Annotated in this window: 52 protein-coding genes and 1 CRISPR repeat array (1 of these 53 running past the window's edge); of the genes, 27 read left to right on the top strand and 25 right to left on the bottom strand. The window is 53.8% G+C overall.

Annotated elements, in window-relative coordinates; genetic code table 11:
- Nucleotides 1–278, bottom strand: partial view of an HDOD domain-containing protein gene (locus A1332_RS11780; RefSeq protein ID WP_064008680.1) — the 5' portion only. Its footprint begins 1,165 nt before the window's first position; the window shows 278 of its 1,443 coding nt (coding positions 1–278); the start codon lies at nt 276–278; its stop codon lies beyond the left edge, outside the window.
- A 4-nt stretch (nt 279–282) separates the two neighbouring features.
- On the bottom strand, nt 283–3,111 hold the full coding sequence (locus A1332_RS11775; RefSeq protein ID WP_064008679.1) for a valine--tRNA ligase: 2,829 nt from the start codon (nt 3,109–3,111) through the stop codon (nt 283–285).
- A gap of 266 nt (nt 3,112–3,377) precedes the next feature.
- Here A1332_RS11775 and A1332_RS11770 point away from each other — a divergent pair, with 266 nt between their 5' ends.
- Nucleotides 3,378–3,929, top strand: a complete 552-nt coding sequence (locus A1332_RS11770; RefSeq protein WP_064008678.1) for a hypothetical protein — start codon at nt 3,378–3,380, stop codon at nt 3,927–3,929.
- 262 nt (nt 3,930–4,191) lie between these two features.
- Nucleotides 4,192–4,737: an MOSC domain-containing protein gene (locus A1332_RS11765; protein ID WP_064008677.1), complete on the top strand. Its 546-nt coding sequence runs from the start codon at nt 4,192–4,194 to the stop codon at nt 4,735–4,737.
- 29 nt (nt 4,738–4,766) lie between these two features.
- Here the strand turns inward: A1332_RS11765 and A1332_RS11760 are convergent, their stop codons facing one another.
- From A1332_RS11760 to A1332_RS11745, 4 genes are all read right to left on the bottom strand, one after another.
- On the bottom strand, nt 4,767–5,528 hold the full coding sequence (locus tag A1332_RS11760) for a hypothetical protein (RefSeq protein ID WP_064008676.1): 762 nt from the start codon (nt 5,526–5,528) through the stop codon (nt 4,767–4,769).
- Nucleotides 5,529–5,531: 3 nt separating this feature from the next.
- Nucleotides 5,532–5,954, bottom strand: coding sequence for a YqaA family protein (locus tag A1332_RS11755; RefSeq protein ID WP_064008675.1), 423 nt, complete (start codon nt 5,952–5,954; stop codon nt 5,532–5,534).
- A 60-nt stretch (nt 5,955–6,014) separates the two neighbouring features.
- Nucleotides 6,015–6,914, bottom strand: a complete 900-nt coding sequence (locus A1332_RS11750) for a hypothetical protein (protein ID WP_064008674.1) — start codon at nt 6,912–6,914, stop codon at nt 6,015–6,017.
- Nucleotides 6,915–7,047: 133 nt separating this feature from the next.
- Nucleotides 7,048–7,641, bottom strand: coding sequence for a hypothetical protein (locus A1332_RS11745; protein WP_064008673.1), 594 nt, complete (start codon nt 7,639–7,641; stop codon nt 7,048–7,050).
- Nucleotides 7,642–7,953: 312 nt separating this feature from the next.
- On the opposite strand from A1332_RS11745, the gene pgi reads away from it, so the two are divergent.
- The 11 genes from pgi (at nt 7,954) to A1332_RS11690 (ending at nt 22,273) form a co-directional block, all read left to right on the top strand.
- A complete protein-coding gene (gene pgi / locus A1332_RS11740) occupies nt 7,954–9,591 on the top strand; it encodes a glucose-6-phosphate isomerase (RefSeq protein WP_064008672.1) in 1,638 nt (545 codons plus the stop codon).
- Between the two features lie 726 nt (nt 9,592–10,317).
- Entirely contained in the window at nt 10,318–11,304 is a 987-nt protein-coding gene (cas1f, locus tag A1332_RS11735; protein WP_064008671.1) for a type I-F CRISPR-associated endonuclease Cas1f, read from the top strand.
- On the top strand, nt 11,301–14,624 hold the full coding sequence (cas3f, locus tag A1332_RS11730; protein ID WP_064008670.1) for a type I-F CRISPR-associated helicase Cas3f: 3,324 nt from the start codon (nt 11,301–11,303) through the stop codon (nt 14,622–14,624). The genes cas1f and cas3f overlap by 4 nt, the downstream gene beginning before the upstream one ends.
- A 189-nt stretch (nt 14,625–14,813) precedes the next feature.
- Nucleotides 14,814–15,086: a CopG family ribbon-helix-helix protein gene (locus A1332_RS11725; protein WP_064008739.1), complete on the top strand. Its 273-nt coding sequence runs from the start codon at nt 14,814–14,816 to the stop codon at nt 15,084–15,086.
- Nucleotides 15,074–15,367 carry a type II toxin-antitoxin system RelE/ParE family toxin gene (locus A1332_RS11720; protein WP_064008669.1) on the top strand — a complete coding sequence of 98 codons (294 nt, stop codon included), beginning with the start codon at nt 15,074–15,076 and terminating at the stop codon, nt 15,365–15,367. Before A1332_RS11725 ends, A1332_RS11720 begins: the two co-directional genes overlap by 13 nt.
- Before the next feature lie 213 nt (nt 15,368–15,580).
- A complete protein-coding gene (gene csy1, locus A1332_RS11715) occupies nt 15,581–16,819 on the top strand; it encodes a type I-F CRISPR-associated protein Csy1 (RefSeq protein ID WP_064008668.1) in 1,239 nt (412 codons plus the stop codon).
- Entirely contained in the window at nt 16,816–17,694 is an 879-nt protein-coding gene (gene csy2, locus A1332_RS11710) for a type I-F CRISPR-associated protein Csy2 (protein ID WP_064008667.1), read from the top strand. Before csy1 ends, csy2 begins: the two co-directional genes overlap by 4 nt.
- A gap of 16 nt (nt 17,695–17,710) precedes the next feature.
- The gene (csy3, locus tag A1332_RS11705; RefSeq protein ID WP_064008666.1) at nt 17,711–18,748 is read left to right on the top strand and encodes a type I-F CRISPR-associated protein Csy3; all 1,038 of its coding nucleotides are present in this window, start codon (nt 17,711–17,713) and stop codon (nt 18,746–18,748) included.
- Between the two features lie 3 nt (nt 18,749–18,751).
- Nucleotides 18,752–19,390, top strand: a complete 639-nt coding sequence (gene cas6f, locus A1332_RS11700; RefSeq protein WP_064008665.1) for a type I-F CRISPR-associated endoribonuclease Cas6/Csy4 — start codon at nt 18,752–18,754, stop codon at nt 19,388–19,390.
- A gap of 131 nt (nt 19,391–19,521) precedes the next feature.
- Nucleotides 19,522–19,969: direct repeats of the CRISPR family, unit length 28 nt; unit sequence GTCCGCCGCCGCACAGGCGGCTTAGAAA.
- A gap of 442 nt (nt 19,970–20,411) precedes the next feature.
- On the top strand, nt 20,412–21,464 hold the full coding sequence (locus tag A1332_RS11695; protein ID WP_064008664.1) for a hypothetical protein: 1,053 nt from the start codon (nt 20,412–20,414) through the stop codon (nt 21,462–21,464).
- 416 nt (nt 21,465–21,880) lie between these two features.
- Nucleotides 21,881–22,273, top strand: coding sequence for a hypothetical protein (locus A1332_RS11690; RefSeq protein ID WP_064008663.1), 393 nt, complete (start codon nt 21,881–21,883; stop codon nt 22,271–22,273).
- Between the two features lie 119 nt (nt 22,274–22,392).
- Here the strand turns inward: A1332_RS11690 and A1332_RS11685 are convergent, their stop codons facing one another.
- Nucleotides 22,393–22,761 (bottom strand): hypothetical protein, encoded by a 369-nt coding sequence (locus tag A1332_RS11685; protein WP_064008662.1) that lies wholly within the window; start codon nt 22,759–22,761, stop codon nt 22,393–22,395.
- A 465-nt stretch (nt 22,762–23,226) separates the two neighbouring features.
- Here A1332_RS11685 and A1332_RS11680 point away from each other — a divergent pair, with 465 nt between their 5' ends.
- The 4 genes from A1332_RS11680 (at nt 23,227) to A1332_RS24785 (ending at nt 27,703) form a co-directional block, all read left to right on the top strand.
- Entirely contained in the window at nt 23,227–23,871 is a 645-nt protein-coding gene (locus A1332_RS11680; protein WP_082879660.1) for a response regulator transcription factor, read from the top strand.
- Nucleotides 23,868–25,667, top strand: a complete 1,800-nt coding sequence (locus A1332_RS11675; RefSeq protein WP_064008661.1) for a hybrid sensor histidine kinase/response regulator — start codon at nt 23,868–23,870, stop codon at nt 25,665–25,667. The genes A1332_RS11680 and A1332_RS11675 overlap by 4 nt, the downstream gene beginning before the upstream one ends.
- 78 nt (nt 25,668–25,745) lie before the next feature.
- The gene (locus tag A1332_RS11670; RefSeq protein ID WP_064008660.1) at nt 25,746–26,798 is read left to right on the top strand and encodes a MerR family transcriptional regulator; all 1,053 of its coding nucleotides are present in this window, start codon (nt 25,746–25,748) and stop codon (nt 26,796–26,798) included.
- A gap of 80 nt (nt 26,799–26,878) precedes the next feature.
- Nucleotides 26,879–27,703, top strand: a complete 825-nt coding sequence (locus A1332_RS24785; RefSeq protein WP_157204000.1) for a hypothetical protein — start codon at nt 26,879–26,881, stop codon at nt 27,701–27,703.
- Here A1332_RS24785 and A1332_RS11660 read toward each other — a convergent pair.
- The 6 genes from A1332_RS11660 to A1332_RS11640 form a co-directional block, all read right to left on the bottom strand.
- Nucleotides 27,696–28,256, bottom strand: coding sequence for a DUF2452 domain-containing protein (locus A1332_RS11660; RefSeq protein WP_231890275.1), 561 nt, complete (start codon nt 28,254–28,256; stop codon nt 27,696–27,698). The genes A1332_RS24785 and A1332_RS11660 overlap by 8 nt on opposite strands.
- Nucleotides 28,257–28,340: 84 nt before the next feature.
- Complete coding sequence (locus A1332_RS11655; protein ID WP_064008658.1) at nt 28,341–29,870, bottom strand: cryptochrome/photolyase family protein; 1,530 nt, start codon at nt 29,868–29,870, stop codon at nt 28,341–28,343.
- Nucleotides 29,867–30,016 carry a DUF2256 domain-containing protein gene (locus A1332_RS26505; protein WP_082879658.1) on the bottom strand — a complete coding sequence of 50 codons (150 nt, stop codon included), beginning with the start codon at nt 30,014–30,016 and terminating at the stop codon, nt 29,867–29,869. The genes A1332_RS11655 and A1332_RS26505 overlap by 4 nt, the downstream gene beginning before the upstream one ends.
- The gene (locus tag A1332_RS11650; protein WP_064008657.1) at nt 30,016–31,536 is read right to left on the bottom strand and encodes an FAD-binding domain-containing protein; all 1,521 of its coding nucleotides are present in this window, start codon (nt 31,534–31,536) and stop codon (nt 30,016–30,018) included. Before A1332_RS11650 ends, A1332_RS26505 begins: the two co-directional genes overlap by 1 nt.
- A 3-nt stretch (nt 31,537–31,539) precedes the next feature.
- A complete protein-coding gene (locus tag A1332_RS11645; RefSeq protein ID WP_231890274.1) occupies nt 31,540–31,812 on the bottom strand; it encodes a TIGR02450 family Trp-rich protein in 273 nt (90 codons plus the stop codon).
- A 48-nt stretch (nt 31,813–31,860) separates the two neighbouring features.
- Nucleotides 31,861–32,994 (bottom strand): S1C family serine protease, encoded by a 1,134-nt coding sequence (locus A1332_RS11640; protein ID WP_064008736.1) that lies wholly within the window; start codon nt 32,992–32,994, stop codon nt 31,861–31,863.
- A 274-nt stretch (nt 32,995–33,268) separates the two neighbouring features.
- Here A1332_RS11640 and A1332_RS11635 point away from each other — a divergent pair, with 274 nt between their 5' ends.
- Nucleotides 33,269–33,535 carry a hypothetical protein gene (locus A1332_RS11635; protein ID WP_157203999.1) on the top strand — a complete coding sequence of 89 codons (267 nt, stop codon included), beginning with the start codon at nt 33,269–33,271 and terminating at the stop codon, nt 33,533–33,535.
- 222 nt (nt 33,536–33,757) lie between these two features.
- On the opposite strand, the gene tadA is transcribed toward A1332_RS11635, so the two are convergent.
- From tadA to A1332_RS11615, 4 genes are all read right to left on the bottom strand, one after another.
- Entirely contained in the window at nt 33,758–34,222 is a 465-nt protein-coding gene (gene tadA / locus A1332_RS11630) for a tRNA adenosine(34) deaminase TadA (RefSeq protein WP_064008654.1), read from the bottom strand.
- 1 nt (nt 34,223) lies between these two features.
- On the bottom strand, nt 34,224–35,228 hold the full coding sequence (locus tag A1332_RS11625; protein ID WP_331709874.1) for an L-threonylcarbamoyladenylate synthase: 1,005 nt from the start codon (nt 35,226–35,228) through the stop codon (nt 34,224–34,226).
- A 115-nt stretch (nt 35,229–35,343) separates the two neighbouring features.
- Nucleotides 35,344–37,167: a sodium-extruding oxaloacetate decarboxylase subunit alpha gene (gene oadA / locus A1332_RS11620; protein WP_064008653.1), complete on the bottom strand. Its 1,824-nt coding sequence runs from the start codon at nt 37,165–37,167 to the stop codon at nt 35,344–35,346.
- A 16-nt stretch (nt 37,168–37,183) separates the two neighbouring features.
- Entirely contained in the window at nt 37,184–38,602 is a 1,419-nt protein-coding gene (locus tag A1332_RS11615; RefSeq protein WP_064008652.1) for an acetyl-CoA carboxylase biotin carboxylase subunit, read from the bottom strand.
- 436 nt (nt 38,603–39,038) lie between these two features.
- Here A1332_RS11615 and A1332_RS11610 point away from each other — a divergent pair, with 436 nt between their 5' ends.
- The 3 genes from A1332_RS11610 (at nt 39,039) to A1332_RS11600 (ending at nt 41,820) form a co-directional block, all read left to right on the top strand.
- Nucleotides 39,039–39,518, top strand: a complete 480-nt coding sequence (locus A1332_RS11610) for a hypothetical protein (protein ID WP_064008651.1) — start codon at nt 39,039–39,041, stop codon at nt 39,516–39,518.
- 229 nt (nt 39,519–39,747) lie between these two features.
- Nucleotides 39,748–40,830, top strand: coding sequence for a GNAT family N-acetyltransferase (locus tag A1332_RS11605; protein ID WP_064008650.1), 1,083 nt, complete (start codon nt 39,748–39,750; stop codon nt 40,828–40,830).
- A 39-nt stretch (nt 40,831–40,869) separates the two neighbouring features.
- Nucleotides 40,870–41,820: a glycosyltransferase gene (locus A1332_RS11600; protein ID WP_064008649.1), complete on the top strand. Its 951-nt coding sequence runs from the start codon at nt 40,870–40,872 to the stop codon at nt 41,818–41,820.
- A gap of 10 nt (nt 41,821–41,830) precedes the next feature.
- On the opposite strand, the gene A1332_RS11595 is transcribed toward A1332_RS11600, so the two are convergent.
- The gene (locus A1332_RS11595; protein WP_082879657.1) at nt 41,831–42,430 is read right to left on the bottom strand and encodes an arylesterase; all 600 of its coding nucleotides are present in this window, start codon (nt 42,428–42,430) and stop codon (nt 41,831–41,833) included.
- Between A1332_RS11595 and A1332_RS11590 the strand changes: the two genes are divergently transcribed.
- The 5 genes from A1332_RS11590 (at nt 42,429) to A1332_RS11570 (ending at nt 49,657) form a co-directional block, all read left to right on the top strand.
- Nucleotides 42,429–43,121, top strand: coding sequence for an ABC transporter ATP-binding protein (locus A1332_RS11590; protein ID WP_064008648.1), 693 nt, complete (start codon nt 42,429–42,431; stop codon nt 43,119–43,121). The two genes, A1332_RS11595 and A1332_RS11590, sit on opposite strands and share 2 nt — an antisense overlap.
- Entirely contained in the window at nt 43,118–45,598 is a 2,481-nt protein-coding gene (locus A1332_RS11585; RefSeq protein WP_064008647.1) for an ABC transporter permease, read from the top strand. The genes A1332_RS11590 and A1332_RS11585 overlap by 4 nt, the downstream gene beginning before the upstream one ends.
- Before the next feature lie 125 nt (nt 45,599–45,723).
- A complete protein-coding gene (gene ubiD / locus A1332_RS11580; protein WP_026602419.1) occupies nt 45,724–47,187 on the top strand; it encodes a 4-hydroxy-3-polyprenylbenzoate decarboxylase in 1,464 nt (487 codons plus the stop codon).
- A 40-nt stretch (nt 47,188–47,227) separates the two neighbouring features.
- Complete coding sequence (locus tag A1332_RS11575; RefSeq protein WP_064008646.1) at nt 47,228–48,364, top strand: PP2C family protein-serine/threonine phosphatase; 1,137 nt, start codon at nt 47,228–47,230, stop codon at nt 48,362–48,364.
- A gap of 210 nt (nt 48,365–48,574) precedes the next feature.
- Entirely contained in the window at nt 48,575–49,657 is a 1,083-nt protein-coding gene (locus tag A1332_RS11570) for an HD domain-containing phosphohydrolase (RefSeq protein ID WP_064008645.1), read from the top strand.
- Between the two features lie 21 nt (nt 49,658–49,678).
- On the opposite strand, the gene A1332_RS11565 is transcribed toward A1332_RS11570, so the two are convergent.
- The 6 genes from A1332_RS11565 to rlmKL form a co-directional block, all read right to left on the bottom strand.
- The gene (locus A1332_RS11565) at nt 49,679–50,914 is read right to left on the bottom strand and encodes a heme biosynthesis HemY N-terminal domain-containing protein (RefSeq protein ID WP_064008644.1); all 1,236 of its coding nucleotides are present in this window, start codon (nt 50,912–50,914) and stop codon (nt 49,679–49,681) included.
- Between the two features lie 12 nt (nt 50,915–50,926).
- Nucleotides 50,927–52,093, bottom strand: coding sequence for a uroporphyrinogen-III C-methyltransferase (locus A1332_RS11560; RefSeq protein WP_064008643.1), 1,167 nt, complete (start codon nt 52,091–52,093; stop codon nt 50,927–50,929).
- Entirely contained in the window at nt 52,077–52,859 is a 783-nt protein-coding gene (locus A1332_RS11555; RefSeq protein ID WP_082879656.1) for a uroporphyrinogen-III synthase, read from the bottom strand. The genes A1332_RS11560 and A1332_RS11555 overlap by 17 nt, the downstream gene beginning before the upstream one ends.
- Complete coding sequence (hemC, locus tag A1332_RS11550; protein WP_064008641.1) at nt 52,856–53,782, bottom strand: hydroxymethylbilane synthase; 927 nt, start codon at nt 53,780–53,782, stop codon at nt 52,856–52,858. Before hemC ends, A1332_RS11555 begins: the two co-directional genes overlap by 4 nt.
- A 202-nt stretch (nt 53,783–53,984) precedes the next feature.
- Nucleotides 53,985–54,257, bottom strand: coding sequence for an acylphosphatase (gene yccX / locus A1332_RS11545; RefSeq protein ID WP_064008640.1), 273 nt, complete (start codon nt 54,255–54,257; stop codon nt 53,985–53,987).
- On the bottom strand, nt 54,254–56,449 hold the full coding sequence (gene rlmKL, locus A1332_RS11540; protein ID WP_064008639.1) for a bifunctional 23S rRNA (guanine(2069)-N(7))-methyltransferase RlmK/23S rRNA (guanine(2445)-N(2))-methyltransferase RlmL: 2,196 nt from the start codon (nt 56,447–56,449) through the stop codon (nt 54,254–54,256). Before rlmKL ends, yccX begins: the two co-directional genes overlap by 4 nt.
- A gap of 423 nt (nt 56,450–56,872) precedes the next feature.
- Here rlmKL and A1332_RS11535 point away from each other — a divergent pair, with 423 nt between their 5' ends.
- Nucleotides 56,873–57,448 carry a chemoreceptor glutamine deamidase CheD gene (locus tag A1332_RS11535; protein WP_157203998.1) on the top strand — a complete coding sequence of 192 codons (576 nt, stop codon included), beginning with the start codon at nt 56,873–56,875 and terminating at the stop codon, nt 57,446–57,448.
- On the opposite strand, the gene A1332_RS25995 is transcribed toward A1332_RS11535, so the two are convergent.
- Nucleotides 57,418–57,671, bottom strand: a 254-nt coding sequence (locus A1332_RS25995; protein ID WP_064008637.1) for a hypothetical protein, incomplete at its 5' end; no start/stop codon positions are given. The genes A1332_RS11535 and A1332_RS25995 overlap by 31 nt on opposite strands.

Below are 57,671 nucleotides of genomic sequence, written 5' to 3'. Positions count from 1 at the left end.
TCCGCGCCCAGCACCACGATGGCCCGCGACACGGTGCTCATCTTCTGTTTGGAGGGATTGTAGTAAGGACTGCTGCCAACTTTAAGCAGTTTGGCGGTGAGATTGGGGTCTTGCAGAATCACCGCCGCCAGCTCAATGGCGCCCTTGTGCCTGTCGTCCAACGCCGCGTAGATGTTATGCGCGGTGTTGGAGAAAATCGGCATTTCCTGCACGCGGAGCAACTCTGTCCATTCGTCCAGAGTTTGCGGTGGCTTCTGCGCGGTGCCGGTAGGGGTCATTGGCTTATAAGGCTTTGATTTTGGCGAATTGCTCGTTCAGATTTTTTAAGGACGACTGCAAGCCCGCCAGTTTCTCGCGCTCTTTCTCGATGACTTCCGGCGGCGCTTTATCCACAAACGCGGCATTGCCGAGTTTGCCTTCGATACGCGGTAGTTCTTTTTCGATGCGTTGAATTTCTTTTTCCAGTCGAACCAGTTCTGCGTCCTTGTCGATCAAACCGGCCATCGGAATCAAGATTTTCATGTCGCCGACCAGCGCAATCGCTGATTCCGGTGTATTGTCGTCCGCCGCCAGCCAGGTAATACTTTCCAATCGGCCCAGTTTTAACAGGTAGCTTTCGCCTTCTTTCAGGTAATCCCGGTCAGCGGCGCTGCCATTTTGTAATAGTACATTCAGCGGTTTGCCGGGGGCGATGTTCATTTCCCCGCGTATTCTGCGAATCCCAAGGATGAAGTCCATCGCCCATTGGACTTGGGTTTCGGCATTGGTGTTGATCGCCGCGCTGTCGCTTTCCGGATACGGTTGCAACATGATGGTGGCGGCGGTAACGCCAGCTAACGGTCCAACCCGTTGCCAGATTTCCTCGGTAATGAAGGGCATGATCGGGTGCGCCAAACGCAGAACAGTTTCCAGCACGCGCAACAACGTCTGCCGGGTGCCGCGTTGCAGGGTTTCGTCGTCGCTTTGCAGCGAGATTTTTGCCAGTTCCAGATACCAGTCGCAGTATTCGTTCCAGGTAAATTCGTAGATCGCTTGCGCGGCCAAGTCGAAGCGATAGCTATTGATCGCATCGGTCGTCGTAGCGATGGTGCGATTCAAGCGCGACAGAATCCACAAGTCCGCTTGGCTGTATGTGCACTCAGCGCAATCGATGCCGTTATCCTGATCCTCAGTGTTCATCAGCACATAGCGGGCTGCGTTCCAGAGCTTATTGCAGAAGTTGCGGTAGCCTTCGGTACGTTGTAAGTCAAAACGGATGTCGCGGCCGGTCGACGCCAGCGAAGCGAAGGTAAAGCGCAATGCGTCGGTGCCGAAGGATTGAATGCCGTCCGGGAATTGCTTACGGGTGGCTTGTTCGATTTTCTTGGCCAGATGCGGCTGCATCATGCCGGACACGCGTTTGGCTACCAAAGCCTCCAGATCAATGCCGTCGATGATGTCGATGGGATCGAGCACGTTACCTTTGGACTTGGACATTTTTTGGCCTTCGGCATCGCGGACCAGGCCGTGAATGTACACTTCCTTGAACGGCACTTCACCTTGGAACTTCAAGCCCATCATGATCATCCGAGCCACCCAGAAGAAGATGATGTCGAAGCCGGTGACCAATACGCTGGTGGGGTAATGCTTAGCCAATTCCGGGGTTTGCGCCGGCCAGCCTAAAGTCGAGAACGGCCATAAAGCCGACGAGAACCAGGTATCCAGTACGTCTTCGTCTTGCTTTAACGGGTAATCAGCGGCCAGGCCATGCGTGGCGCGGATTTCCGCTTCGGAATGGCCGACATAGGTATTGCCCTGGTCGTCGTACCAGGCCGGGATGCGGTGGCCCCACCAGATTTGCCGGGAGATACACCAGTCCTGGATATTGCGCATCCACTCGAAATAAGTATTTTTCCAGTTGTCCGGCACGAATTTGATCGCGCCGGTTTCCACCGCTTCGATGGCTGGTTTCGCCAATGGTGCGATTTTCACGTACCACTGGTTGGTCAATAACGGTTCGATAACCGCGCCGGTGCGGTCGCCGCGCGGCACCATTAGTTTGTGATCGGCGATTTTTTCAAGCAAACCTTGGGCATCCAGATCGGAAATAATTTTCTTGCGCGCTTCAAAGCGATCAAGCCCGATATAGGCCTCAGGAATAATAGTAAAGCCGTCGTCGTTACCTCTTATCGCTGCATCGACGGTAAAAATATTGATCAAGCCGCCATGCGGTTGATCAGCGATCACTGACATTTGCTTATGGCGAGTCCAGACTTCGTAGTCATTGAAGTCGTGCGCAGGCGTAATTTTTACAACACCGGTACCGAATTCAGGATCGACGTAGTCGTCCGCGATGATGGGAATGCGGCGGCCGGTCAGCGGCAGTTCGACGAATTCGCCGAGCAGATGTTTATAGCGCTCGTCATCGGGATGTATCGCCACTGCCGCGTCACCCAGCATGGTTTCCGGGCGGGTGGTGGCTACCAATAAATGGCCGGTGCCGTTGGTCAGCGGGTAACGCATATACCACATCGAGCCGTTTTCTTCTTCGGACAGCACTTCCAGGTCGGAGACGGCGGTGTGTAACACCGGGTCCCAGTTCACCAGGCGTTTGCCGCGATAGATCAGGCCTTCTTCGTACAATTTGATGAACACTTCCTGCACCGCGTCCGACATGCCGTCGTCCATCGTGAAGCGTTCTTTTTCCCAATCCAGCGACGAACCCATCCGGCGCAATTGGCGGGTGATGGTGCCGCCGGACTCTTCTTTCCATTCCCAGACTTTCTCGATAAACGCTTCGCGACCCAAATCATGGCGAGTTTTACCGTCGGCATTGATGATGCGTTCCACCACCATCTGCGTCGCTATACCGGCGTGGTCGGTGCCCGGTTGCCACAGCGTGTTGTAGCCTTTCATCCGGTGGTAGCGGGTCAACGCATCCATGATGGTGTCCTGAAACGCATGCCCCATATGCAAACTGCCGGTGACGTTGGGCGGCGGAATCATGATGCAATAAGATTCGCTTCGCGCTTTAGCCAAGTCGCCCTCGCTTTTGGCGGCGAAATAACCGCTCTCTTCCCAAAGTTGATACCAGCGTTGTTCGATAGCGTGCGGGGAATAGGTCTTTTCCATGTTTTGTGTCGGATGAGCTTGGGTTTAAATTAGGGTGAGTATTTTAACCGTAAATGCGCAGGGGGATAGAGTTAAAGGCAGTACGGGGGAAGGGTCGGGTTGTTGTTGATTTTTTTCTGTTTGACAGTGATCTGCTATCGGAGACGGGATGCTTGCTTTGGCGCAGGAAAATTATTGTTAGCGAAACGCACGAGCGTATATCATCGCTTCCTGGATGATATACGGAAACTACTTAATTACTTGTTATGCATTAGGCCAACCACCATATGCCGCCACCGATAGAAGATTGGCTTACTCAGCATCAAAAGGATTCTCACTTCTTCCTTGAAAACCTCCGGGGAGCTGAGTTTCATTGGTTCTTCGTTCAAGCGGTCAGTGCACTGGAGCATGATCTATATGTTCCCGCAGTTAGTTCACTGTTCAATGGCGTTGAAGCCACTCTTCGAGTGACACTGCAACAGATTGCTGACCCTCACGTCCCGCAAGTACCTTCACCATATCGAGTTCTTAGCAATCGGCTAATTCTGGACGCACACGCTCACGGCATGCCGGTGGAAAAATTAGCGTTCGCGGGTGAAAGTAACTTCTTTGAAAAACTGCGGTCGGAGAAACCAGCCCGGGTTGATGTCGAAATCGTTCGACTGAGAAACGATATATGCCACGGCAATGTTTTTGAATTCATCAACCGAGAACTAGGTGAAGGAAATTATTTCTTCACCCCGGAATGCCTCCGCGACTTGGCGGTGTCCCTGTTGGAAATTTCCAAACAATGGGCATTGGCACTCGGAAAATTTAGGCATGAGCGGTTTCATGCATAACCCGGCAGTCAACCGGACCTGCGCGAAAAACCGCGCAGGCCTGTTACTTCCACGTTAGGTCTATGAATGGTTTTATACGCAAGCACCCAAATTTGAATCATGGCCTTCGATTGCTCAAGGGCCGTAGGATGTGCTGAACAAAGTAAAGCGCATCGGTCGCGACAGATGCGCCTCCTGACGTCGGCACATACTATTTAGCACTCGTAGCTACGATTGCGCTACGCTAGTCACATTTACCTCGGCGCCAAATCGCCACTCAATCATGAATCTTCGCGACCTTACTCAACAATTCGCTTCAGAAGGCCGGATCGAAGCAATTATCCTCCGTCCGGCACGCGGTGAGTCGGCGGTTGTTGTCAACGAAGCCCGCGCGGAGCCGGGTCGGGGACTACTGGGCGACCGGCGGGCAAATGCCGCTCGTTCCGGCAGACAATCGTCAAAACGCGAACTGACTTTGTTCCAGGCCGAGCATTTACCTATTGTCGCCAATTGGTGTGGACTCGGGGAATTGCAGCCGACTCGGCTGCGGCGCAACCTCGTGGTTTCGGGACTCAATCTTATCGGTATGCGCTCGCCGTTCCCGGATGCGATATTGGAATGGGCAGTGGGCGATGAGGTGATTATTCAAGTCACCGGCCCTTGCGATCCGTGCTCTAAAATGGCTGCTGAATTGGGATTGGGAAGCTATAACGCGCTACGCGGTCACGGGGGCGTGACGGCGCGGATTTCGGCCGGTGGCTTGATTCGAGTAGGTGACCGGGTACGCTTGAACGCGATTCAAAATGTGGAGCCAAAGGGACTGGGTTGAACAGCGTGTAACCCTGTCTACAAAAACGGTCAAGCCCGCTGCCGCTGCAATACCAATGCGGTTTTGGTGAATGCTTGCAATACCGGACCCGCGCCGGCAATAGCCACCGCATCGACCAAACAATACCAGGCGGCAACGCCGCTGGGCGGATTGCCTTGCGGCAGGTGTGAGGCGGGATCAATCTCGGCCCAAGCCCAGGTGCCGGCGCTGGTGCCGACGATTTCCAGCCAGGAAGTGATGAAGAAGGCGCCCAAGTAAACCATAGGCGAGCGGCCCTTGAATAAGTAGCCCAAAAACACCACAAACAATACTGCGCCGATAATGTCCAAACGCCCAAAGCCGCTAAGCCCCCAAGCCACCCAGGTGCCGCAGACGGCAACAACGAAAACCGCAATGCGGCGGGCGTGTTGCTGAAACAAGCCGGAGCGGCCCAGTGCCACGGCGGTCAGATATACCAAGCCATGACCAGCCGGTACATAGGCCGGCACGTTTCCGAAGCGGTAGATATAGCCTTTCATGTAAACGGAAGCGAAATACTCGCCGATTACCGCAAACGTCACCGCCACCGCCACTTGCGTACGCACGTATTTACATTCTCCGCGCAGCCAGGCGATTAAAAACAGCCAGCCGAAAAACGCCAACACGTATTGCATGAACTGCGGGGCGAAACCGTCCATCGTCAAGCAGATGGTGGTGGTGACAAAGGTAAACGCCGCAATCTGGTAATCGCGTTTATGGTGCTCGGCGACGGTATTGGCGGCGGGGAAATGCGGTAAGGAAAAGAAACTCATGGCTTAGACAAAGGCGTAGGCAACGGCGATATAACGCAACACTTTACCTAAAAAAATCGCCAACAGCGAGGATAGTATGGAAAGGCGCAACCAGCCGCCGGCAAAACACAGGCCGTCGCCGACCAACGGCAGCCAGGAAAACAGCAAGGCCCAGCTACCCCAGCGGCGCACGGTGTTTAAGGATTTTTGATGTTGTTTGGCTAAAGCCTCCGCCGGATATTTTTTGGCGGCCCATAGGCCTAGCCACCAAGTCGTCATCGCGCCCAACGTGTTGCCAATGCTGGCGATTGCTACCAACTGGCTGACCGAATGTTGCTGGCTGTTAACCAGATAGGCCAATATTGCTTCGGAACCGCCGGGGGCGACCGTGGAGGAGATGAAGGCGCTGATAAATAATCCCAAAGGACCGAGCGATTCTAACTGCATTTGTTTGGCTCATAAAAAAAGCCCCTGAAACGATTGTTTCAGGGGCTTTTTGTTCAGTCTTTATTTATCCGGTAAAGCAATGACGTTTTTGCCGGATACCATTTTGATCAGTTTGCCGATCAGTTGTATGACATAACCGACGCCATGCGCGACTTGCTCCAGCACGGTGGCGATAATCTCGCCGGCACTCATGCCTTTAAAACGTTTTGCCAGCCAAGGTGCGGCAATAAAGCCGATAGCCAAACCGATCACGGTGGTGCCGGAAATAATTGAATCATCGACTGCTGCAGCCGGTGCGGGGGCTGCCGCGACTGCTGGGGTTGCCACAGGGGTGCTGCTGGGAGCCGGCGCATCAAGTACGGGGTCATAAGGTTTGCCGCTGTAATCGTCCGGGAAAATCGCTGCGGTTACGCCAGGAATGCTGGGTAAGTCTTCGCTGCCTTTGCCGACTTTCAATTGGGCTTTCATGCCTTTTTCCATGTGCTGAGCGATGTCGCAATGCACCAAATAGGTTTTGTCGCCGGGCGGCAGGATCAAGGTACCGGATACTTTGCCGGGACCGCTCACTTCCAAATGGAACATGCCTTTCGGGTACAAATATTTCGGTAAGCCATGCATCATCCATTGATGGCGGATATCATCTTCGTTGATGAAATGTACGGTGAGTTTGGTGCACGGTTCGAATTGAAACTCCTGCTGGTCGAACGCAAACATGGTGCCGGGGAATTTCTCGGAGTATTTGTGTCCGGCATGCACGGTAATTTCCTTGGTCGCGGCGATTTTATCGCAGCCGCCTGGCAAGGTGTCGGTGTTTTGGCCCATGACCATGCCGCCATCCATATCCATCAAATGACCGTCGCCGTGGTTCATCATCTGATTGTGATCCTGGATCTCTTTTGCGGACACAGTATTAACAGACAAGGCACAGACCAGTGTGGCAAGTGATACGAATTTGACCATTATTGCATTACCTCGAAGGGGCGTTATGTATAGCGTCGATTATGCCGCGATAGTTCTGATTGACAAGGCTGCCGGAAAGTACGTTATTCCGCCGCGCAGCATAGGCGGAATAACGATTCTTGCGGCGTGTTTCTTAGATTTCTTTGGCTTTACCGATCATCTCGTCGACTTTGCGTTTAAAGCCGGCGTTAGACAGATAGAATATGTACAAGCCCGCGAACAACACCAGCGCATAAAGGCCATAGCTGGCTTTGCTGGTAGGTTGGCCTGCGCCGGCTTTAAAGCTCATATGAGCATCCAATCGTTCGCCGTTATCTTGCAGTAGCGTGATGTGGATCAAATGTTTGCCTGCTTCTTGCACACCTTGCGGCAGGTTCAGAATCACGGTGCCTGATTTGTGTTTTTCGGCAGCCTGGAAGAACACCCTTTTACCTTCCGGTTCTTTGGTCACTTCAAATTCGATAGCCATGCCGCGATAACGTTGATCTTGATAGTCGAATACCAATTGAGTCAAGGTGTTGGTATCTGGAATGTTGCCGCAGAACTCTTCCGCCGGGTAGGCATTAGGCTGATAGGCGGTGTAATGGATCCAGTGATCTTTTTCCAGTTCGAACTTACATTGGTCAGTGTCGGTACCTGCGGCGCCACCGTGCGCCAACACTGCTGATGAAAAAATCAGGCCCAACAAGCCCAATAAACCGTTTCTTAATATGCGAGAGCTTCTCATAAATACCCTTCCCGTGTTAATAAATGCTGTAGTTTTTATTATTTTTCATGTGGTTATACATGAACGTGTTTAAATCATTGGCGAACGTAACTGCCTGATTTCGATCAAAACAGCGACTAACTCTAGCACATCGCTATAGGCAAAGAAAGGCTATCGTGCCGTAGTTGAGATGATCGATTCAAGCTGTAATTTTTTTTGTCAGCAATCAAAGACAATCCTTATAATGGGGTTATGAATCATTCCTTTAAATTGTCTCTGCCTGTTCAGGTCTACTGAAATATCCCCCTATCCGGTTAATTAAATCACAACAATATGTCCAAATTAATAAACTCTGCCGAATGGAATGCCGTTAAGCAACATCACCGTGAGATTGCCGGCAAATTTTGCATGAAGGATGCGTTCGATAAAGATCCGCAACGCTTCGACAAGTTTTCCGTGACATTTAACGATTTGCTGTTCGATTTCTCTAAAAATCTAATTACCGAAGAAACCTTGCCTTTGTTGATCAAATTGGCTAACCGCGCAGAACTCTCGGCCAAGACCGAAGCCATGTTCTCCGGCTCTATTATTAATACCACGGAAAAACGCGCTGTTTTGCATACCGCCTTGCGCAACCGCAGCAACAAGCCGGTATTGTTTCGCGGCCAGGATGTGATGCCGGAAATTAACAAAGTGTTGGCGAAAATGCGGGTATTTACGGAACAAGTGCGTTCCGGCGCCTGGACCGGCTATACCGGCAAAGCCATAACCGACATCGTCAACATCGGCATCGGCGGTTCCGATTTGGGCCCCAAAATGGTCGATACCGCGCTGGCGCCCTACGGCAAGGACGGCTTGAAAGCGCATTTTGTGTCCAATGTCGATCAGACAGACATCGTCGAAACGCTGAAACCGCTCAACCCGGAAACCACGCTGTTTTTGATTTCCTCAAAAACCTTCACTACGCAAGAAACCATGACCAACGCCCGTTCGGCGCGAAACTGGTTTTTGCAATCCGCAGGCGATCCCGCGCATATTTCCAAACATTTCGTGGCCATCTCGACCAACGTCACCAAGGTTAAGGAATTTGGCATCGACCCGGACAATATGTTCGAATTCTGGGATTGGGTCGGTGGCCGCTATTCCTTGTGGTCCGTAATCGGCATGTCGATTGCCCTATACATAGGTATGGACAATTTCGAAGAGTTGCTGATGGGCGCGCACATTGCCGATGAACATTTCCGCAGCGCCCCATTCGAAAAGAACATCCCGGTCATCATGGGCTTGTTGGGTATCTGGTACAACAACTTCTTCGAAGCGGAAACCTACGCCATTTTGCCGTACGCGCAGTCCTTGAAGTTTTTTGCCGATTATTTCCAGCAGGGCGATATGGAAAGCAACGGTAAAAGCGCCACGATCAGCGGCGATAAAGTCGATTACAACACCGGCCCGATTATCTGGGGACAGCCTGGCACCAACGGTCAGCACGCTTTTTTCCAGTTGATTCATCAGGGTACCAAGCTTATCCCCGGCGATTTCCTGGCGGCGGCGCAAAGCCAATACAATTTACCGGATCACCACGACATCCTGATCTCCAACTTTCTGGCCCAAGCCGAAGCCTTGATGCGCGGCAAAACCGAGGCCGAGGTTAGAAAGGATTTGAGCCACGAGCCCAACTTGGATGACGCCTTGATTGCCTCGAAAATTTTCGAAGGCAACAAACCTTCCAACTCGTTTTTATTCAAAAAACTTACCCCCAGAACCTTGGGCACCCTGATTGCGTTTTACGAACACAAAATCTTCGTCCAAGGCGTGATCTGGAATATCAATTCCTTCGATCAAATGGGTGTGGAATTGGGTAAAGTGTTAGCACGGGCGATTCTGCCTCAACTCAAAACCGAAGACGTCGTCACCGACCACGACAGCTCTACCAACGGCTTGATCAACGCTTATAAGCGCTTGCGGAAATAAGCACAGGGCAATTCACGCAGGGTCTTAGGATTGTAGATCATCCCGGCCCTCTTCGAGGGCCAATGCCATAAACTTAAGGTTTAACCGTTCGTCTTTATGCCCTGCGGGTACTGAGCAAAGTAAGCCATCTTCGGGCGTATGGTGTTACCAAGAAATAGCCACTGTTTGAGACGATTTTTAGATTTTTTGCTCGCTTAAAATTCTACGTTGTCAGATTCTCAAAGGCGCTCGTCATTTTTGCGGATTGCCGAATTCAGACTCAATTAATGATCGAAGCCATGCCTCCATGGCTCTCGATGCCCGCTCTTGTGCCCTTGTGGGTATCCAGACGGGCCTGCGGCGTTGGCTTAAAGCTGGCAAAGTAGCAGTAAGCAATTTTTGTAAGAACTGGTCGAAGTTCCAAGCAGTCTTTCGACAGGCTCAATACCCACAGGGCATAAAGGCGAACGGATATTAAAACGTCAACGCGCCGTATCAATAGACGAGTACTTCGATCATAGGTCGCGTCCACAAGGCAAGCGGCAATTTCATTTACTGCGGGTATTTACCGACCGCTTGATCGCGCAACCTGCATCCATCCGCCAATAAGCTAGGCATTACCTATTTCGATTATCTGCTTTTGAGTCCGATATCTAACCCGAGAATTTTTGGCAATCCTTTAGATTGACGCTAACGAAAAATGTCCGCAATAATCTTTTTTTATAGGAAATTCAAGAAAATCAGGTTATGGAACAACTCACCGATCTCAAAGCCATCCTCCACTCCAAGCGCGCCAACATCTACTACCTGGAAAAATGCCGGGTGATGCAGAAAGACGGCCGCGTCCTCTACCTGACCGAAGCCAAAGACGAAAACCTGTATTGGAATATTCCCATCGCCAATACCACCGTTATCCTGCTTGGCACAGGCACCTCGATCACCCAGGCGGCGATGCGCATGCTGGCTAGTGCCGGCGTACTGGTCGGCTTTTGCGGCGGCGGAGGCACGCCCTTGTTTAGCGGCTGCGAAATCGAATGGCTAACGCCGCAAAGCGAATACCGCCCCACCGAATACATCCAGGGTTGGTTAAAATTTTGGTTCGACGACGCACAACGTTTGACGGTCGCCAAAGCCTTTCAACAAGCCCGAATCGATTACCTGCGCCGGGTCTGGAACAAAGACCGCGACCTGCAAGCCGAAAACATCTTCGCCGACGACAGCGCCATAGCCGCCGCGCTGGACGATTACGCCTCGCAAGTCAAGCAGGCCGGTAAAGTTGGCGATTTGCTGCAACGCGAAGCGCTGCTGACCAAACAACTTTACCGCTACGCCGCCCAAGCCACCAAGCACACTGACTTTAGCCGTGACCACGACGCCACTGACCTAGCCAATGGCTTCTTAAACCACGGCAATTATCTGGCTTACGGCCTCGCCGCCACCACGCTATGGGTGCTCGGCATTCCGCACGGCTTCGCGGTGATGCACGGCAAAACCCGGCGCGGTGCCTTGGTATTCGACGTTGCCGACTTGGTCAAGGATGCCATCGTCCTGCCCTGGGCCTTTGTCTGCGCCAAGGAAAAAATGAGCGAGCAGGAATTTCGCCAGCAAATCCTGCAAAAATTCACCGACCACAAAGCCCTGGATTTCATGTTCGAGCAGGTTAAGCAACAAGCCATCGGGGTATCGGAACCCTCTCCCTCCGGGAGAGGGCAGGGTGAGGGGAATTCACCATGATGGTCACCTTCGTCAGCCAATGCCAGAAAAAAGCCCTGGCCCGCACCCGCCGCGTGCTGGACGCCTTCGCCAACCGGATAGGCGACAACACTTGGCAGACCGTGATTACCGAAGAAGGCCTGCAAGCGGTGAAAAAATTACTACGCAAGACAGCGACGAAAAGTACCGCCGTGTCCTGCCACTGGCTTAGGTCGCGCAGCCGTAGCGAGTTGGTTTGGATAGTCGGCAATCGCCGCCGCTTCAACTCGGAAGGCATCGTGCCGGTCAACAGCACGCAAAAAACGGTCGTAAACAACCACTGGGAAAGCGACTGGCATTATCTGCCGTTGATCAAAGCGCTGACTACTTTAGCTGCGCTATTCCACGATTGGGGCAAGGCATCGCTATGTTTTCAAAATAAACTGTCGTCCAAGCAGCCGCCCGACCCGTTGCGGCACGAGTGGTTATCGTTATTGCTGCTGAAAGCGTTCGTTAACGGCGCAACCGGCGACGCCGAATGGTTAAAGCGTTTGGCGGACGGCGTGATCGACGAACACGCAATCCAGCAAGCCGTCTGCCAAGTCGGCAAAAAGCCGATGGAAGGTCTGCCGGATGCCGCCGGCTTGATCGCCTGGTTGGTGGTTACGCACCACAAGCTGCCGGATTTTAGAAATAAGGACGCCGCCAAAGCGTGGCAAGATGAACCTGCGCTGAGTCTGCGAAAAACCCTTGCCTACATCACCGCTGACTGGGGTTATCAGAACGAAGCCGACACCGACCGCCTGAACCAATGTTTCGAATTTCCCCACGGTCTGCTCAACCAATCCGCTCCATGGCTGACACAACTACAAACGGCGGCGACCAAATTGCAAGCTTGCCTGCCGATGCTGGAACAAACGATGGCCGACGGCAGTTACCGGCTGGTGCTGCACTATTCCCGGTTGAGTCTGATGCTGGGCGACCACAACTATTCTTCGCAAGAGGCCGACAAAAGCTGGCAAAAAATCGTACCGCTTTACGCCAATACCGATAAGCACGGAGAACTCAAGCAACTTCTGGACGAGCATTTGGTGCGGGTCGCAAAACAGGCCGTGACCGTCGCTCGCCGCTTGCCTTTATTCGAATCCGAGCCGCCGCCGGTCTACGACGTAAAGCGGCTGAAACAAAAAAGCGCCGATGCCCGTTTCCGCTGGCAGGACCAAGCAGTTGCGGCCATCAAGGTGTGGAAAACCGTGCGGAATTTGGCGGAAACGCGTTTCGGTTTCTTCGCGGTCAACATGGCCAGCACCGGTTGCGGCAAAACTCTGGCCAACGCCAAAATCATGCAAGCCTTGTCCAAGGACGGTGAAAGTTTGCGTTACGCTTTAGCCTTGGGTTTGCGCACCTTGACGTTACAAACCGGCGATGAATATCGGGCGCGCATTGGCCTGGATAACAGCGAATTGGCGGTACTGATTGGTTCGTGCGCGGTGCTGGAACTGCATAATCAAGCCCGGCAAAAGACGGAAGCCAGCGGGGCTGACGAGAAAAGCGGCTCGGAATCGGCCGAAGAATGGTGGGACGACAACGACGTCGATTTCGACATTCCCGACCAAGCGCTCAGCGCCTTAAGCACGCTATGGACCGATAGGGCCGGCCAAATTGACCAGCGCAAGCAAAAATTCCTCTATGCCCCGGTGCTGGCCTGCACCATCGATCATTTGATGGCGGCCACCGAAACCCGGCGCGGCGGGCGTTACATTCTGCCCAGCTTGCGGCTGATGTCGTCGGATTTGGTCATCGACGAAATCGACGACTTTGATGGTGATGATTTGATTGCTATCGGTCGCTTGATTCACCTGGCCGGCATGTCCGGCTGCAAGGTAATGATTTCCTCTGCGACGATTCCGCCGGCCTTGGCCGAAGGTTATTTCAACGCCTACCGGGAAGGTTGGCGTTTGTTTGCCCAAGCTCGCGGCTTGAACAGCCAAATCGGCTGTGCGTGGATAGACGAATCGGACTGCGAAATCGCCACACTGCAAAACGCCGACATTCAAGCATACCGGCAAACGCATTGGATCTTTGTCGAAAAACGTAGCGCCAAGTTGCAAAACATCCGGCAAAATCCCGCCAAACGCATCGCCGAGATCGTCGATTTTTCTCCGTCCGAGGATAACAGCCTGTCCGTCGAGCAGGCTTTCTTTAAGACGATTCAAGATGCGGTGGTTGAGCAACATCGCCGCCATGGCGAGCCCGACCCGCACAGCGGAAAACGGGTTTCGTTCGGTGTGGTGCGGATGGCGAACATTCCTCCCTGCATCGCATTGACCCGTTATCTGGCGCAATCGCCGGATTGGCCGGAGGATATCGAGATTCGCATCATGGCCTACCATAGCCAGCAGGTCTTGTTATTGCGCCACGAACAGGAACGGCATCTGGATGCGGTGTTAAAACGCGACCAGCCCACCGCAGTGTTCGACGACTCTGTAATCCGCCGGTATATCGACCGCTGCCAAGCCGACAACTTAATTTTCATCCTGGTAGCGACACCGGTCGAGGAAGTCGGCCGCGACCACGATTTCGATTGGGCGGTGGTCGAGCCATCGTCTTATCGCTCCATCATCCAGTTGGCCGGGCGCGTATTGCGGCATCGGCCACACACGCCGAAAGCGCCGAATATCGGCTTGCTGCAATACAACTTGAAAGCGCTGTTGCAAGGCGACGATCTGCCGGCTTTTTGCCGACCGGGCTTCGAAAGCCCGCGCCAGCAGTTGGCGACGCATGACTTGAAACGGTTGATTCCTGCTGAACAATTGCAGGCTATCACCGCCGCGCCGCGTATTCGAAGCAGCGCCGAACTAAGGCCGGCCGAGAATCTGGCCGATCTGAAGCACCATTGCATTCAAAATTTGCTGACCAGCTACGGCCAATGCGGGCCGGAAAGCCTGCAAGGTTGGCTCGGCGGATGCTGGTGGTTGACAGCCTTGCCGCAACATCTGACTCCCTTTCGCCAATCCGATAAGCAGTGCATTTTATTCGACGTGCCAAACGAAAATTTCGATTGGCAGTTCGTCGAGAAACTGCAACAAGGCGGCACAAATACTGTCGAAAATACGTACAAAATCGAGCGAGTGGCACTGAGCGAACGGGAACGGGAAAGATGGTGGCTGCATCGGGATTATGCCGAGCTACTCGAGCGACATGCCGAGGAAAAGGGCTGGACGCCAACCGACACGGCTTTGCGTTACGGCGAAATCAATGTGCGGATTGACGACAACGATCTGCTGTCTGGTGAACGCTTTGTGTTTGCTTATTGCCAGGAGCTGGGGTTTTGGAAGCCTGGTAAAGATCAACGTCGCTAACGCTTAGTTTGTGACGGATTACGGGCCTTCGGGCCGTAAACTGGTCGCCACAGATAAAGCACCTAATTTCTTATTACTTTCGAAGGCGCGAATGATTGAGGGAGGCGTTGAATTTTTTCATTGGAAAAATATCATTCCTGAATGCTAGAGTATCTGAAGGTATTACCTTTTAATAACAAGGTGCTCGCTATGGCCACATCCATCAAGATAGACAATGATCTCAAATTCCGGATTCAGCACTTAGCCGAGTTGCGGCATCGTTCGGCTCATTGGATTATGCGCGAAGCAATCCGCGATTACGTGGAACGTGAAGAATCCAGAGAAAGTTTCAAGCAGGAAGCCTTGGCCTCTTGGCAAGCCTATCAAGAAACCGGCAAGCATTTAACCGGCCAGGAAGTGGGCGACTGGCTGAATACTTGGGGTACCGATACGGATCAAGAGGCACCTGAGTGCCACGAGTAATTGTCACACAAGGGGCGATACAAGGCTTGGAGCGCTGCCGTCGATTCCTTATTGCCAAAAATCCTTTGGCGGCAAAACGTGCGAGTCAGGCCATATCGGGACAATTCCGACTTTTAGAATCGGAGCCCGATATCGGGAGGCCCTTGCAAGACATCCAGGAACTGCGCGAGTTGATTATTCCGTTCGGCGATTCTGGTTATGTGGCGCTCTATCGCTATGAACCGGGTGCCAATGCGATTCATGTCCTAGCTTTCCGCCATCAAAAAGAAGCGGGTTACTAATTTTTTCCGAATTTCATGGCGTCTCTAAATAGGAACGCTATAGGGTGCCTCGGAAAGCTTCATTTTCAAAAATCCGACTCAATAAAAACAAGATTTCCGGTCATGCAGGTTGGGTTGTAAGCGCTCAAACGTCATCGGCAACCATGTTATCGTAGGTCTGCAAGGTTCTAGCCTACACTCTACGGCGCGAAAAGCTGAACAAGGACTGCAAACATGTTGGAACCCTCAGTACAAATTTTTCTGTCGGAACGCCGAGCGGCCTGGCTTAAAGAAAAATTAAAGTCAGCCAAAACCGAAGCCGAGCAACAAGACATCGAACGCGCCGCCGCTGATAAGTTCGACTTGGCGAATTGGTTGCCAGATGCCGCCAAGCGGGCCGGACAATTGGCAATGGTCACACATCCCGGAAAATTCAGCCATCCCTGCGCCAAAACCAGTTCGGTCATAGCCGACGCCGAACGTAAAGCGGACGGCTATCTGCGCACCGGAAACGTTGCCGCCGATTTCGACGTCTTCGGCAACGCTGCGGCGCTGGACGTGCACAAGTTTCTATCCTTGACGCTGAGCGACGGACAAACGGTGTTGGCGCACCTCGAACAGGATACCCCGCTGATCCAACAACAATTCAATATACCGACAGCCTTCCAGGAACTGCGGCAAGGCTTGCTGAGCATCAAATCCGGCGCTGCGGAAACGGTCAAAACCTCGGAAAAAATCAAACAAGTCTATTTCCCGGTCGACGACGATTATCACCTGCTATCCCTGCTGACGCCGTCCGGGCTAATGTTCAAGCTCAAGGAACGCATCAACGTGCTACGTTTTTCCGAAGCCGCCAAACAAGCCCGCACAGACCGCCGCAATCAAATCCATCACGAACAAGGTTTCGATGAAATCTACAATCTAACCGTGATTGGCTTCGGCGGCACCAAACCGCAAAACATCAGCGTATTGAATAACCAAAACGGCGGGACCGCCTATCTTCTGCCTTCGCTGCCGCCGCCTTTGGAACTGCGCGCCACGCAGAAACCCGCGACCAACTTCTTTGCGCAAAGCCTGTATCTCAAGGATTACCAGGACAAATTCAAAGCCCTACATAAATTGTTTCTCGACACTGTGCCCAACAACATCGACGTGCGTGAGGGCCGGGATTACTGGATTTTGCAGATCGTCGAACAACTGATGGAAAAGGTTTGGGCGATTCGCGAACTGCCCGCCGGCTGGTCGGAAACCAGCGTATTACCGCCAGCACAAAAACTTTGGCTGGACGCGGCAAACGCTCAGCGGCGCGACAGCGAGGACGAATGGCTGGACGAAATCATCGTTGCCGTGGTGTCTTGGTTGGGCATCGCTTACAAAAAAGCCGTGGGCGAGCAAAAAGCCATCCCTCTCGGCGACCCCGAATCCAGGGCGTTTCGGCAACTGCTCACCGAACACCGGGAGGTGTTGCGATGAACCGCTTCCTGATCATTCCGCGCCTGAAAATCCACAACGCCAACGCCTTGTCCAGCCCCTACACCATCGGCTTTCCGGCCATGACGGCTTGGCTCGGCGGTGTGCATGCCTTGCAGCGCAAGCTTAACGCCGGGTCGTTCGCCGAACTGCGTTTTAGCGCCTGCGCCGTGTCTTGCCATCAAATTGATTTGCAAACCTACCAAGGCCGGGGCGATTACGTGCATTCCATCGTCGGCACCGGCAATCCGTTGGATAAAACCGGCGACCGGCCGTCTTTCATCGAAGAAGCCCGCTGCCATCTCAATGTCACGTTAGTCATCGAATATCAAGGCGTGGATATGGGCGATACCGACGCCTTTTTAGCCGCCGTGCAGCAGCAACTAACCACAATGAAACTGGCCGGCGGCGACATTCTGTCGTTTCAGAAACCGGAGTTGCTGAAAATCGACGGCGACATCGAGCTCGGCAAACTGACTCGCAAACTGATGCCCGGCTACGTCTTGCTGGAACGCCGCGAACTCATGGCCCAGGCCATGCAAGATGGACAAGATGCCATCGATGCCATGCTCGATTACTTGACCGTCCACCACCGCAGCCAAATCGATGCCGAAGGCCATGTTACCTGGAGCGCCGAGCGCAAAACCAAGGGCTGGATCGTACCGATTGCCACAGGCTTTCACGGCATCGGCGAACTGGGCTTTGCCGAGCAGCAGCGCGACCTAAACACCCCGCACCGTTTCGCCGAAAGCCTGGTCACCTTGGGCGAATTCGTGATGCCGTATAGGCTTAAGCGCCTGGAGCACTTACTTTGGCGCGGCCGCTACGACGCGCAAAACAAGCTGTATTTAATCGAACAACACCCCCGTAACGCTTAACAGCAAGGAAAACATCATGGCAAAAACAGACAAAATCGCCGCGGCAACCGTACTGGCCTTCGAAAAAAAGCTGGTGCCATCCGATGGCCGGCTTTACGGCGCGCATTGGGATAAACGGCATGAAGCGGCGGAACCGCTGAAACTGCAAGAAAAATCGGTGCGCGGCACCATTTCCAACCGCCTGAAAAAAGCCCTGCAAGACGACCCCGCCAAATTGGACGCCGAAGTCGAGAAGCCGAACCTACAAACCGTGGACAGTTGCGCATTGGGCAGCGAACAAGACACCTTAAAGCTCAGCTTCAGCCTAAAAGTGCTGAGCGGCGTCGAGAAACCGTCTGCCTGCAACAGCGCCGAATTCGCCGCCAGTTACCAACAGGCCGCTGGCGGCTATGTCCTGGCAGAAGGCTTTAAAGAACTGGCCAAACGCTACGCCACCAACCTGGCCAACGCCCGCTTCCTGTGGCGCAACCGGGTCGGTGCCGAGCGTATCGAAGTGGTGGTCAGCGTCCGTAACGAGGGACAACAAACCGCGTGGACCTTCGACTCTAAAGCCTTTAATTTGAAAGACTTCGACCACAACCACTCTGATGTCGCCGCGTTGGCCGACAAAATCGCCGCCGCCCTCAGCGGCCAGACCGAATTTTTGCTATTGACCGTCGATGCCTACGCCCAAGTCGGCCAAGCCCAGGATGTCTACCCCAGCGAAGAACTGGTGCTGGACAAGGGCAACAGCAAATCCAAAAAAAGCAAAATCCTCTATCACATTGACGGCCAGGCCGGCATGCACTCGCAAAAAATCGGCAACGCGCTACGTAGCATCGATACCTGGTATCCGGTGGACGAAGACAATCCGTTCATCGGCCCGATAGCCGTCGAACCCTACGGCGCCGTTACCAATCTGGGTAAAGCCTTCCGCACGCCTAAAGCCAAGGCCGACTTTTACACGCTGTTCGACCGATTCGCGCGCGGTGGCGAATTGAGCCAAACCGAGCAACATTATGTGATGGCGGTGCTGGTGCGCGGCGGCGTGTTCGGCGAAAGCGGCAAGGATTGAGTCATGCGCTTTTATCTGGAAATCACCTTGTTGTCCAATCCCGAGCTTGGGCTGAATTTTCTCTGGTCCAAAGTGTTCCAGCAACTGCATTTGGGTTTCGTCGAAATGCAAAACGAGGAACGGCGGGGAGCTATCGGTATTGGCTTTCCCAAATACCGGGCGGAAGAGAAGCGGCTTAGCCTAGGTGACAAATGCCGCCTGTTTGCCGACGATGAATCAACGTTGCAACGCTTTAATGCCACACAGCGTCTGGCCAGATTAAGCGATTACGTGCATTGCACCGGTGTTCGACCCGTACCCGACAAGCTGCTGGGATACGCGGTTTATCGGCGCGCGCAACCCAAAACCAACCCGGAACGATTGGCGCGACGCTATGCCAGACGCCACGGACTGGATTTGGCGACCGCGCTGAACATGACGGTGGAAGTGCGCGCCGCGGTGGAGAACGAGGCTTATCCGCTGGCGTTTCGTTATTGCGATATGCTCAAGCCTTCGGTGGCCTTGCCTTTTATTCGTCTGCAAAGCTTGAGTGGCGGGCAAACCTTCTGTTTATGGGTCGCCAAAACCGAAACCACCGCGCCGGTGGCCGGCAATTTCAACGCCTACGGTCTGAGCAGCGTAGCCACCGTACCGGAATTTTGACCCAAAATTTTCCGCTCTTTAACAATATGAACTAAATCAGCCGGTTACGAACAACAGCTTTACGGATGGTAAAAACAGGTCAAACCGCCCGCAACCCTTGTCGCAACAGGCTTCCCGTTTCGTTATAATCAGTCCGCCGCCGCACAGGCGGCTTAGAAAAAAGCCGTCTCAGCCGGCCCCAACCCCGCCAAGTCCGCCGCCGCACAGGCGGCTTAGAAAATTGATCGGCGATCCTGGCGACGGCGGCAACCGTCCGCCGCCGCACAGGCGGCTTAGAAAAAAGCCATCGAGAAGCAAGTCTCCAATTCCAAGTCCGCCGCCGCACAGGCGGCTTAGAAAGTCTCGCACTGCCCGGTCGAATGCTTCGAAGGGTCCGCCGCCGCACAGGCGGCTTAGAAAGTATCCCGGTTGGTGGGACCGACGCCGATAAAGTCCGCCGCCGCACAGGCGGCTTAGAAAAATATCACGCAAGACAGTTTGAAGCGGATTATGTCCGCCGCCGCACAGGCGGCTTAGAAAAGCATAGCGCCGAGCGTGCCGAGTGGTTGGTTGTCCGCCGCCGCACAGGCGGCTTAGAAATACAAATGTCTTAAGTGCGGGAAACACTTCCCGGAGATTATGGCAACCGTTCAGTGACAGAGCAGTGGATTGCGCGCCGATTCGCCATTTTTGCTGCATATCGCGGCCGAGACCATCTAGTCAGCACCGGAATACAGCCGCCCACATGGTAGTTATATTGCTGGTCGCTATCGGTTTTTACCCGGAAATAAGCGGTCATCCCTAGGCCACCCGGTTTCTATCGTAAATTGGTTTTTTCCCACTCCCAGAGCCCGAACGGTTCTGTCCCTCAGGGCATCTTGAGTCACGGCACGCGCAACACAAGCGCCGCTCAGTTTTTATTCAGCCACCTACAAATAGGCAGGGAACCCTACCAGAGTAGGGTGTTGGGACGCTAGGCAGGTTTGTTAACATGTATTTCGAAGTCCACTATTGGACCGACCATTTTAAATAGGAATTTGCCATGAAAATCAATCTGAAATCCCTTGCACTAGGCTTAATGCTGCCGGTATTGCCGGCTCATGCCAGTGTTATGTATACCTTGGTGGATCTAATGCCGGAGAACACCTCAATAAACTCAGGAGCCGTTTCTATTAATGATTCCGGGCATGTTTTGGGTTTTACCGGGGGTGGTGAAAGCTTTGTTTATAAAAATAACAATGCAACCTTGCTGTCTGTGCCCGGATATTCCAGCCTTACCGGGCTTAATTCAAGCGGTGTGGTGGTTGGCAATTCCGCTGGGCGCGGCATAGTGCACAACAATGGTGTTACCCAGACAATCGGCGGTTTCAGCGGCAGTCCTTTTTCCAGTGTGGCCAATGGCATCAATGACGCCGGGCAGGTAGTCGGCAGCGCCTGGAATACCCAAGGAAATCAGCGTGCGATTATTGCCAGCAATGGCAGCTTGACTGATTTGGGTACGTTGACTGGTGGTAGCTGGAGTGCGGGCAATGCGATCAACAGTAGTGGTCAGGTAACCGGCGCGAGTCAGACCTCTTATGGTGCTCACGCTTTTGTCACGCGTAACGGCCAAATGGTTGATCTAGGCGCGTTCGCCTGGGGTACCAGTACAGGCTATGCCATAAATGACGCGGGCCAGGTAGCCGGCACATCCCATGTAACCAACAACGAAAAGCACGCGTTCATTACCACAGTTGACGATCAGATGCTTGATATTGGTCTGGCCGGCTATAGCAGCGAGGCATTTGGCATCAATAATACCGGTCAAGCAGTTGGGTATTTTGGCGATAATTCCGGCGGGGCGAAACGAGCGTTTGTGACCATCAACGGTGTCATGACCGACCTGAATACGCTGATTTCAGCAAGTCTCGGTTGGACGCTGACAACGGCTTACGATGTCAATAATAGTGGCCAAATTGTGGGTGTGGGTATTGCCGCGAATGGTGTTCAGCGCGCCTTTCTATTAAATCCGGTCACTTCTGTGCCAATACCCGGCGCGATCTGGTTGTTTGCTTCGGTGTTGCTGGGTTTTGTTTCGCGTCGCATGCGTGCTTAGTTCTGACGCTAGACGGGTCGTAGCAGCCTATTTACTCCGGCCATTAACTTCTCAGTTGTCGTCATTGCCGCGGAAGCGGGGAGCCGTTAGACCGCGCAGCGAATCCAATGCCGCAATTGGGCTCCTGCCCGCGCGGGAGTGACGATATGAAAGGGCCGGCTATAGCTATGGCTTTTGTCTGTCTGACCAAGCGCTCAAGTAAGGCAACGATGTAAGAAGACTATAACCGAACGGCCGCAGTGTTGAGGAGCGAAAAAATGCGGCAATCATGGCGGCCCTTCGGAAAGACAAGCGATAACATTCGCTCCCTTCGATCCTTGGACGGCGCTAATGTGCCGCCGATTAGCTGTGCGTTAGGCATATCTTCACGCTCCTATGCCCTGCGTTTTCTTATCTCGGAGCGGTGGAGAATCAAAATGGTACAAAAACTTCTGACGGTAACGCTCTTGTTGATGCTATCCGGTTGCGCAACAACGGCTAATAAAACTACAGCTCAAGGAAGCGACAAAGCAGAGAGCAAAATATCGATGGCTATCGGCCGTGAGACTGGTAATTTTAAAATCACCAACGCACAAGCTGTGGAAGCACCTGCTGGTTATAACGGCATGCAGTACACGGTTAAAACTAACGATGGCGCCACTTTTAAATGCGAAATCTTGGAGCCGTCAGGATTCGGTAAATTCGCGACATGGGGCATGGCCAGCGGCGCGGATGCCATGTGCACGGATTTTACCAAGGGGTCAAGCGACATAGGAAAAACCAACAATGCAAGCTGCAATGCGCTCTTAAAAGCCGCCGGCAAATGCTGACGTAATACCAAGCATGGGGCGCAAGGTGAAGCGCTGCGCCCCTTAGCTTTTCGTTGGACGAATCCACCTCACCTCGTATCCACTAAATCGCACGGATTTTGACCGACCAGGCTTGGGCATTATTTAAAGGCACTCTGAATAATAAAACCGAAGTGAGGCGTTGGATTACTGGCAATAATCTGCTCCCCGGTTGCTTTCCGGATAACATACCCATCAAATATTTTTTCCTGACCACCTTGCAGGTTGCCATACACTTTCACTTTTTCATCCAGAGAAAGGTTTAATTTTTTATTGTCTGGCAACTTTGCCCTGACAAAGATTGAGCCGGAATCGTCTAATAGAGTAAAACCGTTGGCATCGAGCTGGGTGACGGCTCCTTCGATTGTGCTTACCGGCGGCAATGCCAAATTCTTGATTGGTGTCGTGCCGGCACACCCACTAATTGTTAAAACAACTAGAGCCGATAACGATAGAGCCTTAGTTTTCATTGCGACTTTTCCTTTTTGTTGATTAGCTTAACGTGATGGATATGGCATCAAATGCTTTGTAAAGAATCGTAATTTGCCGGATATTCGTCATTCGCTGCTCTAATTGATTGTTTTATAAAACAGAGTAAGGCCACAACGTTTTCTCCAGAAGTAGTTATTTATTAACCCGGCCCTTAATTATCGCCGCTCCCGCTTTCGCGGGAATGACGGCGACGGGGCATTTAAGGGCCGGGTTAACCAATGATGCAAATACTCGGCAATCTGGCTAACGGCTTTAAAGCTGGGCAGCATTATCGGAAGGCGGATGCAGACAGGGAACCCTACCGGAGTAGGGTGTTGGAAATCCGGGGAGGTTTGTTAACATGTAATTGTTTTGCATGTTTTTGGCGCGTCTGATTGGGTTCTAAACCAACAGCCGTAAAGCCGGCCTGATGCCGGCTATTGAGCATAGCGGGGATTATTTGCGTGATAAACAGGACTAGCGCGCTGGTGATAGACGATCATCCATTATCGGCCAGCGGCATTGCGGAATTTTTGCTTTCCCATTGCGGATTTGCCGCGGCGCGGCCGGTGTCTGACGTCGCCGAATTCTGGGCCGCCCTTGATCCTGTCAATCCGCCGTCGTTGGCCGTGGTGGATTTCTGGTTGCCCGACGGCGCGTCACTGGGCTTGCTGGCAGAGTTGAAACAGCGCTGCCCGACCACACGCCTCTTGGCCATCAGCGCCGACGACGACGCGGCGGTGCTGGACAAGGTAAGGCTAGCCGGGGCAGACGGCTTTTTGCATAAACAAGAATCGCCGGAGGTTTTCGGCCGGGCCGTTGCCGCGCTGTTGCAGGGCGACAGCTGGTTTTACGGTGGCGTAAAGTTCGCCGGGCGCGAGTTTCCGAATAAGGAACTGCCGGTCACCGCCGCCGAACTGGGGTTAACCGCCCGCCAGGGCCAAGTGTTGGCCATGATGTTAAAGGGCTTACCCAATAAGCGCATTGCCCTGAACCTGTCCTTATCCGAGCAAACCGTCAAGGAACATGTGAGCGGTATTCTGGAGCGGCTGGGTGCGCGTAACCGGATAGAAGTTATTACCCGCTTGCGTGGCAGGAGGCTGGAATGAAGGCTGCAAAACCCAAGTTGACTTTCGCGGATGTTGGCGCCGACGGTCAGGCTCGGCTGTTGGATATGAGCTACGGTCGTTTGGTCACCGGTGTCAGCACCGTTCCGATTTCCGGTGTGGCTTTCGGCTATTGGCAGTACAGCCTGGGATTGAATCCCCATGGTATGTGGCTTTGGACCCTGTCTTATCTTTTGGCTGGAGTGGCGGTGCGCTTGCAGCATGTCCAATACCGCCGAGACCGAGATCAATACTCATCTGAACAAACTCTCGGCAAGTGGCTGCCAATTGTTAACCGGGTTGCTGTTTTACATGGGCTGGGACTGGCAGCCACTGGCGTGATTACCGCGGGCAGAGTGCCTTTTGAATTTACCTTGCTGCAAGCCGTCATCATCACCGCCATCCTAGCGGCCAATGCCTCGCAACTGTCGCCGGTTTTGGGTATCTATCGGCGTTTCGCGAATGCGGCTTGGTTGCCTTGCATGGCGATCGCACCTTGGGCATTTCCGGATCATTGGCTACTGGTCCTGCCGCTATCGGGGGTGATGCTTTTCACTTTAGACCGGCAAGCCTTGGTTTCACATGGCTTCTTTCTGACGCAGATAAAGTTGGAAGAAGATAGCGCCAAATTGGCCGAAAATTATCGGCTTGCCAAGGATGAAGCCGAAGCGGCCTTACGCGCCAAAAACCAGTTCCTCACCACCGCTAGCCACGACTTGCGCCAGCCGGTGCATGCCATGGGCTTTTTGATCGAATCCATTTCCCGGCGCAATCAGGAGCCGGCGTTGCAGCCGGCTTTGCAAGATCTGCAACAAAGCGTGCAATCGATTACGCAGATGTTCAATTCGCTGCTGGATTTGTCCAGAATCGAGTTGGGCGCCCAGCCGGTGAATCTGCAAACCGTGGCGCTGGACCCACTGATGAGCGGTGTCGCCACGCTGTTTCGGGAAGAAGCCCGCTCTCGGCAAATCGATCTCAGAGTGCGGTTGAGCGGCGGCCGCGCGCTAGTCACTGCCGACGCCATGTTGCTGCGCCAGTCCATGATCAACTTGATGCAAAATGCCTTGCGCTATACGCAAAGCGGCGGCGTGTTGATGGCGGTCCGACGCCGGGGTAGCGACTGGCAATTCGAGGTGTGGGACACCGGCGTCGGCATTGCGGAAGACGATCAGCAACGCATCTATTCGCCATTCTTTCGGCCGGAACATGCCTGGCGTATCGACAATGCCGGTCACGGTTTGGGCTTGGCGGTGGTGGCGCGTTGCGCGGATTTGATGGCGGCGAGTCAGGGTTTAAGTTCCCGGGAAGGCCGTGGCTCACGTTTCTGGTTGCGATTGCCGGCCGCTGCGCAAATCACCGAGCAGCGGCCGGCAGCGCGCGAGCAGAACTTGTTATTGGCCGAGCATGGCGAAACGTTGGGTGGCCGTTGCCTGGTGATCGATGACGAACCGCAAGTGCGCAACGCCTGGCAAGCTTTGCTGAGTGCCTGGGGTGTGGAGACGGCTTGCGCGGCATCGGCTAATGAAGCGCTGGGCTTGCTTGATGGCGGCTTTGAGCCGCAGGCGATCTTTTGCGACCAGCGCCTGCGCTCCGGCGAAAGCGGTTTCGAGTTGTTGCAAGCCTTGCTGGAACGCTGCCCGGAGGCCGCGGGGGCGATGATCAGCGGCGAATTCGACTCGCCGGCCCTGGCGCAAGCCGAGCAGGAGGGGTACTTGGTTTTGCATAAGCCTTTGGACCCAGTGGCCCTATACGCCTTGCTTAGCAGGTTGTTGCCTGCGGTTGCCTCTAACTATTCCTGATGGATGCTACACCGGCCCTTGACCCTGACGCCACGTCACGCTCTATGCTAACGGCACGCATAACGAAGGAGCCAAACCATGTTGCTTAAAGTAGGCGATCTTGCCAAACGCTGCGGACTGACGGTCCGTACTTTGCATCACTACGACAGCATCGGTTTGCTTAAACCTTCCGCGCGTTCCGATAGCGGCTACCGGCTGTATAACCGGGCCGACATTTCCAGATTGCATCAAATTCAAGCCTTACGGCGGTTTGGTTTGTCGCTGGCCGAAATCGGAGACATTTTGGCAAACCCCGGACTGAATCTCGCGACTATCGTCGAACGGCAAATTGAAGCCCTGGATCAACAAATCGCGCAAAGCCAAGCCTTGCGCGACCGCTTGTCCGGGCTACAACTGCAATTGATGCGTGGAGAAGAGCCGGAGCTTGCCGATTGGCTAACTACTCTGGAGATGATGACCATGTACGACAAATATTTTTCCGCCAACGACCTGAAGCGCTTGCCGCTACTGGATATAGACGAGAACTCCACCGCCGGCGAATGGGCGACGCTGGTTCAAGCGGTGCACGAAGCAATGCGGGCAGGGATCGAGCCGGACAGCGCCGAAGCCCAGGCGTTGGCAACGCAATGGATAGGCATGCTGGAGCGCGACACCCAAGGCGATCCGCGGCTGCTGGTCAAACTCAACGCGATGATGGCCGGGGAACCGACGGTACAAGCCAAAACCGGGGTGACGCCGGAGCTTGTTGCTTACATCCAGCAGGCGTTCATCGAGACCAAATTGACGATCTACGAAAAATACCTTGCACCGGATGAATTCAGCTTCATGCGCGAGCACTACGGCCAGCGCGCCGACGAGTGGCCGCCGCTGATCGCCGCGATACGCCAACACAGGGAAGACGGCACGCCGCCGAACGACTCGCGCATGCAGCAGCTGGCGCGGACTTGGCTGGAATTGTTCCGCGCTTACGCCGGCGATAATCCGGAAACTCATGCCAAAATTCGCGCCGCGAATCAGGCCGAACCTTATCTGTTCTTTGGTACGTTCATCGATCAGCCTTTGTTGACTTACGTGTTTCAGGCGATGGCCGAACTGCGTCAAGGCCCGTTACCGGAGAGCAGTGTAGCCTAGTAGTTTGGCCCTGAAATTTCCGGTCGCCGGTTCCCACGAGAGTGGGAGAGACGGTATTTCTCATAACTTACGGAGTATTCATGACCCTAAAAACGCTAGTTCGCAAGCTAACTTTCCGGAAGATAGTTGCCGGTTGGCCATTGGTTTGGGTGCTTATGGCCGGGTGGCCGGTAGGCGCGCAAGCATCTTATATCTGTCCCAACGGACCAGGGCCTGGCGAAGTGCAGCTGGGCATCACGGGCGGCTCGCATGGCGTTGCCGCGATGCCGGTCTGTGAAGAGAATATTAACAATGTCTACGAATCCGCCGAAGATGCCGAAGCACCGGCACCACGCGCCGACCCTTTGCAAACGCGTATCGGTGCGATGAGTTCGGTGCTGGAAGCAATGTCCATGGGCTATGACCGCTTACATGACGCGCTCAACAAAGACCCGGAACTTAAAGCGATGGGCAATGGCATGTGGCAATATCAGCAAAACGGGCAACCGCCACGTCCGGGTGAAGGTTGCAGCGCGCTTTATACCAACCTCAAAGGCGCGCTGGTCTTGTCCGGCCCCGATGGCGACTATAAAGGCGCGCTGATGACTTTTTGGGGACCGGATATTCCCAGCCCTCAAGCGGTCGGCACCATCAAGGTTACGCTGGATCAAGCGGACGGCCAGCCGCAAACGGTAACCGCCTTCAACTATGCCTCGCCAAACGGCAAGGTCGGAGCGATTGTGCTGGCGGTGCCGACGATACAGGCGCTATTGGATAATATGACCGACCAGCAATCTTTTGATATTGCTATCGACGGCAAATCCGTGATTCATCTTGAATGGCAACACGGACTGGCAGCGCGCGACCAGTTACGCCGCTGCGTGGCCGGGCAACTCCCTGATTCGCCAAAACGCTCACTCAATTAGTTGTAAAAAATCGCTGTTCGGCTTGCCGAAAACTCAAACCTAAAATACCCGATTTTTGCATGGATTGTTTCAGCGAAAAGGCCAGCGCCGAGGCCAGTACTCGGGAGTAATAAGGCAGGGCTTCCAGGTATACCGGCAATACATCGTCGATTTTTTCGGCCTGTTGCAGTTTTTCTTCCAGTTGCCGGCGGCGAGCGGCGATTTCCTGCAAGAATGCGCTGTCATTGGCGCAATCGCTGGACAACTCCAAGGTCCAGGTTAGATCCAACTGCAATTGGCAAGCGCCTATAAAGCGTCCTGATCGGATCGCTGACCATTGCTCCGGCGCAATTAAGGACAGGCGGTACTGGCTGTCTTTAAGGTAAAGCCAATATGCCTGCCCGGTAGTGGGTTTAAAGCGAATTTGGCTGTTTAAAATAAACAGCGAGGTGAACAAATCGCTACTAATCTGCTGAATGTTCTTGGCGGATGCAACCAACTGCGTCTTGGCTTGCTGCAAGGTTTCCAATATTGCAATTGATCCCTTGCCCTGGGGATTTGCCGGTTTACTCATTAAACTCATAGTTCCAGGTGTCCGTTAAGGGTGGAAGAAACAGTTTGCCAGCAAATAGCAATAAATCGCTAGCCGTGAATCCAGTCAGAGCCTATCCAAATCCTCTACAACCGCTTCCGCGCGCCGCACTATTGCATCGCGCTCGTTGCTGGTAAAGCGGTTCAGGTTGCGGTAGACCATACTCAATCGCGGGTTGCGGTTCAATTTTTCGTGATGGCGGATGAAAAAATTCCAGTACAGGGCGTTAAACGGGCAGGCACGGTCGCCGGTACGGGCTTTTTTGTCGTAAAAGCAGCCCTTGCAATAATCGCTCATTCTGTCGATGTAAGCCGCGCTGGACACATACGGTTTGGTCGCCAGCAAGCCACCGTCGGCGAATTGACTCATACCCAGCGTGTTGGGTAATTCCACCCATTCGAACGCGTCGATATAGACCCCCAGATACCAGCGATGCACCGCGTCGGGCGCCAAGCCCGCCAACAGCGCGAAATTGCCAATCACCATCAGCCTCTGGATATGGTGAGCGTAAGCGTATTGCAGCGATTGGCCAATGGCTGCCGCCAGGCAATTCATGCGGGTTTCGCCGGTCCAGAACCAGGATGGCAAGGGCCGGTCATGGCCGAAGAAATTGTGCATTGCGTAATCCGGCATCTTTTCCCAGTAAACGCCGCGCACGTATTCGCGCCAACCGAGAATCTGGCGAATGAAGCCTTCGGCGGCCGCCAGCGGCGCGTGGCCTTCGCGATACGCATGTTCGGCCCGTTCGACCACTTCGCGGGGATTGAGCATTTTGGTATTCAGGGCAAACGATAGCAGTGAATGAAACAACCGCCAACTGCGCCGGCTCATCGCATCCTGAAAATTGCCGAAACGCGGCAGGCCACCGGCGATGAAGGCTTCGAGTTGCTGCAAGGCTTCTGCACGATGCAGCGGCCAGCGGAAATCATCGGCGTCCGCGGTGCCAAAACTGTTCACGCCGGCCGCGAGGATTTCTTGCCAAAGCGTGGCATGATCGTGGCGCGGCCGAGTGTCAACCGGCACCGCCGGCACGCCAGGCCAAGACTTGCGGTTGTCGTGGTCGAAATTCCATTGTCCACCGACCGGGCGTTGATTCTCTTCCAGTAACACGCTGTGTTTGACGCGCATGCGCCGATAGAACATTTCCATCAGCCAATGCGCCTTCGCACCAAACAGCTGTGCCGCTTCGTCGCGTTGGCTATAGAAATGTTCGCTGTCGCAAGCGTGGCTGCTGATAGCCAAGTTTTGGCAATAGGTGCGCAATTGCTGATCCAGTCGCCATTCGTCGGGAAACTGGTACTCAAAATGTTGAACCTGATAAAGCGTAATCAAGATATCCAGATTGGCGGTCAGCGATTGCCGATTATCGCTATCGTCGATTGTCAGGTAATGCACACGATGCCCCCGAGCCGTCAAACTCTCGGCAAAGTCGCGCATCGCCGCGAAAATACCGATGATTTTTTGCGCATGGTGCAGCACATAATCGGTTTCCTGGCGGATTTCCATCAGCGTGTAGACCACGTTGCTATCAGTTTGCGCAAACCAGCTGTGGAGTGGATTTAACTGATCGCCCAGAATCAGACGCAAGATGGTCATGCTGTCGCCACCGTGCCCCGCTGCCGGCGGCAACGCTCAGAGCAATATTTCACGGCATCCCAATCTCTGGCCCATTTTTTACGCCAAACGAAAGGGCGGCCGCAGACGGCGCAGGGTTTTGCGGGTAAGAAGGCTTTTTGATGCATCAAAACTCCAACTGGGTTTGTACCCAGTCGCCGGCTGCGACTTTTTTACGGCGTTGAGTAGGCAGTTTACGCGAGCCGTGTTTTTCAACGATGGCGGCCCTGGCGGCTTTCACCTCGGGGCGACCACGCACCTGGTAAAGACTGGACTTGGCTTGCCGGGTGGCCCATTCAAGATCGACCAGGGGTTCGGCAATATCAACACCGACGATCACGCCGCATTGCTGTTGCAGTTTTAACGGCATGCGCCAAGGTTCGAATAGCCATTCCGGCGGCACCCGGCGCAAGGCCGGTAGCCAATGTCTGACAAAATGGCCGCGCGGATCATGGTCGCGGGCCTGCTTGATCGGGTTATACACCCGCGTGGTGTTAATGCCGGTGGTGCCGGCCTGCATTTGCATCTGGCTCCAGTGGATGCCCGGTTCGTAATCCAGAAATTGCTGCGCCAGCCAGGTGCCGACCGGCTGCCATTGCAGCCATAGCGGATAACTGGCCACCGAAACCAGCATCGCCCGCATTCGGAAATTCAGCCAGCCGGTTTGCTTCAGCATCTCTACGCAGGCATCGACCAGCGGCCATCCCGTGCGTCCCGCGGTCAACGCCTGAAAATGCGCTGGGTTCCAGTCTGCTTCGCGCAAGCCGTCATAGCCGCGATGCAGATTGGTAAATTCCAGTTCCGGCTCGCTTTCCAGCTTTTGCATGAAATGGCAATGCCAATACAAGCGGCTAACGAAGGCCGTCAAGCCGGCACGACGGGCATCGCCGCGGGGTAAAGCATCGAGCTGACGGCGGGTGGCTTGCACCACCTCCCGCAAACTCAAACAGCCGAAGGCTAAGTAAGCCGACAGTCGCGAACAGGCTGTCGGTGCGGATAAGGGTGAGGAGATGCCGCCGCGATAAGAACCGCTACGGTCGAATAAAAAGTCACGTAATGTATCGATGCCTTGGCGGCGACCACCCTTTTGGCGCAGCGGTGGATCTGGCTGAATTAACCCCAGAGATTGCGGTTCGGGCAAGATCAGCGTTTCAGGCGTCGCTATCCAATTGCAAGCGGGAGGATCTAGGCAGGGTTCGGCCATCAGCGCTTCCCAATGCACTTTCCACAAGTCGCGATTTTGCAAACGCCGCACTACGCCGAATTGCGCAAATTCATGCCATTTTATGCAACGCGCCCGGCACCACTGTTGCACCGCCAAATCGCGCTGAAAGCTCAGCCAGTTGCCGGTTTCCTGATGCGAATACAAGGCCATGAATGGGGCTTCGTGCCAAAGCCTCTCAAAAACCGCCACTGCTTCGCCCTCTTCGATACGCAAACCGCCGCCGCGCTTGCGCAAGGCAAGATCCAAATCAAGCAGGCTTTCACGCAAAAATAAGTAGTGTTGCGTGGTCGCGTCGGCTGCCGCCCACAGGCTGGGTTCGATGATAAACACGCACAGCACCGGTCCGTTGCGGCTGGCTTGCAGCAGCGACGCATGGTCGTGCACCCGCAGGTCGCGCTTGAACCAGACCAGGTTGTAGTTCATCGCTTAATGCCAGCCCTGGCGCCAGGTCTCGGTATCGCGCAAATCCCGCCACGGTATTACTTGCGCCCGTTTGCTATACACCGCCTCCAACTCGATCAGCTCCAGTGGTGCATTCGGGTCTTCCGGTAGCAACAGCTTGCTGACGATGAAGTGTTTTTCCTTGTGTTGCGGGGCAACGGCGGTCCATTTGCTGAGCAACAATTTGTTCGGGTTCAGCCTGGGTGATTTGGCGGTCGGCATGGCTTGGTCTGCTTGAGGAATGTAGTTTCCGAGCATACCAGCCGATCCCGAAATGGCGAGATCGGCGCCACGCGGCTGACTAAATCAATTTCCCGGCTGCAAGGTCACTTCGACTTCCCGCGCTTTGCCCTGGTTGATCACCCGGACTTTCACGATATCGCCGACCTTCTGGTCGTCCAGGCGGGCGAACAGTTTTGACAGCGAGTCGGTGTCCTTGCCGTTGATGGCGATGATGATGTCGCCCGGTATCACGCCGTTCGCCGTTATCGACACACCCTGTAAACCGGCTTTATCCGCTGCCGAACCGGGCTGCACCCGCAATACCGCTACGCCGGCCGTGCCGGTCAAGGCCGCTAACTGCTCGTTCATCTGCTGGTCTATTTCGATGCCCAGGGCCGGACGGATGTATTTGCCTTGTTTAATCAATTCCGGCACGACCCGCATCACCGTGTCCACCGGCACCGCGAAACCGATGCCGGCCGAGGCGCCGCTCGGGCTGTAGATTGCAGTATTGATGCCGATCAGCCGGCCGGCGGAATCCAGCAGCGGGCCGCCGGAGTTGCCGGGATTAATGGCTGCGTCGGTTTGGATCAAATGTTCGACGGCCGGTCCCTCCTGGCCGCCCAGTGAGCGGTCCAATGCGGAGACGATGCCGCTGGTCAAGGTCCAGTCCAGACCGAACGGGTTACCGATAGCGAATACTTTTTGCCCGACCTTTAAGTCGCGGCTGGTACCGACCGGTACCGGCGGCGGCCGTTTGAAGCCGACACCGATTTTCAGCACCGCAATATCATGCACCTGGCTGGCGCCGACCAGCGCAGCCTTGTAATCGCGGCCGTCGGCCAGTTTTACCGTGGCTTCATTGGCGCCGGCGATGACGTGGAAGTTGGTCACCACATGGCCGGCTTCATCCCAGATAAATCCCGAACCGGTGCCTTTGGGAACCGAAAACACGTCGCGGGTCCAGACATTGCGCACCAGCGCGGCGGTGGTGATGTAAACCACCGAGTCGCGGGATTTTTCAAACAATTCGATGGTGCTCTTTTCGTCCGCCGCCAAATCGCCTCGCGCCGCGATGGTTCTGACCGGAGTGGATTCGGTCGCCGGCGTTCCCGGCTGCCAATGCCACAGCAGTATCAGCACTGCCGCCACCGCGCCGACGGCGAACACGCGTTTAATGAATACATCGGATGAATGGGGATGATTTTGATATTGCATGTCGGCCTCCGGCTGGTCGGTTCCCATCTAGGATCGTGGGAACGGATGAAAACTATTGCAAATGGCGGCACTGCTGGACATTCGATTCCAATACGCCGCTACCTCGGCAAAATGGTAGCGCGGCTATCAAATTTCAAGCGAGTTAGACTGATGTCATGACGGCTTGCCCGGAAGGCACGCTTGCTGTCAGTAGGCCGTGAATTTAGGAACTATAGTAAATTTGCAAAGTCGCAAAACCGCCTGGATCCTTTGCTACTGGATAGGAGTGATCATCATGAAAAGAGTTAACAACACAATAAAACTCGTCATATTTGCTGTTTTGAGTATGGGGTTAACAAGCGCTGCTATTGCGGAACATCATGAAAGCGCCAAGCTAAAAGCGCAATTACAAACCGAGGACGAAGCTGAAGTGGAGCTTTACGATTACCATTCGGGTGTTACGTATACCGGTACGCTACAACGTTTTATGTTTCATCGGCATTTAGAAAACGTAGTCGAAGACCCTGAAGAAAAACATTCAGAATCGACGCATATTAAGTAACACGGCTGTCGAATTGAGAAATTCCGTTACTGACAGTGGCGATGTCGGCTACACATACCAAATAAAAATGCCGGCTCGCAGAGTAATTTCAAAGGTTTAAGAGGATTGTTATCAAGGTATTTAAGGCATCAATAACTGCAAGCGGATCCAGGCAATCGGCAGGCAGCTATTTGAAACGATAGCAGAGCGGCAAATTGAACAAATTTTTCGGGATGGATGAAGTTATCGACCTTTCGACTGATTGCGTCTGGCCCTGAAAAAATCGCTGAGAAGTTCCGCGCAATCCGCCTCCAGAATTCCCCCCGTCCACTCCACGCTATGATTTAAAAACGCGGCGTCGCTGAGTTGCAGCGCGTGGCAGACTGCGCCGCGTTTGGGATCATAGGCGCCGAATACCAGGCGCTTGACCCGGGCGTGGGCGATGGCGCCCATGCACATCACGCAGGGTTCCAGCGTGACATAGAGGGTCGTGTCGATCAGTCGATAATTGTTTAAGATCTGGCCGGCTTTACGTAGCGCGATGATCTCGGCGTGGGCGGTAGGGTCGTTATTTTGGATGGGTTGATTCCAGCCTTCGGCGATGCAGCGGTTGTTGTACACCAGCACGGCGCCGACCGGAACCTCGCCTTGGCTTTCGGCGCGCTGCGCCAGACGGATGGCATAACGCAGCCATTCCTCGTCGGACATCTTAAACCGTGGCTTTATTCAGGCGGTCGTTGACGGCTGCCCAGGCTTCGTTGTCGGGCGGCTGTTCGATCAAGATGGTATCGAGTTGCAGATTATCCAGGGCACGTAGCGAACTGTATAAAGCCGGTTCGTAAAGTTCGGCATCGGCCGGTAATCTCAGCAAATGCAGGCAGGGAATCTCGGCAATTTCGGCGCTGAAGGCCAGGATGCCAATGTGTTTGCCTTGCGCGCACAATTCGTCGGTCATCGTGATTAAGGTATCGACAGGGCACAGCAAGGCCATGGTATTGGGTGCGTAATGCACCGCCATCATACCGGGTGCGCGGATCTTGCTTTGCGCCGACAGGCGTACGTCGGTTTGCAGCACCGCTTTTAGTTGGCTACGGGTAATGCGGCCGGGTCTAAGGATGGCGGGGATGCCGTCGCTAAGGTCGATGATGGTCGATTCCACGCCCACCGAACAAGGTCCGCCGTCCAGGATGCAGCCCACGCTATCGCCAAGTTCTTCCGCGACATGCTCGGCTTGCGTTGGGCTGATATGGCCGAAGCGATTGGCCGACGGCGCCGCGATCCCGCCGCCGAAGGCTTGTAATAGTTGTAAAGCAACCGGATTGGCCGGCACCCGCAAGCCCACCGTATCCTGGCCGCCGGTAACGGCGGATGGTACCGTCGATTTTTTGTTCAATATCATCGTTAACGGGCCGGGCCAGAAGTGTTCGGCCAGCCGTAATGCCGTTTCCGGCACGGCTTCCGCCCAATCGTGAATTTGCGCGGCGCAGGCGATATGCACGATCAAGGGATGATCGGCCGGCCGGCCTTTCGCGGCAAATATTTTGGCAACCGCATCGGGGTTGGATGCATCCGCGCCCAGCCCGTAAACGGTCTCGGTTGGAAAGGCGACCAATTGGCCCTGCCGTAACAGTTCGACGGCGTGGCGGATGGATTCTTCGGTTACGGGTTTAGGATTCAAAGTAATCAGGCGAAAGATGAAAATCTGAAAAGACAAGCAGCCACCATAATTGTAGTGGCGAATTCATTTGCCAAAGCAAACAGCTACAAATATATAAAAGCCATCCTCACGGCAAACGCGCCATTTTACCTTTCGCCTTTAGTCTTTTCTCCTAATTAATTTCCACCAACACTTCATTAGGGTTAACCGCGTCACCTTTTGCGACATAAATTGCCTTGACTATGCCGGCTACCGGTGAAGTGATCTCGGTTTCCATTTTCATGGCTTCGGTGACCAGCAAAGATTGTCCGGCGTTGACTTTTTGGCCTTCCTTGACCAGCACGTCGATGATATTGCAGGGCATGCTGGTGACCACGTCGCCCGGCTCACTGGGCCGGCGGCGTTTGCTGGCGATGGCGCTTTGCACCGCGCCTTGCGCGCCGCCGTCCAGCACGATCTCGTCCAGGGTTTCGATGACGATTTCTTCCGGCATACCATCCACGGTGAAGTAAAAATGCCGCAAGCTCTGGTTTTTCGGCCCAGCACCGGTGACTTTAACGTGATAGGACTCGCCGTGCAGCGCCACGTTGAATTCGGTCGGGGCTTTTTTCACTTCACCCGGTGTCGGCGCGTCTGCCAGTTCCAGCGGTTCGGAGACTAGGTTGTCGGTGGAACGCAGCTCCAGAAATTGCTTGCCAATTTCCGGGAACATCGCAAAGCTCAACACGTCTTCGTCATTCATGGCCAGATGGGCGATTTCGTTACGCAGATGTTCAAACTCAGGTTTGAGTAAATCCGCCGGACGGCATTCGATCACTTCTTCTTTGCCGACTGCCTTGGCTTGCAGTTGTGGGTTAACCGGGGCCGGGGCCTTGCCGTAACCGCCGTGCAGGTAGCGCTTCACCTCGTTGCTGATGGTTTCGTAACGCTTGCCGGTCAATACGTTCAATACTGCTTGGGTGCCGACAATTTGCGAGGTAGGTGTCACCAACGGCGGGTAGCCAAGGTCTTTGCGCACTTCGGGGATTTCCCTGTACACCTCGGCCATCCGGTCCAAGGCGTTGCGCTCTTTTAACTGGTTGGCCAGGTTGGAGATCATGCCGCCCGGAACCTGGAAGATATGCACGCGGGTGTCTATCCCGGTAAATTCGCTTTCGAAGCGGCGATATTTTTTTCGCACTTCCAGAAAATACTGGTTCACCGCTTGCAACTTGTCCAAATCCAGTCCGGTGTCGTATTCGGTCCCGCGTAAGGCGGTAACCAAAGATTCGGTAGGCGGATGGCTGGTGCCGCCGGCCCACGAAGATAGAGCTGTATCGACGTGTTCGCAGCCGGCTTCTATGCCCTTGATCTGGCACATTTCCGCCAAGCCGGCGGTGGCGTGACAGTGCAGATGCAGCGGCAGATCGACGGCGTCTTTCAGGGCCTTGACCAGTTCACCGGCGATATAAGGCGTCAACAGGCCAGCCATGTCCTTGATGGCAATCGAGTCGCAGCCCAAGTCTGCCAAACCTTTTCCCAGTTTGATAAAGCTGGCGATGTCGTGCACCGGGCTGGTGGTGTAACAGATCGTGCCTTGCGCATGCTTGCCCGCGGTTTTGGTGGCTTCGATAGCGGTTTCTAAATTACGAATGTCGTTCAACGCGTCGAAGATACGGAAGACGTCCATGCCGTTGGTGGCGGCAGTCTCGACGAATTTACGTACCACATCGTCGGAATAATGCCGGTAGCCGAGCAGGTTTTGGCCGCGTAGCAGCATTTGCAGGCGAGTATTGGGCAGCGCAGCTTTTAGTTTGCTCAAGCGTTCCCAGGGGTCTTCCTTTAAAAAGCGCAGACAGGCATCGAAAGTGGCGCCGCCCCAGCATTCCAGCGACCAGTAGCCGATATCGTCCAGCATGGCGCAGGCCGGCAGCATATCTTCGGTGCGCATGCGGGTGGCAATCAAGGATTGGTGGGCGTCGCGGAGGATAACGTCGGTTACGTAAACTTTGCTCATTGGGGTTTCCTTGGGTTTACAGGCCAGTATGAGAGGCGACAACGGCCGCCAGCACGCTGGCCAGAATTTCCGGTCGTGGCTTGTTGGAATAGTTGATTAGGTCGGGATTGGCTTCGACAAAGCCGGTGTTGAACCGACCGCGGCGAAAGTCCGGATGACCGAGAATTTTTAAGTAATACGGAATCGTGGTTTTGATGCCGAACAAGCCCATGTCTTTCAAGGCGCGCTCGCCGCGATTGATGGCGTCTTCCCAGGTAATCGCGCTGACGATGACCTTGGCCAGCATCGAGTCGTAAAAAGGCGGGACTTCATAACCGGTGTAAATCGCCGTGTCGGTACGCACACCGGGGCCGCCGGGCGCGTAATAACGGGAGATGTGGCCGAAGCTGGGCAGGAAATTGTTTTTCGGGTCTTCGGCGTTGACGCGAAATTGAATCGCATAGCCGCGCCGCACAATTTCTTCCTGCTTGAATCGCAAGGGCAAGCCGGCGGCGACCCGAATTTGTTCTTCAACAATGTCCACACCGGTGATCGTTTCAGTGATCGTGTGCTCGACTTGTACACGGGTATTCATTTCCATGAAGTAGAAGCGCCCGTCCGCATCGAGCAGAAATTCCACGGTGCCGGCATTGGTATAACCCACTGCCTTGGCCGCCATCACCGCCAAGCCGCCCAGATATTGACGTTGCGCTTCTTCCAGTTGCGGCGAGGGCGCAATTTCGATCAGTTTTTGGTTGCGGCGCTGCACAGAACAATCGCGCTCATATAGATGTATGGTGTTGCCGAAATGATCGGCCAGCACCTGCACTTCGATGTGAATCGGGTTGACCACGCATTTTTCCAAAAATACGTCGGCGCTGCCGAAAGCCTTGGTGGCTTCGGAAATCACCCGCTGATAGTTTTGCCGCAGTTCGTTGGGATTATCGCAGCGTCTGATGCCGCGCCCGCCACCGCCGGAGGTGGCTTTCAGCATGATCGGATAACCTATCTGTTCAGCCACCTGCAAGGCGTGCTCGACGCTATCCAGGTTGCCATCCGAGCCGGGCGTGACGGGGAGACCGGCGGCAATCATTGCGGCCCGAGCTTCGGTTTTGTCGCCCATGCGTTGAATCACTTCCGCGGAAGGGCCGATAAACACCAAGCCGCGTTCCTGGCAAGCGCGCGCAAACTGGGCATTTTCCGATAAAAACCCATAGCCCGGATGAATCGCATCGCAACCGGTACGTAATGCCAAATCCACCAAGCCGTAGATGTTCAAGTAGCCGGCCAGCGGCTCGCTGCCAATGTAATGCGACTCGTCTGCCTTTTTGACGTGCAGGGCAAAGCGGTCCGCTTCCGAATAGACCGCGGCCGAACGAATGCCCATTTCCGCGCAAGCCCGAATGATACGGACAGCAATTTCGCCGCGATTGGCGATCAGTATTTTGCGTAACATGATGCTCCCGTGTCCTTAAGTTTAGTAACTCGCCTATTACTCTAACAAGTTATGGCTATCTTTCAACAGGAAAACCGCCGCCTGCCGATTGGAGATTAACCTTTAGCTTGGGTGGTGGCGGTATTGCCGGCTACTGGGTTCGGACAGAAAGAACCGGCTATTTCTGCGATATTTGGTGTTGCGGCTTTGACGAAACTGTCAGCCGCTAAGTTGTTGTGTTAGCAGCATTTAATCCGCTTTTGTGGTTTCTGCGCCAACAAGTTTCGGGGATGAATGGGAAATATTTATATAAATCAGCTTCTTGCAATTGGCATGTATAGTGCTATTCTCGTCTGCATGGATGCCTTTTTCATGAGCCGCTGCCTTCCGTAATAGGTCCGGTTTTTGAGAATAGGGTTTCACCTCTTAACTAATTGATTAATTCTGGGGTTTTAATATGGACACAAACAAGCCGTTACTTTCCGCATTATTTTTTATCGGTCTATCGTTTTGGGGGATTCAGCTTGCGCAAGCGGCTACTACCGAAAACACGCTAAACCCGCTCGAATCCTTCAAAACGATTTTGCCGGATTTGCCAAGCGCTTATCAGGAGCAGCCATCGAATCCAGCAGCGGATAAGCCCTTGCAGGACTATGCGTTAACATTGTTTACGCGGGTCAAAACCGGAGCAGTGGCGACATTTCAGCAAGCCTTGTCTGAGATAGAAGGGCTTGGTGACATTGTTTCGCAAACAGGGTTTCTCGGTTTGCTTGGCACGGTTTTCCACCCAGTGATAGATGAAAGCAAAACGGCTGAATTGAAAGCCGCCTTGCCTACTGCCGCCTGGCTTTTTCTCAGCGGGATGCTGGGTATTTTGGGTTTGAAAAAACGCAGCAATTTGCTCGATACCAAATCGGTTTTGAACCCAGTCCGGTAACGATGCTACAGGTTTGGGCAACACCCAACGTACGGGTGGCTGCCCAAGCCTGAATACTTCCCGCTCCGCCACATCAAACGTCTCTCGCCGAATTGCCCCCTTTTAAAACTACGCTGTAGTTTGGTATTACAGCGAGTTGCGCCGATAATAGTTTTCTATTCTCGGTGATGCCTCCGCTAAAGATATTTAGGCCCCGCTAATAATTTTCCGCACTTTTTCGAGAAAGCCTATGTCCGCTGTTGCCGACCATTTTGTTTATGGACCTATCCAACTGGCGGATATTCCGGATTGCATTCGGATTGCCGTCGCCAATTTCGAAGAGTTTCAGCAACACCCCGAGTATATCCAGCAATGGTTCGAGCGGCGTATCGTGCAGAATCCGTGGCAGGACGCCTTGCCGTGTGTTGGTGTCGGAGTTTGGCACAATGGGCGCTTGGCCGGTTTTCGGGCTATGTTCGTGCAACCTTGGTGGTTGAACGGCGAATCCGTACCCATAACATTCGGTTCCAATACCTGCGTCGATCAGCAGTTTCGCGGACAGGGTTTGGCCACCCGGTTGATAGAGCATAGCCTTGAGTTCGCGCAATTTAACGGCACCGTGACTGCCGGCGTGATTACCCAGAAAGCCTTTAAAAAATGCGGCTTTGTGGAAATCGGCGGCAGCGATAACGATTTTTATCGTTTGCGCGTTGGTTATCGCGGCTCTTGGGAGAAACGCGCCGGCAAATCCTTGGGCTATTGGTTGGGCAGTCTATTTGACATCAACTTGCGCTTACGCAATGTTAAATTGCATAGCGGCGGTTTTAAATTTGCGGAGGTTTTTCATTGCGAGACTGAGTTTGACGAGTTGTGGGAGCGGGCCAAAGGGGGGTATGCCTCGTGTCTGGAACGCAGCAGCCGCTATTTAAATTGGCGCTTATTCGATTTTCCTACCTGTCCTTTAAGGTTTTTCGCGTTGCGCGATGCTGCCGGTAAATTGCGTGCCTATGCTATCTGGCATCAGCAAAGCTTTGGGGATGCTATCAGCATGGCCGTATTGCGCGATGTGTTTTATTCCTTGGACGACGAGCCGGCTTTACAGACCATGTTGTATTATCTATTCGCGTATTGGCGAGAGAACGGCATTAGCTGGGCCAGTTTGGAAGTAGCCTCGCCGTCATTGACCAGTCTGTTCCGCAGTCTTGGCTATGAGGCGGTGCCGTCGCGCGGCAATCGCTATCTGATCTATCGCCAGCCGCCGCTAGCCGACAACATTTTGCAAAATTGGTACCGCAGCGGGATCGATGGCGATTATTTCGATCATCCGCTGTAATATTGCTTAATCCAACATTCTAAACTCGGTCTGCAACCTATGTTAAACGCCTCCGTGATTATCAGCACCCGCAACAGAGCGTCGATATTGCCGCGCTTGTTCGACGCATTGGCCGCCATGCGGCTGAATAGCGATACCCGCTGGGAGTTGCTGATGGTCGATAACGGCAGCAGCGACGACACCGTCGCGGTGATTGCGGCCGAAGCGGAGCGAGGCAGGTTGCCCGTGCATTGCGTATCGGAGCCCATTCCCGGTAAGTCCCGCGCCTTGAATCGCGCAATAAAGCACGCGCAAGGTGAATTATTGGTGTTCACCGACGACGATGTCGAACCCCAAGTAAGCTGGTTGCAGGCATACATCGATGCCGCCGCCGCGCATCCGCAAATCGACGGTTTTGCCGGCAAAGTATTGCCCAAATGGCTGGGCGACATACCCGCCTGGCTGCATACCGAAGGCGAATTCGCATTGCCGCGCGGCATTACCAATACCCGTGATTTTGGTATGTCCGAGCAATTTTTGGATGAACAGGTCATTCCGGGCGGCGTAAACACTGCGTTAAGAGCCGAGGCCGTGGCCAAAAACGGCTGGTTTCGCGAGGAACTGGGGCCCGGCACCTCGGTGCCGTTTACCGAAGACACCGAATACATGGGCCGTTTTCGGCGCGGGGGCGGTGAGTTTTGGTATGTGCCCGAAGCCTTGCTGTATCACTGCAACATCCCGGAGCGGATGACGAAAGCCTATGTGTGCCGCTGGATGTTCGACGTGGCTCGTTGTCAGGTGCTGGCGTATGCCGAAGCGCCTGCCGGGAACAATGTAGCCGGTATCCCGCTGTATTTACTGCGGAATTATCTGAGTAGAATCCTGAGTTTTTGGCTGGAGCCGCGTGAGCAGCAACGCCTGCAAAAAAAAATGAAATGGATGTTCACGGCCGGCGAAATCGCGGGTTATCGGCAATTACCGGCGTTTAAACAAGCGTTGGCGGCAAATTAGCGATTCGCGTCTACAGCAACGCTTGTAAATATCCCCAAACTTTCTCGGCAATCACCGGCTGCGCCAACTCATTCGGATGTAGGCCGTCAGCCTGCATCATCTCCGGGTTTAACGCCACCTCTTCGAGGATAAACGGCACGAACGGAATCTTCAATTCTGCGGATAGCTGCGGAAAAACCTCGTAAAACATCTCGACATAACGTTTACCGTAATTGGGCGGGATCTTCATGCCCAGCAGCATGACTTTGGCGCCTATTTTTTGCGAACGCCGGACGATTTCGGTCAGATTATTTTTCATTTCCGGCGGCGACAAACCGCGCAAGCCATCGTTGGCGCCGAGTTCCACCAATAGAATATCCGGTTTATGCCGCGTTAAAATTTGCTCCAGTCTGGCTAAACCGCCGGCTGAAGTATCGCCGCTGATGCTTTCGTTACTGATAACATAGCTGCCATGCAGGTCGGTCAGCTTGTTTTGCAACAATGCCACCCAGCCAAGCTGAACTTCGATGCCGTAACCGGCACTAATACTGTCACCCAACACCACTATTGATTTCGCCATTGCGCTTATCGGTAGTAAACCCAGGATTACGGCAAGGACCACGCTATACATGTTAAATACTCATATTGATAAGACCAGTTCCCCGATCATCGTTACCGAACAACTCGGTAAATCGGTGCCAACTTCCGAGGGCATTTTACACATCTTGTCGTCGGTGAATTTAATCATCAATCCCGGCGAGAGTTTGGCCATCGTCGGCGAGTCCGGTTCCGGCAAATCCACCCTGCTCAGTTTACTGGCCGGCCTGGATACCCCCAGTACCGGCAGAGTGGTCGTCAGTGGCCGCGATCTGACCAAGCTGGACGAAGACGGCCGCGCCTTGTTACGGAACGAATTGGTCGGCTTCGTGTTTCAATCCTTTCAACTGCTGCCGGGTTTGACGGCACTGGAAAACGTGATGTTGCCGCTGGAGCTCAGCGGTCACGCTCATGCGGCGGCCGCTGCCCGCGCCTTGCTGGACAGAGTAGGTTTGTCGCAGCGCTTGACTCATACACCCAAGCAGTTGTCGGGTGGCGAGCAGCAGCGGGTGGCTTTGGCGCGGGCCTTTGTCACCCGGCCGGCCATTCTGTTTGCCGATGAACCGACCGGCAATCTGGATAGCAAGACCGGCGCACATGTTATTGATCTGCTGTTCGAGCTCAATCAGGAACAACACACCACCTTGATTTTAGTGACGCACGACATGTCTCTGGCCGGACGTTGTCAGCGCACCATCCGCCTGGATGCCGGGAGCATGGTATGAAGCGCTTCAATCTGGCGCTGAAGCTGCTGTGGCGCGACAGCCGTTCCGGAGAGTTGACCTTATTATTGCTGGCTTTACTGATTGCCGTGAGCAGTTCCACCGCCATTTCACTATTCGCCGACCGCTTGCATCGGACCATGACGGTACAAGCCGCCGAGTTTTTAGCCGGCGATCTGGTAGTGGCTGCGCCGGGCCTTATCGACGAGATTTGGCTAGCCAAAGCCGGCGAATTGGGCTTATTCCATTCGCAAACCAGCGAGTTTGCCAGCGTTTTATTGGAAAACCAGGAAATGCTGCTGGCCTCGGTAAAATCCGTTAGCGGCGGCTACCCGCTACGCGGCAAATTGAAAACCAGCGACGCCGAGTCGCAGGATGAAACCGTCGTCAGCCAGGGCCCGGAACCCGGCTCGGCCTGGGTGGATAAACGCATCCTGCCGGCGCTGCATCTAAAAATCGGCGATACGCTGACCGTAGGCGAAAAAGCGCTGACCATCAGCCGGGTGTTGAGTTACGAGCCGGACAAACGCGGCGACTTTTACAGCTTTTCGCCGCGGGTGATGATTAGTCAAAGCGACTTGGCTGCCACCGGCGTGATTCAACCCGGCAGCCATGTGCGTTACGCCTTCCAGTTCAGCGGCGACGAGCAGGCCTTGGCTACCTTTAAGACTTGGTTGAAACCACAACTAAACACCTCGCAAAAAATCCTGGATATACACGAGGACCGTCCGGAGCTGGGATCGGCGCTGCAACGCGCAGAGCGTTACTTGGGCCTATCCAGTATCGTGGTGATCTTGATCGCCGGCGTTGCCATTGCTATGGCGACCCGCCGTTACACCGAGCGGCATTTCACCGCTACCGCTATCTTGCGTTGTCTAGGCTGCAAGCAATCGGAAATTGTTTGGTTGTACGGTTTTCAGTTTTTGGTGCTGGGCTTGCTCGCCAGCTTGGTCGGCTGTGGCTTGGGCTGGTTGGCGCAGTTCGGTTTATTCGAACTGTTAAAGTCCTTGTTGCCGCAAGAATTGGCCAGTCCCAGTTGGTTGGCGGTGTTTTTTGGACTGATTAACGGCTTGGCGATATTGCTGGGTTTTGCCTTGCCGCCGCTGCTACGGTTGCAAAAAGTCTCGCCCTTGCGAGTATTGCGCCGCGAGTTGGAACCCTTACCCACTAGTGGTTGGTTGATTTACGGTTTCGCGCTGGCAATTATTGGTAGCTTGATTTGGCGTTATACCGAAGATCCGAAAATGACTTCCCTCATCTTGGGTGTGGGGTCGCTGGCAATATTCGGCTTAGGCGCGGCGATATACAGTTTGCTATTGTTGGCGCGCAAGCTGTTGCCGAAGATGGGCTTAAACTGGCGTTTCGGTTTGCAGGGATTGCTGAGGAATAGCCAGGCCAGCGTCAGTCAAATATTGGCTTTTAGTATCACGCTTACCGCGATGGCCTTGAGTTTTACCGTGCGCAGCGACTTGATCGACAACTGGCAGCAGCAATTGCCGGAGCAGGCACCGAATCATTTTGCCTTGAATATCCTGCCGGAACGCCAGCAGGCGTTTCAAAACGAATTAGAGCAAGCGCAAATCGCCAGCAGCCGGTTTTATCCGGTGGTGCGCGGGCGCTTGGTAACGATCAATAACGAAGCGGTGCAAGGCCGGGTCAGCAAAGACACGCAGGGCGAAGGCGCCACCCAGCGCGAATTGAGTCTGACCTGGGCGGTACAATTACCGGACGATAACAAAGCCACCGATGGCGGTGCTTGGCAAGCCGATCAGCCGGGGCTGGTATCGGTGGAGCAAAAACTGGCGGAAAGCCTAAAGATCAAAGTGGGCGATGAATTGACCTTTACGGTGGGGAGCGCGCAATTCAGTGCCAAGGTATCCCAACTTCGTAGCGTGCAGTGGGATACGATGCGGCCCAATTTTTACATGATCTTTTCGCCCGGCACGCTGGACAATTTTCCGACCATGTACATGACCAGTTTCTATTTGGTTGACAGTCAAAAAAACCTGTTGAACACACTGATGAAAAAGTATCCGGCCGTGACGATACTGGAAGTTGATCAGATCTTGAAACAGTTCAAGATGATCCTGACGCAGTTAACCAAGGCCATTAATCTACTGCTGTATTTTGCCTTGGCGGCCGGTTTTACCGTGTTGTTCGCTGCCGTCTATGCCACGCTGGATCAACGGATTTACGAAGGTGCGCTGATGCGGACCTTGGGTGCCCGACGCGGCTTTTTACGCGCCACGCATGTAATTGAGTTTGGCTTGCTCGGTACCTTGGCTGGCGTTTTGGCGGCACTGGCTAGCGAGGCGATTCTGTATGCGCTGTATACCCGTGTGATGCATATCGACTACCGTCCCGGCTACTATTTGTGGAGTGCATTGCCAGCCATAGGCGCGGCAACGGTGGGGCTGGCAGGTTACTGGGGTGTTCGTCAGGTGGTCAATCAGCCGCCGTTGCAGGTATTGCGGCGTTAATCACCGGCGCTTTGGTTTGGTTTTACTTCCGCTGTCGGCTTCCTTGCCTAGCTTATCTCGGCGTATGATTGCCGTTTAATTTTGTATCCCATGGCACGAGGTTCGGCCCCTTTTAAGGATAATGCATGAAATACAGAGATTTAAGAGACTTTATCGCCCAGCTGGAAAAACAGGGTGAACTGAAGCGCATCAAACAGGAAGTCGATCCGGTGTTGGAAATGACGGTGATTTGCGATCGGGTATTGAAACAGGGTGGTCCAGCCTTGCTGTTCGAAAACCCGAAAGGTTCCAATATTGCGGTGCTCGGCAACTTGTTCGGTACGCCGAAACGGGTGGCGATGGGCATGGGCGCCAAAGACGTTTCCGAATTACGTGGAATTGGTGAATTACTGGCCTATTTGAAAGAACCGGAGCCGCCGAAAGGCATGAAAGACGCCCTGGAAAAATTCCCTGTGTTCAAGCAAGTGCTGAATATGGCGCCGAAAATAGTCAGTTCAGCACCTTGCCAGGAAGTGATTCGAGTTGGGGACGAAGTCGATTTAAGTGTTTATCCGATTCAAACCTGCTGGCCGGAAGACGCCGCGCCTTTAATTACCTGGCCGCTGGTGATTACCAAAGGGCCGAATAAAGACCGGCAGAACTTAGGGATTTACCGCCAACAAGTCATCGGTAAAAACAAAGTCATCATGCGCTGGCTGGCGCATCGCGGCGGGGCATTGGATTTTAAGGAGTGGCAACAGGCGCATCCGGGCAAACCGTTTCCGGTAGCAGTGGCCTTAGGTGCTGATCCGGCAACGATATTGGCATCGGTCACACCGGTGCCGGATTCCTTATCCGAGTATGCTTTCGCCGGCTTGTTGCGTGGCAGTAAGACCGAAGTGGTCAAATGCTTGTCCAACGATTTGCAGGTGCCGGCCAGCGCGGAAATTGTCTTGGAAGGCTTTATCTATCCTGGCGAAACCGCGCCGGAGGGGCCGTACGGCGATCACACTGGGTATTACAACGAGGTTGACGAGTTTCCGGTGTTTACCATAGAGCGCATTACCCAGCGGCAAGTGCCGATTTATCACAGCACCTATACCGGTCGGCCACCGGATGAACCGGCTATTTTGGGCGTGGCGTTAAATGAAGTATTCGTACCCATCCTGCAAAAGCAGTTTCCGGAAATCGTCGATTTCTATCTGCCGCCGGAAGGCTGTTCGTATCGGATGGCGGTGATCAGCATGAAGAAGCAATACGCCGGCCATGCCAAGCGGGTCATGCTGGGCACTTGGTCGTATTTACGCCAGTTCATGTATACCAAGTTTGTCATCGTGGTGGACGATGATGTCGATGTGCGCAATTGGCAGGATGTGATTTGGGCGATTACCACGCGGATGGATCCGGCCCGCGATTTGACGATTTTGGAAAACACGCCTATAGATTATCTGGATTTTGCTTCGCCGGTATCGGGCTTGGGTTCTAAGGTTGGTTTCGATGCCACCAACAAATGGCCCGGCGAAACCAACCGGGAGTGGGGACGTCCGATTGTAATGAGTGAGGACGTGATCAAAAAAGTGGATACGATGTGGGATACGCTATTTAACTAGGGTAGACTGCCGGTTCGCTTGTATTTTGGTACAAATCCTAATGAAAATATTGGTTGTTGACGATATCTACGAAAACAGGCTGTTGCTCGATAAATTACTGAGCAGGATGCAGCATGATGTCATTTCGGTCGAAAATGGGGAGCAGGCGGTCAACGCTTTCGCTAGCGTAAATCCCGATCTGATTCTGATGGATATTATGATGCCGGTCATGGATGGTCTGGAGGCTATCAAAGCGATCAGAGCGCTAACCCTGGACAAGTGGGTGCCGATTTTTGTACTTAGTGCGCTAGCCGATGATCAAAATGTATTGGATGGCCTGCAAGCCGGCGCTGACGACTATCTGCAAAAGCCGTTCAGCCGGGCCATTCTTGCCGCCAAGTTAGGCTCGGTGCAACGCGTGATCGATATGCAAAACCTGATTATTGCCGATACGCAGTTACTTAAAGCCTATCGCGACGAAAACGAGGCGGAGCAACAGTTTTTACAGAGTATTTTTGAGAAGCTAATTAAGCAGAGCGATCTTAAAGACGATCATTTGCAGTTTTGGTTATTGCCGGCCAAACGTTTTAGCGGTGATTTGATTTGTGCCAGGCGCGTCAGTAACAAACAAATTTATTTTATGCTCGCGGATTCGACCGGTCATGGCTTGGCGGCGGCGCTGCCGACGGTCATTGTCAATCAAGCGTTTCAGGCAATGACCAAAAAAGGACTGGCTGTCTCCATTATCGTCCGCGAGATCAATCGCCTGTTGCACAGTCAGATGCCGGCGGGCCGTTTCGTGGCTTTGGTATTGGGCATGATAGATGAGGAAAAAAAGTCGGTGGAATTGTGGAACGGCGGCTTACCCGATGTATTTGCGCTGGATAGCCAGGGCAACACAGTGCATGCGTTTCGTTCCACGCATCCCTCCGCCGGCATTCTCGGCAACCGGGACTTCGACGATACTTGCGAAATTTGGCATTGGCAGGAGGCTTGCGAGTTGTTTATGTACTCTGACGGCTTGACCGATGCCCAGGATCCGGATGGGCTGTTATTCGGTCAGGAGCGAGTGTTGCAAACCCTCAGAACGGCGCGGCCAGGTGTTGAAGTGACGGCGATACAACAGGCTTTGGAAGCGCATATGGCTAATCGGGAGACGCAAGACGATATTTCCTGTATGGCAATTCGCTGTCGATAAATATTCTCGACCTTGGGCAGAGCCGGATTTTTATTCCTAGAATCTTTTTGGCTGTTAGATTGAGTGTTTGCGTTAGGCTATAAAAAGCAGACTCGCCTAATTTGGCTATACTCAGAATCTCGCGGATAACCGACTAAGCAGGGACGGTTCGGCACGAATCGGACTGCTTGGTTTTCGCTCCCAGCTTGATGACTCTTTAAAAACAGCAACGTGGACTTAAAACAGCATATTCTGCAAGCCGCCATTCTCATCGTCGACGACGAACCCGCTAACGTCAAATTGTTGGAAAAAATTTTGCAGCGCCAGGGTTACCGGAATATTCAATCGACCTGCGACTCGCGCGAAGTAGCTTCCCTCTGCGATACCACCCGCTTCGATGCATTTTTACTGGACATCCGCATGCCGCATTTGAGCGGTTTCGATGTGATGGAGCAGCTGCAACAGCGATTTAGGGGTGATTATTTGCCGGTGTTGGTACTTAGTGCGCAACCGGATATGGAAACCCGGCTGAAAGCGCTGAGTTTGGGCGCAAAGGATTTTCTGACCAAACCTTTCGATCAGCTTGAGGCGGTCACCCGTATACACAATCTGCTGGAAGTGCGCTTAATGCACAATCAGGTCCGCGATCAAAACCGTCTGCTCGAACAACAGGTAAAAACCAGAACCGACGAACTGTATCGTACTCGTCAGGAAGTGATACGCAGACTGGGGCTGGCCGCCGAATATCGGGATAACGAGACCGGCAACCATATCATTCGCATGAGTAAATATGCGCAGTTGTTGGCTTTGGCTTATGGTTTAACCGAGCAGGACGCGGAAATTATTCTGAATGCGGCACCCATGCACGATATAGGCAAGATTGGTATCCCGGACCGGATTCTGTTAAAAACCGGCAAGCTGGATCCCGAGGAATGGCGAATTATGCAAACCCATGTGCAAATGGGCGCAAATATCTTATCCGGTTCGCCTACCGAGTTGATGAGAGCCGCGCGCACCATTGCTCAACATCACCATGAAAAGTGGGATGGTACCGGTTACCCGAATGGCTTGAGAGAAGATGATATTTCGATTGCGGGCAGGATTTGCGCGCTTGCCGACGTGTTCGACGCACTGACTTCGCAACGCCCCTATAAGCCGGCCTGGACAGTGGAAGAAACCTTGGCTTATATCGCCTCTGAATCCGGCAAACATTTCGACCCTAAATTAGCGCCGCTGTTAAAAAAGAATTTGCCGGAAATTTTAGTCATTAAAAGCGAATATGCCGATCCCGAGCTTATTCGGGATTCGAACTAATAGCGGGTTGTTTTAAGCTTTTTAAGCTGCGCGAATAGACTCGACACCGCTAATCAGCTCGGCTGATGCCAATTCCATGCCGCGTTTGAAGTAATCGCAGGCTTGATCCTTGTCGCCTTTGGTAAACAATAATTCGCCCAGCAATTGATAGGTCGCCACCGACGCTTCGGTATTCAGGCTTTTCAACAAATATTGTTCGGCTTTCTCCATTTGCTCGGCTTTCAAAGCCAGCTTGCCCAGCACTCTTAACAGCACTGCATTGCTGGGGTAAACCGCCAGCCATTGTTCGACCGACTGCAATTGTTTGGCTTTATCTTCCGCTTCGATATTCGAAACCAATACCAGCAAAGTGTCGTCCCAATGCCGGCCCAATTGCTTGAGCATGGCCGATTCGACGCTGGCTCCGGCGCCCGCTGCAATCATCGCCGCAAAATAGATATTGGCGATACCCGGCAGGGCTTTGATGTGATCGGGGATGCCTTCCCAGCAGGTTTGGATCGTTTGGCGATCACCCTGGGCGATGGTCTGTTTCAACAAGCGGCTAAAGGTTTCCGTTTCCAGCAATTTAACTTCGGTTTCCATCAACACTTTGTGCTGTTGCAGCGAAGGCAATAGCTTGCTCAAGCCCTCCCAGTCGCCCAGATGCTGATAAGCCTGATGCATCATTTTCAAAACCCGTGCATGGCCGGGATTGATCGAGTGCAATTTGCCCAGGGTTTCCAAGGCTTGCTCGAATTGTTTTTCGGACAGATGCAGTTCGGCCTGGGTCAGACCGACCGTCATATTGGTATCCGATGATTGCTCGCTGGCTTTTTGCAGATATTCGTCGCGTTTGTCCAGCGCGCCGCGCGATTGAGCTGCTCTGGCGGCAGTCAAATAATGCAGCAACGGTGCGCCGCTATGCGCGGCATGCTTGATCAGCACTTTCTCCGCGCGTTCCCAATTGCCGTCTGCCGCGTCGAATAAGCCGGCGACCAAAGCCTCCTGTGAGCGATTGAAGCGGATATTACGGCGACGCTTGGCAAACTGGTTGGGCATGCGAATCAAGACGCCCATCAAGCGGAAAAAATTGTAGAGAAAGAAAAAGCCGATTACTTGCGCGACGGCGAATACGGTCAAAGAAGTTTCCAGCGACCAGTGGCCGAAACCGATCAACACATAACCGGGATCGTTCTGTTTGACCAGCCAGCTGTGCAGCAAAAACGCCACCAAAACGGCGCAAAGCAAGGAGCCGAGAAAATACATGAGATTTTTCATAATGCCACTCGCTTATTGCTGGCCGGCTGAGGGTGTTGCCGGCGAGGCCGTTTCCGCTGGCGGATTATTCAGCACCGCTTTATCGGATTCGATGCGCAATTTGCTGATGTCTTTCAGCAGCTTCAACGAGCCGCTGACATCCGGATATTGACTGCGGATTTGTACATTGGCCAACTTATCGAGTTCCGCCACGAATTTGTCGGTTTGCTGGTTTTCCGCGAAGTTTTTCTTCAGCCATTGCTTGGCGTCGGCGATACTGCTGGAAAACAAGGTGTCATTTTGTTGCACCAGCGCAATTTCGATCATTTCCAGCCGGACTTTCAACTGCTGCTTGATAAAGTGCGCTTCTTCCGGGGTCAGGATGGCATTGACCGGTTGTTCGGTGTGACGCAATACCACATAGCCTTCCAGTTGCTTGGCTACGGTGTTCAATATTTCATGGCCGTGTTCGGACAGGTCGCTATTGGGTTCGGGTTTTTCCGGCTGCTTGCCGGCGTGAGGCAAGAACACCGCCAGGCTTTCCACGGCATCCTGTAAATGTTGAATGCCACTGTAGATGCCGACGATATCCGGCACGGTGGCGCCGTTCAATAAGGCTATTTCCTTGGCGATTTGCTCGCGGACTTTAAATACTGCCGCGTCGCCGCTCTCTCTTAATCGTTGATCGGCAGCTTCCAGCGCTTCGCGGGTGGTGGTCACGTCGCCGACCAGATGCAAACGCTGATTGGCAACGGTCAACAAGTATTCGGCATCGGCCAGCAGCCAGTCGCCGCGGGTTTTACCTAACTGCCGTTGCAAGGCCGTAATCGAAGCCTCGAGTTCTTTGCGGGCGGTGTTCAGGCGCTCTTCATGCAGCTTGGAGAAATCGGCCAAGGTCTCGTTGAAATGATTGTCCTTGCCGGTCATTTCTGCGTTGACGTTGGCGATTTGGGTTTGCACGCCGTTCAATTGATCGCGCAGGCCGTTAAGTTCTTTATCGAGTTCGATCAGTTTCAGATTGTCCTGATTGTTTTCGGTATCTTGACTAAAGCGCAATTGCTGGAAAAAGAAAAAACCTGCACCAGCCAAAGCGATCACCAACACGATGGAGGTGATGCCTATCCATAATCCGGCGTGAGACTTTTTAACCACCACTACCGGAGCTGGATTTTCTTGTTGTTCTTCAATTACTTCGGCCACTGTTTTCCCCGTTCAATAACGTCGTCAAGGTCTCTAAAATCGCTGCATCCGTGGGCTGTGCGCTCACTGCAATCTGTTTAAATCCGAAATCTTCGGCCGCTTGGCCGATCCGCTCGCTCATTACGACTAAAAGTATCGACTTCAACAATACTATCGACTCGTCATCCAGCATCGCCAACAAGTTTTGCAAAGCTTCGACGCTGGTAATAGTCACTGCGTCCAGCCGCCCTTGTGCAATGTCTGCCCGTAAATCCGCGCTGTCCGCCATCGGTTGTCGGCGGTTATACACTTCCAGATAAATCGCTTCCGCACCACGGCTGCGCAAGCTCTCCGCCAATTTCTCGCGGCCACCGACACCGCGCACAATCACGCAGCGCATGCCGGCTACAACTTGCAATTCAGGTTCGGCCAGCAAGCCTTCGCTGTTAAATTCGCTGGCAGGCACGCAATCAACTGACCAACCTGCTAGTCGCAACGCGCCGGCGGTTGCTTCGCCGACAGCCGCGATTTTGAATTTACGCAAGGCCGGCATTTTGCCACCGAACGCCTTGATAGCAAAATCCACAGCGTTGGTGCTGGTAAAAATCAGCCAGTCGCTAGCGGCGGCTTGCCTCAATAAATCCGGATCGGGCTGCTCCTCGACAATTTCCAGAGTCGGAAAGCGAATCGGCACGCCGCCGTGTTGTTCTATCAGCTTACACAAATTCTCGGCTTGCGCGGCGGGCCGCGTCACCAGAATGCGCGCGCCGTTTAGAGCCGAGTTCACTGATAAAGCTCGCGCAATATCCTGTCCGCGCCTTGTGCCAATAAATCCTCGGCTATGGCCTTGCCCAACGCTTCGAAGTCCGCCAGGCTGCTTTCTGCCTCGGCTCTATATAATAAAGAACCGTCGGGACTGCCGACCAGGCCGCGCATGAACAAACGTTCGCCTTTGATTTCCGCAAAACCGGCAATCGGCACCTGGCAGCCGCCGTTGAGTCGGGCATTCATCGCCCGCTCGGCGCCGACCCGGATGCTGGTGTCTTCGTCGTGCAATACCTTTAAATACTCGTGTATCTCGGCGTCGTCGATGCGGCACTCGATGCCGATAGCACCTTGGCCCATCGCCGGCAGACTTTCCGTCGGTTCCAGCTGGGCCGTGATACGTTCCCCCATCCCCAGCCGTTTCAAGCCGGCCGATGCCAGAATGATCGCATCGTATTCGCCGGCATCCAATTTCGCCAAACGGGTGTTAACGTTGCCGCGCAAGCTGAGAATTTCCGCGTTCGGGAATTTTTCTTTGATTTGGCATTGACGGCGCAGGCTGGAAGTACCGATTCGGGCATTGGCCGGCAATTCGGCCAAACTGCGGTATTTGTTGGAAACAAACGCGTCGGTTGGATCCTCCCGGTCCAGGATCACCGCCAGATGCAAGCCTTCCGGAAACTCCACCGGTACGTCTTTCATCGAATGCACCGCGATGTCGGCCGTGCCTTCCAACATGCCTTGTTCCAGTTCCTTCACGAACAAACCTTTGCCGCCAACTTTGGCCAGCGGCGCATCCAGTATCTTGTCGCCGCGAGTGACCATTTTTACCAGCTTGGTTTGCAATCCGGGAAACGCCTGTTCAAGCCGCGCCGCGACATGCTCGGCCTGCCACAAGGCCAGGGGGCTTTGCCGGGTAGCGATACGAATAATTCTGTCTGCCAAAACTGCTCCTGCCGATTGCTGGCGGGCGTCTAAGCTGCGCCCTTTGTTGAGAATAAATGTTCGCTATTGTAATCCGATTTGACGGGGAAGGTGCTTAGAAGTTGTTTGCATAGATAAGTAGCAGGTAACCGGTTGCCAGGTTAAAGATTGAGAAGTAGCTATTAAGTTGAGCGAATCAAAATGTCGCCTGACATTAGAGCACCTACCTAACCTCAAACATCTCAAAATGCTCGTCCACCTCATGCGGGGTGGTGATCACTTCGGACACCTTGGCTAGTATCGGCCCCTTATGACACCAAGCTACCAGCTTTTTTAGTTCGTCCGGATGGCCGCTGGCGACAATTTCGACACTGCCGTCGGGCAGATTTCTGACAAAACCTTTCACATTCAACTTCACCGCCTGCTTTTGAGTGTAGGCGCGAAAATACACGCCCTGCACCCGGCCCTTGACGATGATGTGCAAACACTCGCTCATCGGGTAATCCTCCAGCAATAATGAATTTTTTGATCGCGGGCAAAATCCTCCGGAATGGTTTGCGCGCTGATGTCTTCTATTTGCAAATCCGTCAAGGCTTGCCTGTCCAGTTTGAAGCGGCGGAAGTTGGTGGAAAAATACAGCACGCCGTCCGCTGCCAGCAGGGCGACGGCACTGCGCAGCAAGTGCAGATGATCGTTCTGAATATCAAACGCTTCGTCCATTTTTTTGGAGTTGGAAAAAGTCGGCGGATCGAGAAAGATCAGATCGAACTGCGGTTTGTCTTTGGCTCCGGCTTGCTCCGCCAGCCATTCCACGCAATTGGCCCGCACCAGCTTGTGGTCGCCTTGAATCCCGTTCAGGTCGAAATTGCGCTTCGCCCAGTCCAGATAAGTATTGGACATGTCGATCGTGACGCTGGACGCCGCCCCGCCGACTGCCGCATGCACACTGGCACTGCCGGTGTAGGCAAATAGATTCAGAAAGCGTTTGCCCTTGGCCTGCTTTTGTATCATTTGGCGGATCGGCCGGTGATCCAGGAACAGGCCAGTATCCAGATAATCTTCGAAATTCACCCAAAACTTGCAGCCGCCTTCCTCGACCACATGAAAACGGCCGGACTCGCCCTGCTTTTCGTATTGATCGGTACTTTTCTGCTTGCGGCGGATTTTTAAAAACACCTGCTCCTTCGGTATGTCCAATACCTTGGGGATTTCCACCATCGCCCCAGCCAAACGTTGATTGGCCTTGGCCGGATCGATGGTCTTAGGCGATTCGTATTCCTGGACGTTGACCCAGGTCTGTTCGCCTTGATAGACATCCACCGCCACCGCGTATTCCGGTAAATCCGCATCGTACAGCCGATAACAACTGACCTGGTTTTGCTTGGCCCATTTGCCAATTTTTTTCAGATTCTTGCGCAAGCGATTGGCGAACATTTCCGCCTGATTATCCGGTTGCTCGGTCTCGGTACGCCGGCTGATTTGTTCGATGCGTTCTTGCTGAGATTTGGCTTTGGGTTCGAAAAAGGTCTGCTCTTCGATATTAAAGCGCAGCAATTTGCACTCCAGCGCGCCGTTGAACAAGGTAATCGGCTTTTGCGAACGCACTCCCAATCTAAAGCCCAATTCAGGATTGCTGATAATCATCGCCACTTGCCAGCCAACGAAACGCTGTTTCAGCACCTCGCCAAAGCGGCGATACAACTCGGAGGTTTCCGCCTCGTCGCCCAGCCGTTCGCCGTAGGGCGGGTTGCAGGCAATCAAACCTTTGGGCCAACTTTCTGCGGCTGTCGCATCGGCGATGTCGCGCCGTTCGATATGAATCTTGCCGGCCAAGCCGGCATTTTCGACGTGTTGCAAGGCTGCCACCACGGTACGCCGGTCCTGATCGAAACCGACGATGACCGGCATTTTGCTCAAGCCGATGTCGCGGCGTTGCTTGGCTTCGTCCAGCAGGCTTTGCCAGAGCGTTGCGTCATGTTTTTTCCAACCCAGAAAACCGAAATAATCGCGTTGCAAGCCCGGCGCATAATCGGCAGCGATCATCGCTCCCTCCAGTAGCATGGTGCCGGAACCACACATCGGATCGAGCAGCGAACCGCCTTGCTCGGCGATTTTCGGCCAGCCGGCGCGCAACAAAATCGCCGCCGCCAGGTTTTCCTTGATCGGCGCGGCGATATTGACATCGCGATAGCCGCGTCTGTGCAAGCTCTCGCCGGATAAGTCCAGGCTCAGCTGCGCGGTTTCGTTATGTAGATAAACGTTGACCCGAATACTGGGCCGCTCGGTGTCGATATTGGGCCGTTTGTTGAACTTGGCGCGCATCTGATCGACGATGGCATCCTTGACTTTCAACGCGCCGAAATGAGTGTTGTTGATGGCCGGGTTGTTTTTGCTGCTAAACGATACGGCCAGGCTGTCGTCGGGCTTGATATGTTCGAACCAATTGATCTTTTTCACGCCATCGTACAAATCCTGCTGGGATTTGACTTCGAAGCTGCTCAAGGGCAGAAACACCCGGTTGGCGGTACGCGACCACAAACAAACCCGGTAAGCCAGCGCCAGATCGCCATCGAAGGAAACACCGGCCATTTTTTCGCGGACGTTTTGGCCGCCCAGCGCTTTGATTTCATTGGCAAGAATGCCTTCCATCGCTTTGGGCGTGGTGGCGAAGAGTGGGTATTGGGTCATGATTTACGGCTGAGTGCGGAATGGTTGGCTAGGATACTAAAATGTGTTGCTAATGCGGCGGATATTTTTATAGCAAAATTGCTAACAAGGGCTCCATTTGACATCGTTCGCCCGGTCTGCCCAAGGATATGCCGGTAACGACTCGGGTGGGGTAATAACAAAATCAGTCTTGCGCCAATCGGGAGCGCTATGCACCACGCCGGCTCGTGGATAGTTCTGAGTGTCGACAACCTTGGCGCCTGCGTTTTGTGCAACCAAGGCAGATAACTAAATCAATCAATAGTTGTCGAAGCGTTTTACAATCGCTTCGGCAAGCTCGCGCGTTGAAATGGTAAAGATTTGAGGCGGAAAGCAAATTGCGTAGTGGCCGATTTATTGCTTGATAAGCATTAATGTTCTACAACTCTCAAGATGGCCCTGGCTATGCATCCGCAAAAATATTCCGAAACCTACTACGACCCGCACCAACGCATCCGCGCCTGCAAAATCACTCCCGGCGAATATTGTGTTACCGATTCCGGCGAGGTTATTGTTACCGTGCTGGGATCCTGCGTGATTGCCTGTATTCGCGATTGGCGGCGTGGCATAGGCGGGATGTATCAATTTATGGTGGTGAACGTCAACGAAGACCAGCCGCTCAACCAACGCATGGAGAACATGGCTAGTGCCGGTATGGATAATTTCATCAACCATCTGGTCGACATGGGAGCAGAAGAGAGCGAGCTGGAAGCCAAGGTATTCGGCGGCGGCAACATACTTAATGGCATGCAACGCAACAATGTCGGCGCTCGTAGTGCTCAGTTTTTACGCAGTTATCTGGCCGGCCGGAACATTCCGGTCCTCGCTGACGACATGCTCGGTATCTATCCCCGCAAGGTGTATTTCTTTCCGGAAACGGGGGAAGTGTTGGTGAAAAAACTCAAGGATATAAAAAACGAAACTATCTTGCAGCGGGAGCAGGAATATTCTCACAGGTTGTTTGCTAGGGTGTTGGCGTAGAGTTTTGTGTCGCTAACGCGACGGTTTTTTTGAATGTCGGTTCTCGCACCGACAGGCGAGATACTTTTCTTTGCTTGTCCAAAGAAAAGTATCCAAAAGAAAAGGCCACCCGGACGCCGCTTATTTCCTGCGCTCCGAAGCTTTCGACGGGGGTTGCCGAAAGGGGCTTCCTGCCCCTTCGGCAACGCGCCGCATCCCTGCGTCGCCCCTTGTATGATGAATT

This window comes from Methylomonas methanica (assembly GCF_001644035.1).
GTDB lineage: Bacteria > Pseudomonadota > Gammaproteobacteria > Methylococcales > Methylomonadaceae > Methylomonas > Methylomonas methanica_A.
Note: the sequence above shows the minus strand (reverse complement) of the source record. Positions and strands in the feature narration are given on the sequence as shown.

Coding starts and splice junctions, on each gene's coding strand:
- A1332_RS11775 (WP_064008679.1), bottom strand. CDS start 3,111: ATGGAAAAGACCTATTCCCCGCACGCTATCGAACAACGCTGGTATCAA.
- A1332_RS11770 (WP_064008678.1), top strand. CDS start 3,378: ATGCCGCCACCGATAGAAGATTGGCTTACTCAGCATCAAAAGGATTCT.
- A1332_RS11765 (WP_064008677.1), top strand. CDS start 4,192: ATGAATCTTCGCGACCTTACTCAACAATTCGCTTCAGAAGGCCGGATC.
- A1332_RS11760 (WP_064008676.1), bottom strand. CDS start 5,528: ATGAGTTTCTTTTCCTTACCGCATTTCCCCGCCGCCAATACCGTCGCC.
- A1332_RS11755 (WP_064008675.1), bottom strand. CDS start 5,954: ATGCAGTTAGAATCGCTCGGTCCTTTGGGATTATTTATCAGCGCCTTC.
- A1332_RS11750 (WP_064008674.1), bottom strand. CDS start 6,914: ATGGTCAAATTCGTATCACTTGCCACACTGGTCTGTGCCTTGTCTGTT.
- A1332_RS11745 (WP_064008673.1), bottom strand. CDS start 7,641: ATGAGAAGCTCTCGCATATTAAGAAACGGTTTATTGGGCTTGTTGGGC.
- pgi (WP_064008672.1), top strand. CDS start 7,954: ATGTCCAAATTAATAAACTCTGCCGAATGGAATGCCGTTAAGCAACAT.
- cas1f (WP_064008671.1), top strand. CDS start 10,318: ATGGAACAACTCACCGATCTCAAAGCCATCCTCCACTCCAAGCGCGCC.
- cas3f (WP_064008670.1), top strand. CDS start 11,301: ATGATGGTCACCTTCGTCAGCCAATGCCAGAAAAAAGCCCTGGCCCGC.
- A1332_RS11725 (WP_064008739.1), top strand. CDS start 14,814: ATGGCCACATCCATCAAGATAGACAATGATCTCAAATTCCGGATTCAG.
- csy1 (WP_064008668.1), top strand. CDS start 15,581: ATGTTGGAACCCTCAGTACAAATTTTTCTGTCGGAACGCCGAGCGGCC.
- csy2 (WP_064008667.1), top strand. CDS start 16,816: ATGAACCGCTTCCTGATCATTCCGCGCCTGAAAATCCACAACGCCAAC.
- csy3 (WP_064008666.1), top strand. CDS start 17,711: ATGGCAAAAACAGACAAAATCGCCGCGGCAACCGTACTGGCCTTCGAA.
- cas6f (WP_064008665.1), top strand. CDS start 18,752: ATGCGCTTTTATCTGGAAATCACCTTGTTGTCCAATCCCGAGCTTGGG.
- A1332_RS11695 (WP_064008664.1), top strand. CDS start 20,412: ATGAAAATCAATCTGAAATCCCTTGCACTAGGCTTAATGCTGCCGGTA.
- A1332_RS11690 (WP_064008663.1), top strand. CDS start 21,881: ATGGTACAAAAACTTCTGACGGTAACGCTCTTGTTGATGCTATCCGGT.
- A1332_RS11685 (WP_064008662.1), bottom strand. CDS start 22,761: ATGAAAACTAAGGCTCTATCGTTATCGGCTCTAGTTGTTTTAACAATT.
- A1332_RS11675 (WP_064008661.1), top strand. CDS start 23,868: ATGAAGGCTGCAAAACCCAAGTTGACTTTCGCGGATGTTGGCGCCGAC.
- A1332_RS11670 (WP_064008660.1), top strand. CDS start 25,746: ATGTTGCTTAAAGTAGGCGATCTTGCCAAACGCTGCGGACTGACGGTC.
- A1332_RS24785 (WP_157204000.1), top strand. CDS start 26,879: ATGACCCTAAAAACGCTAGTTCGCAAGCTAACTTTCCGGAAGATAGTT.
- A1332_RS11660 (WP_231890275.1), bottom strand. CDS start 28,256: ATGAGTAAACCGGCAAATCCCCAGGGCAAGGGATCAATTGCAATATTG.
- A1332_RS11655 (WP_064008658.1), bottom strand. CDS start 29,870: ATGACCATCTTGCGTCTGATTCTGGGCGATCAGTTAAATCCACTCCAC.
- A1332_RS26505 (WP_082879658.1), bottom strand. CDS start 30,016: ATGCATCAAAAAGCCTTCTTACCCGCAAAACCCTGCGCCGTCTGCGGC.
- A1332_RS11650 (WP_064008657.1), bottom strand. CDS start 31,536: ATGAACTACAACCTGGTCTGGTTCAAGCGCGACCTGCGGGTGCACGAC.
- A1332_RS11645 (WP_231890274.1), bottom strand. CDS start 31,812: ATGCTCGGAAACTACATTCCTCAAGCAGACCAAGCCATGCCGACCGCC.
- A1332_RS11640 (WP_064008736.1), bottom strand. CDS start 32,994: ATGCAATATCAAAATCATCCCCATTCATCCGATGTATTCATTAAACGC.
- A1332_RS11635 (WP_157203999.1), top strand. CDS start 33,269: ATGAAAAGAGTTAACAACACAATAAAACTCGTCATATTTGCTGTTTTG.
- tadA (WP_064008654.1), bottom strand. CDS start 34,222: ATGTCCGACGAGGAATGGCTGCGTTATGCCATCCGTCTGGCGCAGCGC.
- oadA (WP_064008653.1), bottom strand. CDS start 37,167: ATGAGCAAAGTTTACGTAACCGACGTTATCCTCCGCGACGCCCACCAA.
- A1332_RS11615 (WP_064008652.1), bottom strand. CDS start 38,602: ATGTTACGCAAAATACTGATCGCCAATCGCGGCGAAATTGCTGTCCGT.
- A1332_RS11610 (WP_064008651.1), top strand. CDS start 39,039: ATGGACACAAACAAGCCGTTACTTTCCGCATTATTTTTTATCGGTCTA.
- A1332_RS11605 (WP_064008650.1), top strand. CDS start 39,748: ATGTCCGCTGTTGCCGACCATTTTGTTTATGGACCTATCCAACTGGCG.
- A1332_RS11600 (WP_064008649.1), top strand. CDS start 40,870: ATGTTAAACGCCTCCGTGATTATCAGCACCCGCAACAGAGCGTCGATA.
- A1332_RS11590 (WP_064008648.1), top strand. CDS start 42,429: ATGTTAAATACTCATATTGATAAGACCAGTTCCCCGATCATCGTTACC.
- A1332_RS11595 (WP_082879657.1), bottom strand. CDS start 42,430: ATGTATAGCGTGGTCCTTGCCGTAATCCTGGGTTTACTACCGATAAGC.
- A1332_RS11585 (WP_064008647.1), top strand. CDS start 43,118: ATGAAGCGCTTCAATCTGGCGCTGAAGCTGCTGTGGCGCGACAGCCGT.
- ubiD (WP_026602419.1), top strand. CDS start 45,724: ATGAAATACAGAGATTTAAGAGACTTTATCGCCCAGCTGGAAAAACAG.
- A1332_RS11575 (WP_064008646.1), top strand. CDS start 47,228: ATGAAAATATTGGTTGTTGACGATATCTACGAAAACAGGCTGTTGCTC.
- A1332_RS11565 (WP_064008644.1), bottom strand. CDS start 50,914: ATGAAAAATCTCATGTATTTTCTCGGCTCCTTGCTTTGCGCCGTTTTG.
- yccX (WP_064008640.1), bottom strand. CDS start 54,257: ATGAGCGAGTGTTTGCACATCATCGTCAAGGGCCGGGTGCAGGGCGTG.
- rlmKL (WP_064008639.1), bottom strand. CDS start 56,449: ATGACCCAATACCCACTCTTCGCCACCACGCCCAAAGCGATGGAAGGC.
- A1332_RS11535 (WP_157203998.1), top strand. CDS start 56,873: ATGCATCCGCAAAAATATTCCGAAACCTACTACGACCCGCACCAACGC.